Genomic DNA, 45,956 nt, shown 5'->3' with positions numbered 1-45,956 from the left:
GCTGTTCCGCTCACTGGCCGCGCCCCGCCGACTGCTGCTGATCCTGGACAACGCCGCCGACGAGGGCCGGATACGGCCCCTGCTGCCCGGGGCCGCGGCGGGCTCGGCGCGGGCCAGGCCGCCGCCGCCCCCAGCGCCCCCGCCGGCGCGGAGGGTACCGGCGCGGTCGGGACCGCCGCGCCCCCGCGCCAGGGCCGCACCATGGCCGGGGTCCCCTTCGCCCGCCGCTCCACCGTGCGGGTCGGGATCATCGGCCTCGGCAACCGGGGCGGCAGCATGATCGATCTCTTTCTCGCCCAGCCCGGCGTCCGGGTCGTCGCCCTCTGCGACCCCGTCCGGGAGAAGGCGGAGCGCGCCGCCGCCAAGGTGACGGCGACCGGGGCGCCCGCGCCCGCGCTCTACACCAAGGACGAGGACGACTACGAACAGCTCTGCGCCCGCGGCGATCTCGACTTCGTCTATGTCGCCACCCCCTGGGAGACGCATTTCGCGATGGCGAAGGCGGCCATGCTCCAGGGGAAGCATGTCGGCGTCGAGTGTCCGGTCGCGATGCGCCTGGACGAGCTGTGGGCCCTGGTGGACCTCTCCGAGCGCACCCGCCGCCACTGTATGCAGCTGGAGAACTGCTGTTACGGGCGGAACGAGATGCGGGTGCTGCGGATGGCGCACGCCGGGATCTTCGGCGAGCTGCTGCACGGGGCGGGGGCGTACAACCACGATCTGCGCGAGCTGATGTTCTCCCCCGACTACTACGAGGGCCCCTGGCGGCGGCTGTGGCACACCCGGCTCCGCGGCGACCTCTACCCCAACCACGGCTTCGGGCCGGTCGCCAACTACCTGGATGTGAACCGGGGCGACCGGGTGGTCTCCCTGGCGAGCTTCGGTACGCCCGCGCTGGGGCTCGCCGAGTACCGCGAGGCCCATATGCCGCCCGGCGACCCCAGCTGGAAGGAGAGCTATATCGGCGCCGACCGGACCGTGAGCATGCTGCGGACCGCGAAGGGCCGGATCATCCGGCTGGAGCACGATGTGTCGACTCCGCACCCGTACAGCAGGATCAACAGCCTCGGCGGCACCCGGGGCGTCTTCGAGGACTATCCGGCGCGGATCTATGTCGAGCCCGACCACACCAACCACCAGTGGGGCAGCTTCGCCCGGTACGCCGAGTGGGACCACTGGCTGTGGAAGGAGCACGCCAACCCGCCCGGCGGCCATGGCGGCATGGACTACATCATGGTCTTCCGCCTGATGCAGTGCATGCGGCTGGGTCTGGTGCCGGACTTCGATGTGTACGACGCGGCCACCTGGACCGCCCCCGTACCGCTCAGTCATGCCTCCATCAAGGCGCAGGGAGCGCCGCTGCCCGTACCGGACTTCACCCGGGGTGAGTGGCGCCGGAAGCGCACAGGCATGGATTCGGACAAACCTTCGGAGTGAGAAATCCCGTGCGGGCCCGGATCTCGGGCCCGCACGGGCCGACCCTGCTGGCGGAATCCCTCATACCGACTGGCGTGATCTACCGCCCTTCCCCGGAATGGAATTGCGTAAACCTCCCCGCAGCCGCGAGCCTTGACGCTCTTTGCGCCTCTCTCGATCGCACTGGGACGTCATGCACATTCGCGACCTTCCGTATCCCGACCCAGGTGACCCCGACGTCCGTTCAGGTACCCGCTTCATGCTCTGGCTCGGCCGGCGCCAGCTCGACGGACAGCTCAAGGCGCTTTCCTGGGGCCTGCTCAACCAACTCGCCGTGGCCGCGCTGCCGTTCGGTGTGGGCATGGCCGTCCAGGCCGTCGCCGACGACTCCCGCACCGGGCTGGCGCGGGCGGCCGGACTGATACTGCTGCTCGGTGCGGCCGTCGCCCTCGGCGAGGGGATGCTGCACCGGGCCACCACCACCAACTGGACCACCGCCGCCACCCGTATCCAGCAGCTGCTCTCCCGCCGGACCGCCGAACTCGGCGCGGTCCTCACCCGCCGGGTGGCGGCGGGCGAGGTGATGGCCGTCTCCTCCGCCGATGTGGAGAAGGTCGGCTGGTTCGTCGAGGTCCTCTCCCGCTTCACCGCCGCCGCCACCGCCCTGGTCGCGGTCTGTACCGTACTGGTGCTCCACTCCCCCGAGCTGGGCACCCTGGTCGCCCTCGGCGTCCCGGTGATCGCCCTGGCCTCGCTGCCCCTGCTGCCCGCCGCCTCCCGGCGCGCCGACATCCAGCGCGAACGCGCCGGATACGCCACCGAACTCGCCTCCGACACCGTCGCCGGGCTGCGGGTGCTGCGCGGCATCGGCGGCGAGCAGCTGTTCCTCGCCCGCTACCGCACCGCCTCCCAGGAGGTGCGCACCGCCGCCGTGCGCAGCGCCCGGATGTGGGCCCTGATCGGCATGGTCCAGGTGGTTCTGCCCGGACTGCTGATGATCTCCGTGGTGGTGTACGGGGCCTCGCTCGCCCGCGACGGCCGGATCTCCGTCGGTGAGCTGGTCACCGTCTACAGCGCGGTCCTGCTCGCCAACTATCCGCTGCGCAGCTTCGCCGAACTGGCCCTGGCCTACGCCTACTCCAGGCCCTCGGCCCGGCGCACCGCACGGGTGCTGGCGCTGCGCCGTACCGACGACACCCACGCCTCCCCCGACACCTCTCCTGAGAAGGCGGCCACGGTCACGGGGGATCCGAAGGGGGATCTGTACGACCCGGAGACCGGGCTGCTGGCACCCGAGGGCCGGCTGACCGCCGTGGTCTGCGGCGACCCCGACGCCGCCGGCGAGCTGGCGGAGCGGCTGGGCGGCCACCCCATCACACCTGACCCGGACCGGGAGCGGGCCTCCGTACTGCTCGGCGGGGTGGCGCTGGACGACCTCCCGCTGATCCGGGCCCGTACCGCCGTCCTGGTCCAGGACAAGGAGCCGGTGCTGCTCTCGGGCACCCTGGGCGAGCTGCTCGATGTGCCCGCCTCCGGCCGGGTCACGGCCGACGCGGCGCTGGAGGCCGCCTACTGCGGCGATGTGCTGGACGCCCTCGCCCGGGAATCCGGCGCGGACGGCGACCCGATGGCCGCCGGGATCACCGAACGCGGGCGCTCCCTCTCCGGCGGCCAGCGCCAGCGGCTGGCGCTCGCCCGCTCCCTGGTGACCGACCCCGAGGTGCTGGTCCTCGACGAGCCGACCTCGGCGGTGGACGCCCATACCGAGGCCCGGGTGGCCCGGGGGCTCAAGGAGCTGCGCACCGGGCGGACCACCGTGGTCCTCACCTCCTCGCCGCTGCTGCTGGACCTCGCCGACCGGGTGGTCCTGGTGGACGGCGGGAACGGGACGGTGACCGCCGTGGGGACCCACCGTGAGCTGCTGCGGGACGAGCCGCGCTACCGCTCGGTCGTCACCCGCGAGACCACTGACCCCACCCCCGACCACCACGACGGCGACGGGGCCCCCGGAGTACCGGCGCCGGCCCTGGCGACCGGCGAGGAGTGCCGATGAGCGAGACGATCTCCCTGCCGCCGAGCCGGTTCGGGGTGGCGCCGCCCACCCATGACCCGGCGGCACCCGAGGCGGCCCCGACCCTGCCGGTGGCGAGCGGTGCGACCGTACGCGCCTGGGCGCTGGAGTCGCTCCGCCGCCACCGGCGCTCCTTCGCCGCGCTCACCGGCGCCAACGCGGTGGCCGTGATCGCCTCCATGGCCGGCCCCCAGCTGCTGGGCACGGCGGTGGAGCGGATCGGCGACGGCGCCCGCGAGCTGCATCTGGAGCGCACGGTCGCCGTCTTCGTGGTGGCGCTGGTGATCCAGGCGGTCTTCGTCGGGGTGATGCAGCTGCGTGCGGCGGTCCTCGGGGAGCAGCTGCTCGCGGATCTGCGGGAGGACTTCCTCGTACGCTCCGTCGCGCTGCCGCCGGGGGTGGTGGAGCGGGCCGGCACCGGCGATCTGCTCTCCCGGGTGACCACCGACATGGAGCGGCTGGCCAACGCGATGCGCGAGGCGGTGCCCCAGCTCGCCATCGGGATCGTCTGGGCCGGGCTGCTGATCGCCGGACTGGCGGTGACGGCGCCGCCGCTGGCGCTGGCCGTGCTGATCGCGGCGCCACTGCTGATCGTGGTCTGCCGCTGGTACTTCCGGCGCGCGCCCCGGGCCTACCGGGTGCAGGCGGCGGCGTACGGTTCGGTGGTCGGCGCGCTCGCCGAGACCGTTGACGCCGGGCGGACCGTGGAGGCCCACCGGCTGGGCTCACGGCGGGTCGCCCTCTCCGACGCGCGGCTGCGGCGCTGGGCGGGGTGGGAGCGGTACACCCTCTTCCTCCGCTCGGTGCTCTTCCCGGCGATCACGCTCACCCATGTCACCGTGCTGGTGGGGGTCCTGCTGATCGGCGGCTGGCTGGTGCTGGAGGGACAGCTGACGGTCGGCCAGCTGACCACCGGGGCGCTGCTGGCACAGATGCTGGTGGACCCGGTGGGGATCGTGCTGCGCTGGTACGACGAACTCCAGATCGCCCAGGTGTCGCTGGCCCGGCTGGTGGGCGTACGGGAGATCGAGCCGGAGGGCGGGGACCCGGAGCTGCGGCCCGATGGCCGTGGGATGCGGGTGGAGGAGGTGCGGTTCGGCTATCGCGAGGGGGTGGACGTGCTGCACGAGGTGTCGCTGGAGGTGGCGCCCGGCACCCGGGTGGCGCTGGTCGGGCCGTCGGGAGCGGGCAAGTCGACCCTCGGCCGGCTGCTGGCGGGCATCTACGCGCCCCGCTCGGGCCGGGTGGCGCTCGGGGACGCCGAGCTGTCCCGGATGACCCCCGAGGGCGTACGGCGGCATGTGGCGCTGGTCAACCAGGAGCACCATGTGTTCGTGGGGACCCTGCGGGACAATCTGCTGCTGGCGCGGGACGGGGCGGCCGACGCCGAGCTGTGGGAGGCCCTGGGCGCGGTGGACGCGGAGGGCTGGGCGCGGGCGCTGGCGGAGGGGCTGGACACCGAGGTGGGCTCCGGGGGGCAGGTACTGACCCCGGCCCAGGCGCAGCAGCTGGCGCTGGCCCGGCTGGTGCTGGCCGATCCGCACACCCTGGTACTGGACGAGGCGACCTCGCTGCTGGATCCCCGGGCCGCGCGTGATCTGGAGCGTTCGCTCTCCCGGGTGCTGGACGGCCGGACCGTGGTCGCCATCGCGCACCGGCTGCACACCGCCCATGACGCCGATCTGATCGCCGTGGTGGAGCAGGGCCGGATCAGCGAGCTGGGCAGCCATGACGAGCTGGTCGAGGTGGACGGGGCGTACGCGGCGCTCTGGCGCTCCTGGCACGGGTGACCAAGACGCCACCGGGCCCCGTACACCGCTCTTGGCGTACGGGGCCCGTTCGTGTACGGGTGCCGGACCCGTTCGGGTACGGGTGGCTGGGGCTCAGCCGACCAGTTCGGCCTTGTTCATGGCCAGGACGGTGTGGCCGGAGGAGCCCTCCGCCGGAGCGTCCTGGACGGACTGGGCGGCGGCGCCGATCAGAAAGCCGCCGATGAGGATGGGGGCGACATCGCTGATCCGCTTGTGCTCGAAGGCGGCCCGCGTGGCGCGCTCGGGCCCCGCCATCTTGGCGAGCTGGGCGGCGGCGCCGATCAGAAAGGCGCTGAGGGCGAGTCCGGCGAGGACGGCGACGATACGGCGGGGCATGGTCACTCCCAATGGTGCGAGGCGGTACGCGTGCGGGGCGGTGCTCCCGCGAGCGGTCGGTGCTCGGCATCGTGGACATGTCCACGACGGACCGTTGTCCCGGATGCTAGAACCCCGCCCGGGTGGACGACACCCTTCCGGCCACGCCCCCGGCCACTCCCCCGGCCACCCTTCCGACCACCCGGGTGGACCGCACACCGGGCCGGGGTCCCGGCACCGGGCCGGTGACCGGCGGCGGCCGGAGTCAGACGATCTCCAGGGCGGCCACTCCGCCCACTCCCCCCAGCACGGTGAAGACCGGCATCAGCACCTTCAGCTCCACCCAGCTGCCCGCCCGGAAGCGCAGCGCCTTCGGCGGCCCCAGCGGATACCAGCGCCGCCCCGCTATCGGGATGGGCCACAGGATCGGGCAGCCCGAGACGGTGAGCGCGTCCCCGATGTCATGCACCAGGGCGCCCAGCACGATCGGCAGCCCCAGCCACAGATACTCCTGGCCCGGCTCGGTGAAGAGCCAGCCGGAGCCGCCGCCGGGGGCGTCGAGGACCCCGGCGAGGATCCAGGCGCTGGTGGCGCCGAGCAGCCAGACCAGGATGTCGCTGGAGACCCGGGCGGCCCGCCAGAGCAGTCCCTCGACGGCGAGGACGAGATGGACGAAGAGGATCGCCAGCACCGCCCAGCGGCCCCCGGTGACCGCGAGCGCCGAGGCCCCGGCGCCGATGAGCACCGCCCAGACCCAGGTGTGGGTGAGGGTGCGGTGGCCGCCGGTCCGGCGCTTGTCCCCCGGTTTGCGGGTGGCCTGGTAGACCGCGTACGAGAGCTTGTCGACGATCTCGCAGAGCAGCCGGGAGATCGGCCCGAAGGAGCGCGATATCGTCGCCGCCTTGTGGTCGAGATCGGGTGCGAGGGCCGCACCCGCGCAGATCAGCGCGCCGACCAGCAGCACCGGCCAGGGCATGGCATGGCCCGCCGCCGCGGTGGCCGCGCCCACCCCCAGCCAGGCCGCCGCTCCGGACAGCGAGTGCGCCGGTCCCATCATCCGCTCTGTCCCCCGCCTCTTCTGTTCCCGAAATCCCGGGTCCGCCGCCACTGCCGGGCCCTGGCCCGGCCGGGCCCGACGGACCAGCGTATCGTTTGTGATCTTGCGGTCCCCCTCCGGTCCTCTGTCGTCGCCGCTCCGATTCTCTGTCGTCCTCCCCTCCGGTTCTCTGATCGGGACGGAAGGCAGGCAAGATGGGGGCGTGACCCTCATTGATCAGCTGACGCCGGACGCCGACCCCGACACCCTCTTCGAGTCCTTCTCCTCCTGGGCCGAGAGCCGGGGGATCTCGCTCTACCCGGCGCAGGAGGAGGCGCTGATCGAGGTGGTCTCCGGGGCCAATGTGATCCTCTCCACCCCCACCGGCTCGGGAAAGAGCCTGGTGGCGGCGGGTGCCCACTTCACCGCCCTCGCCCATGACCAGGTGACCTTCTACACCGCGCCGATCAAGGCGCTGGTGTCGGAGAAGTTCTTCGACCTCTGCAAGATCTTCGGCACCGAGAATGTCGGCATGCTCACCGGCGACGCCTCCGTGAACGCCGACGCGCCGATCATCTGCTGCACCGCCGAGGTGCTGGCCTCGATCGCGCTGCGGGACGGCAAGGACGCCGATATCGGCCAGGTCGTGATGGACGAGTTCCACTTCTACGCCGAGCCCGACCGGGGCTGGGCCTGGCAGATCCCGCTGCTGGAACTGCCCCAGGCGCAGTTCATCCTGATGTCGGCGACCCTGGGCGATGTCTCCCGTTTCGAAAAGGATCTCACCCGGCGCACCGGCCGCCCCACCGCCGTGGTCCGCTCGGCGACCCGCCCGGTCCCGCTCTCGTACGAGTACCGGCGCACCCCGATCACGGAGACGCTGACCGAGCTGCTGGAGACCCGGCAGGCCCCCGTCTACATCGTGCACTTCACCCAGGCGGCGGCGGTGGAGCGGGCGCAGTCGCTGATGAGCATCAATATGTGCTCCCGGGAGGAGAAGGACCGGATCGCCGAGATGATCGGCAGCTTCCGGTTCACCACCAGGTTCGGCCAGAACCTCTCCCGGTATGTCCGCCATGGCATCGGGGTCCACCACGCCGGCATGCTGCCCAAGTACCGGCGGCTGGTGGAGAAGCTCGCCCAGGCCGGGCTGCTCAAGGTCATCTGCGGTACGGACACCCTCGGCGTGGGCGTGAACGTTCCGATCCGTACGGTGCTCTTCACCGCGCTCACCAAGTACGACGGCACCCGGGTGCGCACCCTGCGGGCGCGGGAGTTCCACCAGATCGCCGGCCGTGCGGGCCGGGCCGGCTTCGACACCGCCGGACTGGTGGCGGCGCAGGCCCCCGAGCATGTGATCGAGAACGAGAAGGCGCTGTCCAAGGCGGGCGACGACCCGAAGAAGCGGCGCAAGGTGGTCCGCAAGAAGGCGCCGGAGGGCTTTGTCGCCTGGTCGGACACGACCTTCGACAAGCTGATCACCTCCGACCCGGAGCCGCTGACCTCGCGTTTCAAGGTCACCCACACCATGCTGCTCGCGGTGATCGCCCGGCCGGGGAACGCCTTCGACGCGATGCGCAGCCTGCTGGAGGACAACCACGAGCCGCGCAAGGCGCAGCTGCGGCACATCCGCCGGGCCATCGCGATCTACCGTTCGCTGCTGGCCGGCGGGGTGGTGGAGCGGCTGGACGAGCCGGACGCGCAGGGCCGTATCGTCCGGCTGACCGTCGATCTCCAGCAGGACTTCGCGCTCAACCAGCCGCTGTCCACCTTCGCGCTGGCCGCCTTCGAGCTGCTGGATCCCGAGTCCCCCTCGTACGCCCTGGACATGGTCTCGGTGGTGGAGTCCACGCTGGACGACCCGCGCCAGATCCTGGGCGCCCAGCAGAACAAGGCGCGGGGCGAGGCGGTCGCGCTGATGAAGGCGGACGGGGTCGAGTACGAGGAGCGGATGGAACGGCTCCAGGAGGTGACGTACCCGAAGCCGCTGGAGGAGCTGCTCTGGCACGCGTACAACCTCTACCGCACCAGCCACCCCTGGGTCGGCGACCACCCGGTGTCCCCGAAGTCGGTCATCCGGGACATGTACGAGCGGGCGCTGTCGTTCACGGAGTTCACCTCGTTCTATGAGCTGGCCCGTACCGAGGGGATCGTGCTGCGCTATCTGGCGTCCGCGTACAAGGCGCTGGAGCACACCATTCCGGACGATCTGAAGTCGGAGGACCTGGAGGATCTGATCGCCTGGCTGGGCGAGATGGTGCGTCAGGTCGACTCCAGCCTGCTGGACGAGTGGGAGCAGCTGGCCAATCCGGAGGTGGAGAGCGCGGAGGAGGCCCAGGAGAAGGCCGACCAGGTCAAGCCGGTCACGGCCAATGCGCGCGCCTTCCGGGTGCTGGTGCGGAACGCGATGTTCCGGCGGGTGGAGCTGGCGGCGCTTGACCGGGTGGGCGACCTGGGCGAGCTGGACGCGGAGTCCGGCTGGGACAGGGACGCGTGGGGCGAGGCGATGGACGCGTACTGGGACGAGTACGAGGACCTGGGCACCGGCCCCGACGCGCGCGGCCCGAAGCTGCTGCTGATCGAGGAGGACGAGCCGCACGGTCTCTGGCGGGTCCGGCAGATCTTCGCCGACCCGAACGGGGATCATGACTGGGGGATCAGTGCGGAGGTCGATCTGGCCGCCTCCGACGAGGAGGGCCGCGCGGTGGTCCGGGTGACCGCTGTCGGCCAGCTCTGACACCCCCCGCAGCGGCAGCACGGCAGAGCGAGGAGAGGTTTCCATGACCAACCCGGCCGAGCGTCTGGTGGATCTGCTCGATCTGGAGCGGATCGAGGTGAACATCTTCCGGGGCCACAGCCCGGAGGAGTCCCTGCAACGGGTCTTCGGCGGGCAGGTCGCCGGCCAGGCGCTGGTCGCGGCCGGGCGCACCACCGACGGGGAGCGCCCGGTGCACTCGCTGCACGCCTACTTCCTGCGGCCGGGCCGCCCCGGGGTGCCGATCGTCTACCAGGTCGAGCGGGTCCGGGACGGCCGCTCCTTCACCACCCGGCGGGTGACCGCCGTCCAGCAGGGGCGGACCATCTTCCACCTGACGGCCTCCTTCCACCGGCCGGAGGAGGGGAGCATCGAGCACCAGCTGCCGCCCCGGCTGGACTTCCCGGACCCGGAGTCGCTGCCCACGGTGGCCGAGGAGATCCGCGAGCGGCTGGGGTCGCTGCCGGAGGCGCTGGAACGGATGGCCCGGCGCCAGCCGTTCGACATCCGGTACACGGAGCGGCTGCGCTGGACCCCGGCGGAGATCAAGGAGAAGGAGTCCGACCCGCGCAGCGCGGTGTGGATGCGGGCGGTGGGCCCGCTGGGCGACGATCCGCTGGTGCACACCTGTGCGCTGACGTACGCCAGCGACATGACGCTGCTCGACGCGGTCCGGATCCCGGTCGAGCCGCTCTGGGGCCGGCGGGGGTACGACATGGCCTCGCTGGACCACGCGATGTGGTTCCACCGTCCGTTCCGGGCCGATGAATGGTTCCTCTACGACCAGGAGTCGCCGATCTCCACGGGTGGCCGGGGGCTGGCGCGTGGCCGGATCTACGACCGGGAAGGCTCCTTGCTGGTATCTGTGGTCCAGGAGGGTCTGTTCCGGCCGCTGGGCGCGGTGGACCTCCCTTCCTGACTGATGAGGAGCTTGTGCCATGGCAACGCTGTACGACATCCCGCTGCGCACCCTCGCGGGTGAGCCCACCACGCTGGGCACCTGGCGGGAGAAGGCCGTCCTGGTGGTGAATGTGGCCTCCCAGTGCGGTCTGACCCCGCAGTACACCGGTCTGGAGCGGCTCCAGAAGGCGTACGGGGAGCGGGGGTTCACCGTCGTCGGGATCCCCTGCAACCAGTTCGCGGGCCAGGAGCCCGGGACCGCCGAGGAGATCGCGGCCTTCTGCTCGACCAGCTATGGGGTCAGCTTCCCCCTGCTGGAGAAGACGGAGGTCAACGGGGAGAACCGCCATCCGCTCTATACCGAGCTGACGGCGGTGCCGGACGCGGAGGGCGCGGCCGGGGATGTGCAGTGGAACTTCGAGAAGTTCCTGATCGACGCGGACGGCCGCGTGGTGGCCCGGATCCGCCCGGGGACGGACCCGGAGGCACCCGAGGTGGTCGCGGCGATCGAGGCGCTGCTCTAACCCGCACGTCCGGTGCCGGGGCCCCGCGCCCCGGCCCCGGCGCGGCCTCAGTGTTCGGTACGGGGCCCGGCCAGCCCGATCCCGACGCGGTCGAGCACCGCCTCGACGACCGGCAGCGCCATCACCCGCGTCACCCCACCCGCGACCGCGAGCGCGCCCGCCACCCACGGCAGGGTCCCCGGGATCCCGGAGGCCGAGACGATCCCGGGCAACGCCGCCGCGAGGGCGACCCCGGTCTGGAGTACGGTCCGGACCGTACGCTTGGACGTGTCCTTCATGGTCGGATCCCCCTTGGAGGCATGGCTGTGCCAAGGCTGTGGCACACGGTGGGGCACGGTGGGTTGAGCACGCGTACGGGACGGACCGCGCCGGCCCGGGTTCACGAGAGGGTTGCGCCGCTGGCGACCGCCGTGCGCGCTCAATCCTGTGATGCCCTCTCCACGCCCCTCCGGAACCCCGGGCGGCCTGCGGCTTTTCACGGCTTTCCGCACCATGGACGCACGTTCGCCCGGGGGGCCTTGCCCCCAGGAACCCCGCGCCTGCGGGGAGCACGAGCTGTAGCGGGTGATGATCTGGTAGTTGAACGGAACACCCCCGCACCTGCGGGGAGCACCCTTCCTGAACTGGACCTCAGCGGCGGCTTTGCACTTTACCGGACCCGCCACCGCGCCAGCCGCTCCGATCAGAGGAGGTCGGCGTCAAGGACGACGGGGAGGTGATCGCTGGCGTCGCGGGTGTGGGGTGTGTCGTGGGTCGCGTACGCCCTCGGGGTGAAGCCCCGGTGGAGGATGTGGTCAAGGGCGAGGTCGTTGTCGTACGCGTAGCCGACGGTGGGCTCTCGCCCGGGTGCCGAGGTGGGCCTGGGGCTCGCACCACCCCGATGCGATGAGGAGCTGGAGTGCGCGCCGGTCCACGCCGCCGAACCGGCCGTCGTGGGTGAGGTGCCGGTAGCGGGCGTGGAGGTTACGGGGGATCGCGCCCCAGTCGCCGGGGTCCTGGTCCTGGATCCCGGACCATCGCCACCAGGCTCATCTCCAGGGTGCGGCACATCCCGTGCAGCCGCCGCTCCTCCCCTGGGTTGGGTGGGCCCGGCACCGCTGGTTGCCGGGGATCCGCCGCCCGGGGCCCGCCGGGGAGGAGTTGGCGGGCCCGCGCGGGCGACGGTCCTGGTCACCCGCCCCCTCGCCGCCGGGCCCGGGGCAGGAGCGTCCGGCACCCGAGGGGGCGGGCGGGTCCCGCCCGTGCGGTGGGCGGGGGTTCAGGAAGTCAGGAGAGGTGACAGCCGCAGCAGCACTCGACGGCGACAACCAGGTGCTCCGTGGGCACCTCGTGCTCCAGCCGTATCTCCTCAGGCCCGAAGCACAGTTCACACGCGTCACCCGCGCACTCGGGCGTTCGGTACGACGTCGGGCGCCGCCTCGGCAACGCGGGCACGCTCACGACGGCACTCCCCCACCGGGCACCACGCCCAGCAGCTCGGTCGTCACCTGCTGGTACACCTGGTGTCCCGTCAGCAGCACATGCCCGAGGGCCCATCCCTCGAAGTCCGCGACCGGCGGCATCAGCGGCGAGGATGCTTCGCACCGGGTGCACTGGAGCACCCGGGTCGTGGGGGCTCCCGGGACCGGGGAGAGAACGAGGTGGGCGCTCATGAGTTCTCACGGTTGCGCCGGTCGAGGAAGAGCGTGAGGCACCCGTGGAGCCAGTCGGCCTCCGGTCCGGAGAGGACGAGGTCGACATGGGTGTCCTGCCGGTCGACACGCCACAGGGAGACAGGGATACGCAGCTCGCCGGTGACGGGGTCTCCGCTGAGATCGGCGCCGCGTCTGAGGGAGGCATGCTGAGACATCGAGGCTCCTGGTGGTGGACCGGTTGCGTTGGGTCACCGTAGGAGTGCTACCGACGGGTAACGGGGACAGGGTGTCCCCGTTACCCGTACTGACCCTCTAGCCCGCGTCCTGCAGCCCGATCGCCTCCGCCAGCCGGGCCGCGTCCGGGCGCAGCGCCCGTGGCGCCGACCGCCACAACTCCGTCACCGTGCTCAGCGCGGACGGCGTGTACGCCACGGTCTCCGCGCCGATCCGGTGAGCGATCTGCATCACGTGCAGTGCGGCGGTCCGGTCCCCGCGCTGGAGGTGCCCGCGGGCAACCTCGACCCACAGGCGCGCCCGACGCTCCACCGACGGCATCGCATCCGGGTCCAGGGCATCCGCTACGGACAGCGCACGCCGGGCGGTCCGAAGGTCCACGGCAACGGACACCTCGTGGAAGTCCACGTTCGCACGGCCGAAGACGGTGGACGGGTGGACGTAGGTGGCCGGGAGGCTCTTGGCGACCTGGTCGCCCGCCTCCCAGTGCCGCCACGCGTCCCCGGCCCGCCCGTCGCGTGCCAAGGTCACCGCAGCGTGCAGTTGCAGCGCCCCGTAGATCCCGCGCCAGTCATCGGGCCCTGTTTCCAGATGGGGGTGGATGAGGGACGCCGCGTCGGTGACGACCTGGAACGCCTCGTCCGCATAGGACGTTTCCCGCAGGATGTTCCCCAGGTTCCAGGCCGCAGCCGCTATGGCGGCGGGCTCGTCGGCGCTCTGCGCGGCGGCCATCGCCCGGTCGGCAGCGACCCATGCCAGTTCCGGGGGCGCGATGTACGCCGTGGCCTGCCCCATCAGCCGATAGGTGTCGGACTGTGCCACGAGCGCTGCCCGCCGGGTCTCTCCGCTGCTGGTTCGCACGGCATGCTCGGCGTCACGGATGAGCGCCGGCAGCAGCCGCAGCACTGCGGTGCGGTTCTGACCGGTGCTGTGCCACAGGTGCCATGTCCGGTCAACGCGGGTCTGCAGGGCTGGTACGTCCATGGGGTGGGCCGGCGGGGCGGCGAGGCGGTGGCCCATGACGGCGTCCCAGATAGGGGGCATGGCCGGGTGGTGGAGGCGGCCGATATGGACAGGCTGTGTGACGCCGTCCCGGGCTCCACCGGTCAGAACGGACATGTCCGTGAGCTGGAGCGCTGCGGCGACACGGAGGATCAGGGCGTGGGAACGGAGGTGGCGGTCGCCGTTCTCGATTTTCTTGAGCCAGTCGGGCCCGCGTCCGCACATACCCGCGAGGACTTCGCGGGTCATACCGCGGGACTCGCGAATCAGACGGATGCGCTGGCCAGTGCTGAGGTCGTCTGGGAAATCCACGGTGGCCCCTCTCTATGCCCTCTGTAGCGTAGGAGGGACGGGGAGTTGTTACTACCCGGGACTCGGGGGGTGCAGCTCGTGCGAATCCAACGGAGAGGTAATGGGCGGCGGTGTCCGAGTGGATTGCCCGAGGCGAGCGCACCGTGTACGAGAACCGGTGGGTGCGGGTCGCGATGGCCGATGTCGAGCTGCCCGACGGCCGCCACCTCGACCACACCGTGATCCGCGTACGACCGGTCGCCGTCGCGGCCGTCGTCAACGCGGCGGACGAGGTGTTGCTTCTGTGGCGGCATCGGTTCATCACCGGAGCCTGGGGGTGGGAGCTGCCCTCCGGCGGCACCGGCGAGGGCGAGGACCCAGCAGTCGCAGCCGGACGGGAGTTCGAGGAGGAGACCGGGTGGCGGCCGGGCCCGATGCGGCTGCTGCTGGCGGTGGACCCCATGCCGGGAATCTCCACTTCGCACCATCGGGTGTACTGGGCAGACGGCGCCGAGCGAATGGGAGAACCGCGCGATGCGATCGAGTCGGCCCGTCGGGAGTGGGTGTCGCTCGCCCGGGTGCCCGATCTGGTCCAGCGCGGGGAGATCCGGTCGGCGAACACGGTGGCGGCGCTGCTACTCCTCCACCACCTGCGGATGCGTAAGTAGCCACCCCGTGCGAGGCCATGAGATTGAGCACCTGGAGATGCTCCGGGCACAGAATCTGCCCCTTTGGTTACGCGGCGAGCAGCCCCACCTTCACCGCGAGGGCCGACGCACGGCGCCGACGTGCGGCGGACTTCGACTCGGCCTCCTCCAGGATGATCGTCTTGGCGTACCCGTTGTACTGGATCGTCTCGGGCGCCGCCTCGTGCGCCCGCGCCAAGGTGTCCAGCGCGACGTCGGGCTGACCGTCCATCTGGTACCCGCGCGCCTCCTCGATCCTGTGCCGTGCCCACCGTGGCCGGGACGGAATCGACAAGGTGTCCGAGGCCGCCGCCTGGCGCACCGACTCACCTCCCTGACGCAGCTCAACGGCGACGGTGACCGCATGAGCCCCCATGACGGCGCGACCGAAACTGGTGACGGGGTGGAAGTACTCCGACGGAAGCCGGGCCGCCATCGCGCGGGCCTCGTCCCAGTACCGCCAAGCGGTGCCGGTGGCCGCACGACGAGCAGCGGTGTACCCGGCTTCAAAGGTCAGTGCGCCGGTGATGGCGATGACATCGTCGTCCGCGTCGGACAGAAGAGGAGTGAGGTAGGAGAGCACGGCCGAGGTCACGGAATCCGCCGCATCGAAGTGGGCCGGCCCCGCGTCCCGGTGGGCCTGCGCGCTCAGCCACGCGGCCACCCCGACGGTGTGGGGGTCCTCGGACTCCTGCGCGGCGACCATGCCCCGCTCGGCAACCCGCCACAGGAGCGCGGCATCCGGCTGGTACGCGATGAAGAACTGGGCCAACGAGTACACCTCGGAGAGCACCGCTTGCGCGGCACGCCGATCCGGAGCCGCCCCGGCCTGTCGTACGGCCAGCTGAGCATCCCGGATCAACTCGGGAAGCAGAGCGCCGACCACCTCTCGATGGTTGGGGGACGCATGCCGCGCGGCCCACGCCCGAGCGAGACGGGCCGCCAGATGCGAAGTCGGGGGCGCCTCCCTGTCCGGTACGAGCATGAGCGTGTCGACGGCGTCCCGGACGGCACCGAGCCGAGCATGGCCGGGTCCGGCGAAGAGCGGGACGGACACGGCTTGGTCCCCCGTAAGATCGGAAAGGTCCCGGACGCGGAGCACCTCGGCAAGCCGAAGGATCACGTCCAGCTTGGGCGTCTTCAGACGGCCGGTCTCCAACGCCTTGACCCACGAGCCGCTTCGGCCCATGAGCCCGCCCAACGTCTCCCGGGTGACGCCTCGACGCGTACGCAAAATCTGGAGCCGCTGCCCAAAAGCGAGCGGGTCCGAGTACGGGTCCGGAGTAGCTTGAGCAGACACGGACTTGCCCCTCTCTGATCAGCTTCGTCACTGTCAGGCTAGGGGGTGGGGCCACTCTCGGGACTCCTGATTGCGCCCTCAACTTCCTTTACGCCAGGCGGCAAGCTGAGTACACAGGCGCGCCTCGGCTTCACCCACAGGGGCGACGTGATTTAAGGCCACCCCGCGCCTGCGGGGAGCACTTCGCGTCGTCCATGCCGACGCCGATGACCTTCGGAACACCCCCGCGCCCACGGGGACTACCCTTCCTGACCTGGGCCCCAGCGGGGGCTTTGCACGCGCTTTACTGAACCGACTCGACCACCGCGAACACGCTACCCCTCCCCGCCCCAAGCCAATCCGCCCCGCGAGGCGCCCCCAGCCCGCCTCAGCGGATCGGCACCCCCGCCAGCGTCCGCGCGATGACCAACCGCTGAATCTCGCTCGTCCCCTCGAAGATCGTGTAGATACCCGCATCCCGGTGCATCCGTTCCACCGGGTACTCACGGGTGTACCCGTTACCGCCCAGGATCTGGATCGCCGTCGCCGTCACATCCTTCGCCGTCTCGCTGGCGTACAGCTTGGACATGGAGCCCTCCGCCGCCGTGAAGGGCTTGTTCGTCGCCGCCATCCAGGAGGCGCGCCAGACCAGGAGGCGGGAGGCGTCGATGCGGGTGCGCATGTCGGCGAGTTGGAAGGCGATGCCCTGGTTGTCGATGATCGGGCGGCCGAACTGGGTGCGGGTGCGGGCGTAGTCGAGGGCGATCTCGTAGGCGGCGCGGGCGGTGCCCACGGCCATCGCGCCGACGGCGGGGCGGGAGGCCTCGAAGGTGGCCATCGCGGCGTTGCGGACCCGCTCGGGCGCCGGCCCCCGGGCGGCATCGCGGGCGCGGGCGAGGCGGGCGTCCAGTTTTTCCTTGCCGCCGAGGAGGCAGTGGCCGGGGACCCGGACGCCGTCGAGGACGACCTCGGCGGTGTGGGAGGCCCGGATGCCGTGCTTCTTGAACTTCTGCCCCTGGCTCAGCCCCCGGGTGCCGGGCGGGATCACGAAGGAGGCGTGGCCCTTGACCCCCAGCTCCGGGTCGACCACGGCGACGACGACATGGACATGGGCGATGCCGCCGTTGGTGGCCCAGGTCTTGGTGCCGTCGATGACCCATTCGTCGCGGGCCTCGTCGTACACCGCACGGGTGCGCATCGCGCCGACGTCGGAGCCGGCGTCCGGTTCGGAGGAGCAGAAGGCGGCGACCTTCGGGGCGTCGGCGTCCCCGTACATCTGGGGGACCCAGGTGCCGATCTGCTCGTCGGTGCCGTTGGCGAGCACCCCGACGGCGGCGAGTCCGGTGCCGACGATGGAGAGGGCGATCCCCGCGTCGCCCCAGAACAGCTCCTCCATCGCCAGCGGGATGCCGAGTCCGGTGGGGTCGAAGAACTGCTGGGCGTAGAAGTCGAGGGAGTAGATCCCGGCCTTGGCCGCCTCCTGGATGATCGGCCAGGGGGTCTCCTCGCGCTCGTCCCACTCGGCGGCGGCGGGACGGATCACTTCCGCGGCGAAGCCGTGCAGCCAGTCGCGGAGCTGCCTCTGGTCGTCGGTCAGTTCGAGCGTGAACCCGGACATGTCCCCTCCAGCGTAGGTCGGGCGCTTACGCGTCACCAGAAGTGCCGCCAGGAGTCCCACCCAGGAGTGTCACTCAGGGCGTTACTAGCGGTAACACAGTAGGTGGAGGGAGTCTGTTACCGGGTGGTAGAGCCTGTCAACCGATCCCGGCCGATGCCGGGAGCCGACCGACGGAGTGTTAGTTTGCGCAGGCGTCACGGAATCACTCGGGCGGGGAGAAGCACCTATGGCGACCACACACCAATCCTCCGACCAGGACCGATCCGCCGATCAGCGGCGGCGGGAACTCCTGGAGGCGGCGGACCGGGTGGTACTCAGGGACGGCCCGAAGGCGTCCATGAACGCCATCGCGGCGGAGGCCGGGATCACCAAACCGATCCTCTACCGGCACTTCGGCGACAAGGGCGGGCTCTACCGGGCGCTGGCCAAGCGGCACACCGACGCCCTGCTGGAAGCCCTGCGCGGCGCGCTGGACGCCCCCGCGGACCGGCGGCAGCGGGTGGCCGCGACCCTCGACACCTATCTCGCGGCCATCGAGGCACGGCCCCAGGTGTACCGCTTTCTGATGCATCCGGCGGAGGACCCGGCGCCGGCCGATCACGGCACGGCGGAGACCGGCTTCGATGTGGGCCGCCACTCGGCGCCGCTACTGAGACGGCTCGGCGAGGAACTGGCCAAGGTCATCCATGAGCGGGTCGACCTGGGGCCGGACGCCGAGCGGCTCTCCCGGGTCTGGGGGCACGGCATCGTCGGCATGATGCACGCGGCCGGTGACTGGTGGCTCGGCGAGCGCCCCTGCTCCCGGGCCGAGCTGGTGCACAGCCTCATGGATCTCCTCTGGGGGCGGCTCGCGGTGGTCGCGGACCGGGAGGGCGGGCCGGGATTCTGACCACGCCGGGCGATACCGAAACCGAGCAGTACCGAAGCCGGGCCATACCGAAGCCGGGCCATACCGAAACCGAGCGACGCCCAAGCCGAGCAGTACCGGAGCCGAGTGATGACGGAGCCGAGTGATGCCGGAGCCGAGTGATGCCGGAGCCGAGTGATGCCGGGACCGTGTGATGGCGGGACCGTGTGATGGCGAGCACTCCGAGCCCCGGAGGCCGTGCCCCCGAGGGCCGGGCGGCCCGGGGCCTACGACCAGGGCGCCCGGCGGATCGCCCGTTCCAGCCGGGAGCGCCGCAGGCCCGTCACCCGGTCCCGGTAGACCGTACCGTCGAGATGGTCGCACTCATGCTGAAGGCAGCGGGCGAAGAAGCCCGTACCCTCCACCCGCACCGGGCTCCCGTCGGCGCGGAAACCCTCCACCACGGCCCGGTCGTACCGCTCCACCGGCGCCTCCAGGCCCGGCAGCGAGAGACACCCCTCAGGGCCCCGTACCGTCACCCCGTCCGCCGCCACCAGGCGGGGGTTGACGATGTGTCCGAGGTGACGGACGTCCTCGTCGTCGGGGCAGTCGTAGACGAACACCCGCAGCCCCGTGCCGACCTGGTTGGCGGCGAGCCCCACCCCGTTCGCCGCGTACATCGAGGCGAACAGATCCTCGACGAGGCGGGTGAGCGACGGGGTGAAGTCCATGACACTCTCACAGGGTGAGTGCAGCACCGGATCGCCGAGCAGGCTCAAGGGCCGCACGAGTCCGGAACTGCCAGGGATCGACCGGTTTCGCATGGCGTCAAGCCTACGTTCGGCCGAGGTGCGCCCGCTCCGCCGGTGCCGAGGTTCGGGCGGCCCGCCCAACCTGGATAGGCTTGGGCGGACCGATGCAAGGAGGATCAAGGACGATGTCAGGCAACTCGGAGCTGTCGCCCCGCGCCAAGCTCGCCGTGACGGCAGGCAAAGCCGCAGCGGCGGTCTCGCGCGCGGCCGGACGCGGCAGCGGCTCGGTGATCGGCGGCCGGGTCGCGCTCAAGCTCGACCCCGATCTCCTGGGACGGCTGGCGCAGCACCTGGACGTCGTCCTCGTGTCGGCCACCAATGGCAAGACCACCACCACCCGGCTGATCGCCGAGGCGCTGCGCGCCGCGGGACCGGTCGTGTCGAACGCGCTCGGCGCCAATATGCCCGCCGGGATCACCTCCGCGCTGGCCGGTGGCTCCGATGCCCGCTTCGGCGTCATCGAGGTGGACGAGAAGTACCTCGCCGGGGTGGCCCGCGATGTGGAGCCGAAGGCCATCGCGCTGCTCAATCTCTCCCGCGACCAGCTCGACCGCGCGGCGGAGACCCGGATGCTCGCGGAGAAGTGGCGCGAGGGCCTGGCGGGCTCCAAGGCGATCGTGATCGCCAACGCCGACGACCCGCTGATCGTCTGGGCGGCCTCCTCCTCGCCCCAGGTGGTCTGGGTCGCGGCCGGCCAGGAGTGGAAGGACGACGCCTGGTCCTGCCCCGCCTGCGGCGGTGTGATGCAGCGCCCCGGCGACGACTGGTACTGCGGTGAGTGCGGCTTCCGCCGTCCCACCCCGAGCTGGGTGCTCAACGGGGACTACGTCCTCGACCCGCACGGCCAGGCCTGGCCGATCCGGCTCCAGCTCCCCGGCCGCGCCAACAAGGCCAACGCCGCCACCTCCGCCGCCGTCGCCGCCTGTTTCGGGGTCCCCCCGCAGGTCGGTCTTGAGCGGATGTACTCGGTCCAGGCCGTCGCCGGGCGGTACGACGTCATCACCTTCCAGAACCGGGAGATTCGGCTGCTGCTGGCGAAGAACCCCGCGGGGTGGCTGGAGACCTTCTCACTGATCGATCCCCCGCCCACTCCGGTGATCCTCGCCGTCAACGCGCGCGGCGCCGACGGCACCGACACCTCCTGGCTCTGGGACGTCGACTATCCCCAGCTCGCGGGTCATCCGATCGTCGTCATCGGCGACCGCCGGATGGATCTCGCGGTCCGGCTGGAGGTGGCCGGTCTGGACTTCCGGGTCTGCGACACCGTGGACGAGGCGGTGGGCATGTGCCCGCCGGGAAGGATCGAGTTGATCGCCAACTACACGGCCTTCCAGGACGTGCGCCGGCGGGTCGGGAACTGAGCCACCGATGAGACGTGAGGGACGTAACCGAATGAGTGACAGCAGCCTGCGGCTGGTCTGGGTCTACCCGGACCTCCTCAGCACCTACGGCGACCAGGGCAACGCGCTCGTCGTGGAGCGCCGTGCCCGGCAGCGCGGTCTCGATGTCATGCGCCTCGATGTCCGCAGCGACCAGCCCATCCCGACCTCCGGCGACATCTATCTGATCGGCGGCGGTGAGGACCGGCCGCAGCGGCTGGCCGCCGAGCGGCTGCGGCGGGACGGCGGGCTCAACCGCGCCGCCGAGAACGGCGCGATCATCTTCTCGGTCTGTGCCGGATACCAGATCCTGGGCCACGAGTTCATCAACGACCTCGGGGAGCGGGAGCCCGGCCTCGGTCTGATCGATGTCTACTCCACCCGGGGCGAGGGTGAGCGGTGTGTCGGCGATGTCCTCGCCGACACCGACCCCCGGCTGGGGCTGCCGCAGCTGACCGGCTTCGAGAACCACCAGGGCATCACCCACCTCGGCCCGACCGCCCGGCCGCTGGCCCGGACCACGGTCGGCCGGGGCAACGGCACCGGCGACGGCACCGAGGGCGCGTACCACGACACCGTCTTCGGCACCTATCTGCACGGCCCGGTCATGGCCCGCAATCCGCAGCTCGCGGATCTGCTGCTGAAGCTGGCGCTCGATGTCAACGCGCTGCCGCCGACGGACGACCGCTGGTACGACGCGCTGCGCGCGGAGCGCGTCGCCGCCGCCACCCAGCCCGCCTGAGGGGGCGCGGCCGCCGCCCGGCCCGCCCGAGGGGATGCCGCTGCCGGCCTCCGCCACCCTCATCAGGGGCGTCCCACCTGGTGGGACGCCCCATTCGGCTCCCATGGCCGGGCGCCGGTAGGGTGTGCCCGATCCAACCGGACGACGTGGTCCGGAGTCGGCCCACGTTCAAAGGTATCTGGGCAATGCGTATTGGTGTGCTCACCTCCGGTGGCGACTGCCCCGGCCTCAACGCCGTCATCCGCTCCATCGTCCACCGCGCGGTCGTCGACCACGGGGACGAGGTCATCGGCTTCCACGACGGCTGGCGGGGCCTGCTGGAGTGCGACTACCGCAAGCTCGACCTGGATTCCGTGGGTGGCATCCTGGCCCGGGGCGGCACCGTCCTCGGCTCCTCCCGGGTGCGGCCCGAGCATCTGCGGGGCGGTGTGGAGACGGCCAGGGGCCATGTCGCCGACCTCGGTCTCGACGCGATCATCCCGATCGGCGGCGAGGGCACCCTCAAGGCGGCCCATCTGCTCTCCGAGGCGGGGCTGCCCATCGTCGGGGTGCCCAAGACCATCGACAACGACATCGCGGCCACCGATGTGACCTTCGGTTTCGACACCGCCGTGGGGGTGGCGACCGAGGCCCTGGACCGGCTGAAGACCACCGCCGAGTCCCATCAGCGGGTGCTGATCGTGGAGGTCATGGGCCGTCACACCGGCTGGATCGCGCTGCACTCCGGCATGGCCGCGGGGGCCCACGCCATCGTGGTGCCCGAGCGCCCCTTCGACATCGAGGAGCTGACCCGGCGGGTCGGCGAGCGCTTCGAGGCGGGCAAGCGCTTCGCGATCGTGGTGGTCGCCGAGGGTGCCAAACCGGCCCCCGGCACCATGCGCTGGGACGAGGGCGCCAAGGACGTCTACGGCCATGAGCGCTTCGCCGGGGTCGCCCGCCAGCTCTCCACCGAGCTGGAGCACCGCCTGGACAAGGAGGCCCGCCCGGTGATCCTCGGCCATGTGCAGCGGGGCGGCACCCCGACCGCGTACGACAGGGTGCTGGCCACCCGTTTCGGCTGGCACGCGGTGGAGGCGGTGCACCGGGGCGAGTTCGGCATGCTCACCTCACTGCGCGGCACCGACATCACCATGGTGCCGCTGGCGCGGGCGGTCGAGTCGCTGAAGACCGTCCCGGCCGAGCGGTACGCGGAGGCCCAGTGCGTGCTCTGAGCCGGACGGCCGCCGAGCCGGGCCGGACGGCCCGCTGAGCCGATCCGGACGGCCCCCCGCTGGGCCGACTCGACCACTCCTGGGTGCCCCCGGTCGCGAACGCGGCCGGGGGCAGTTCTACGCTGTTCCCCGGCAAGCGCACATTCCCGTACGAATCAAGCGCACCTTCCCGTACGAATCAGGAGCCGGCGGATGGATCACAGCGGGCACGGCACATCGATGGATCTGCCGCCGTTCACGCTGGGGCGGGGGCTGGAGTTCTCGCCGGACGCGTTCTTCCTGACCGGCTGTCTGCTGGCGCTGGCTCTGTACGGCTGGGGTGTGCTGCGGCTGCGGCGCCGGGGCGACTCCTGGCAGCTCGGCCGCACCCTGTTCTTCGTCGCCGGTGTGCTCACCGTCCTGCTGGCGATGTGCACCCGGCTGAACGAGTACGGCATGGTCATGTTTAGCGTGCACATGGTGCAGCACATGATCATCAGCATGGTCTCGCCCATCCTGCTGCTGCTGGGCGCACCGGTGACCCTGGCGCTGCGCGCGCTGCCGGTGGCGGGCCGCGGCCGGACGGGCCCCCGCGAGGTGCTGCTCGCGCTGCTGCACAGCCGCTACATGCGGATCGTGACCCACCCGGCCTTCACCATCCCGCTGTTCATCGCGAGTCTGTACGGGCTCTACTTCACCCCGCTCTTCGACTATCTGATGGAGTCCCGGATCGGGCACATCGGGATGATGATCCACTTCCTGGCGACCGGTCTGGTCTTCTTCTGGCCGATCATGGGGGTGGACCCAGGCCCGCACCGGCCCGGCTATGTGATGCGGATGCTGGAGCTGTTCGCGGGCATGCCGTTCCACGCCTTCTTCGGTATCGCGCTGATGATGGCGAGCGAGCCGATGGTGGACGCGTACGCCAGTCCCCCGGCGTCGCTGGGCATCGACACACTCGCCGACCAGCACGCGGCGGGCGGGATCGCCTGGGCGTTCAGCGAGATCCCGTCGGTGCTGGTGCTGCTGGCGCTGGTCTTCCAGTGGTACCGCTCGGAGGAGCGCCAGGCCCGGCGGATGGACCGGGCGGCGGACCGGGACGGCGACAAGGAGCTGGAGGCGTACAACGCCTATCTCGCCTCGCTCCACGCCCGCCAGCGGTAGCGCCTCCCGGCCGCGCGGGGCACGGGGGGCGCGCGGCGGTAGCGCGAAGCACCGGGCCCGGGTGACGATGACCTCCGGCGACCCCGCGCGGCGGGGTCTCGTCTTCCCAGGAGGGCGGATGTCCGGATCCACGAAGGCGATGGGCGTGCTCACGGTGGCGACCCTGGTGGTCGTGACCGCGTACACCGCGGCGCTCGGCAGCAATGGCTGGCTCTGGTTCGGCTGGGTGGTGCTCGGCCTGGTGACCATCGGAGTGATCGCGGCACGCGGCACCTGAGCCGACCCCCCGGGGGGAGTGCGTGCGCGGACCCCCGTACCGCCCGGCGCGGAGTGCGCGCGTACCCCCGTACCGCCGCCCGGTTCCTGTGGACGACGGTACGGGGGTACGAGGCGCTCAGACCCCGGCCGTCCGGGGCAGCCGGCGGAACTCCCCCGTCGCGGGGTACGGGGCCCTGCCGTCGAGCGGGGTGTGCCCGGCGCGGGCGACCCGGCGGCCGAACCAGATCACCTTGCCCGTCTCCGTGGCACAGGTCCCCCAGCCGTCGCTGAGCAGCGCCACCGCCGCCAGGCCGCCCGAGACCGGGCCCGCGCTGGTGAGCCGGGGCAGCCGGGGATCGCGGTCGGCGACGGAGGCCACCAGCCGGCGGCCGGTCCAGCGCACCTCCACCACACAGGTCCGGTCGCCCTCGACATGGCGGGCCACATTGGCGAGCAGTTCGACCGTGCCCCGGCAGACCGGGCCGATCTGGGTGTCGAGCCCCCATTCGCGCAGCCGGGCCGCGAGCACCCGCCGCACCCGGGGGATCGTCTCGTCGGAGGCGCGTACCTCCAGGGTGAACCGGTGGGTGTCCTGTGTGCGCATGGGTGTGGCTCCTCGTCGCGACGGGCCCGGCCCCACCCCACCCTCACCCACGGAGGGTGATCGACCACCGTCTCTGTGTCACCGATCAGCGTAGCCCGCTCCCCCGGACGGCGCCCCCCGGACGGCGGCGCCCGTGCGGGTGACCGGGGAAGCGCTCGATGGCATATGCCGCCGGGCCGCGCGTCCGGACGGCCCAGGGTCGTGACCCCCGGGCGGTGGGCGTCGTTCACCCGTCGTGGGCGCCCCGCGCCGGACCCGAACCCGCCGGTCACCGGACCGGAGACGGGGCGCCCACGACCCCGGTTCCCGGCGGCGGCCGACGCCCGCCGCGCCCCCGGGTCCCGCACTGGAAGGGTGATCGCCATGACGTCTGCCGTCCGTACCGCCGAGCCGATCGATCTGGTCGTCGTGCGCGATCAGGTCGAGGGGGTGGTGGAAGAGTTCCTCGCCGCCAAGGCGACCGCCGCCGCCGGGTGCGGCCATCCCCCGGAGGTGGTCCGCATCCTGCGGGACTTCCTCGCCTCCGGGGGCAAGCGGCTGCGTCCGCTGCTCTGCGTGGTCGGCTGGTACGCGGCCGGCGCGGGCGAGGACGGCACCCGCACCGGCCTCCCCGGGGCCCCGGGAGCGGACGGCGGGGGCGACCCGGCCGGGCGCGTACGGGGAGGGGTCCTCGGGGACGACGGCGCCTCGGCGCTGCGGGTCGCGGCCTCCCTGGAGCTGTACCAGACCTTCGTCCTGATCCACGACGACATCATCGACGACTCCGCGCTGCGCCGGGGGCGCCCCGCCGTCCACCGGGCGCTGGCCGCCCGGCATGTGGGCCATGACAGCGCCGCCCGGCTGGGCGCCGGGGAGGCCCTGCTCGCCGGGAATCTGGCCCTGATCTGGTCCCAGGAGCTGCTGCACACGGCGGGCCTGGACACCGCCCGGCTCGCCCAGGTGCACCGGATCAACGACGCGATGCTGGCCGAGGTGATGTTCGGGCAGTACCGCGATCTGCTCGGCGCCGAACGGCTGGACGACGACATCGAGGCCGCGCTGGGCATCATCCGCTACAAGACCGCGGCCGGAACGATCCAGCGCCCGCTCCAGCTGGGCGTCGCCGCGGGCGGCGGGGACCGGTCGGTGCTCGACTTCTGCACCGACTTCGGGGTGCCGCTCGGGGAGGCGTTCCAGCTCCGTGACGATCTGCTCGATGTCTTCGGCTCCCCGGACGGGCGCAGCGCCCCCGGGCTGAACGATCTGCGCGAGGGCAAGCACACCGTACTGCTGGCACTGGCGATGGCGGGCGCCGGCGCCGGGCAGCGGGTCCGGCTGCGCTCCCTGGTGGGCCGGGCGGCGCTGGACGAGGCGGGGGCGGCGGAGATCCGGGCGATCGTGGAGGACACCGGCGCCCGGGAGGGCGTCGAGGAGATGATCTCCGCCCGCTACGATCGATGTCTGGGGGTGCTCGACGCGGCGGCGCTGCCGGAACGGGCCTCGGCGGCCCTGCGGAATCTGGCCGTCACCGCCACCCAGTACACGGCATGACCCCGGCCCGGTCCGCCGTACCGTCCGGGAGCCGACCGCCCTTATCCGAAAGGCCCGCCGTGCCCGAGACCGCGCCGCCCGACACCGTGCCGCCCGAGACCGAAGCGGCCGTCGCAAGAGCTGCGGCCGCCGCGCGTATCGCCCACCACCGGAGCCGCTTCGAGCCCGTCTTCGCCGCCTACTTCGACGGGCTGCTGAAGGACCGGGGCCCGCTCGCGGGCAGCACCTTCGCCCCGCGCTGTGTGGAGCTGCTGCGGGACCAGTCGCTGCGCGGCGGCAAACGGCTGCGGGTGGCCCTGCTCCACGAGGCCGCGCGGCTGGTCACCGGCGAGGAGGTACCGGGTCTCGACGCGGCGGCGATCAGCGTCGAGCTGCTGCACACCCACGGTCTGGTCCACGACGACATCATCGACGACGCGCCCCTGCGGCGCGGTGCCCCCTCCACGTACTACGCCTACCGGGCCGACTTCCCCGGACGGGAGCGCACCGCCCTCGGGCTGGCCGTCCTCGCCGGGGACCTGGCCGCCTTCCTCTCCGTCCAGGTGCTGCTGGAGGCGCCGCTGCCGGACGGGCTGCGGCGGGCGATGGCCGCGACCCAGACCCGGGCGGCGGCCGACACGGTGCTGGGCCAGTTCCTCGATCTGGAACGGGACTTCCCGCCGGTGCCCGACGAGGAGTTCCTGCACACCGTCACCGAGTACAAGTCCGCGCGGTACTCGATCCTCGCCCCGCTGCGGCTCGGGCTGCTCGCCGCCGGAGAGGACCCGGACCGGTACGCCGACGGGCTCCACCGGTACGCGGTCCTGGTGGGGATCTACGAGCAGATGCGCGACGACTGTCTGGACCTCTTCGGGGACCCCGCCGTCACGGGGAAGCCGGTGGGCACGGATCTGCGCGAGGGACGGCGTACCTACGCGGTCGACGCCCTGCTGGAGACGGTCGGCGGGGCGGACCGGGACCGGGTCACGGCCGCCCTCGGGGACCCGGCGTGCGATACGGACCGGGTCGCGGAGATCCGGGAGATCGCCCTCCGGCACGGAGTGGACGCCCTGCTGCACCGGCGGATGACGGGATACGCGCGGGCCGCGTCCCAGGAGGCGGCGCGCTGGCGGCCCCGGTGGCGGGAGGAGGCGGTCTCCTTCTTCGAGGCGCTGCCGCTGTGGAGCGTGGAGCGCCGGGCGTGAAGCCGTGCCCGCGCCCTCCCGTTCCGGTGGATACGGGCGGGCACGGGCGGGCGTCAGCGCAGTAAGGAGAAGGTGGTGCCCGCCGCGGCGGCCCCCACCGTGACACCGACGACGACCTGGGCGGGGGTGTGCCGCCCCAGCCGGATCCGGGACCAGGCGGTCGCCGCGGTCACCACGGTCAACGGCAGCATCCAGGAGCCGTAGCCCAGGATGAGCACCGCACTGGCCCCCGCCGCGACGGCGGAGTGCGCCGACACCTTCCAGACGGTGGTGATGGCGGCGAGCGCCAGCAGGACCGCGGCCATCGCCACCACCAGGGCGGTCATCTCGCGGGGCGCCCCCAGCAGCGGGAGCAGCACCGCCCCGGCGGCGACCGGGGCGAGGATCCAGGGCGCCGCGGCGAGCCGGTCCCGGCGCTCCGTCAGACCGCCGCCCCAGGAGCCCCGGCGGCACCCGGCCTCGATCAGCAGCGGCGGGACCACCCCGGTGACCAGGGCGGTCAGCGCCCCCCAGAGCGCACCCGGGGGTCCGGCGGCGTGCCAGCCGATGAGGGGCGCGGTCACCAGCATCCAGCTGCGCGGTGCGAACCAGCCGCTGATCAGGGCCGCGAGCCGGGTGTCGGGTCCGGCGGCGAGTCCGGTCATCCCCGGTCCCCGGCGCCGCCGGCCAGCTCCTCGACGGCGCGGGCCCAGCGGTCCGGCAGGGTCTCGGCCCCGGGCAGCGCCCGGTCGATCCGGAAGCACACCGAGGCGATCCCCCGGTAGGCGATCAGGCTGACCGTCATGGGGGTGCCGTCGGGGCAGAACATCATCGGCTCCACCCGCGCCACCGGTGTCCCGCCGACGGTCAGCCGGTGCCGCATCAGCAGAAAGGAGCTGCCGATCGACATCCTGCCGGGGCGGGTGGCGAAGCGGGCCAGGCGCAGATGGAGCCAGGTGGGCAGGGCGGTGGAGAACCGGTGGAGGACGGCCCGGTGGGAGACGGAGCGCAGCGGGGCGGTGGCGCGGACGGTGCCCTCCAGCCGGCGGGCGGCGGCGAGGGCTCCCCCGGGCAGATCGACCCGTACCGGGAAGCAGCGGTTGCCGGGGACGACGGCCTCCTCCGGAGTGCGCAGACTGACCGGGACGAAGACGGGTACGGGGAGGTGCGCGGCGCGCGGCCAGTGCTCGGCGGCCCATCCGGCGACGGCGTGGGCGACGGCGGCGAGGTGGATGTCATTGGCCCCGCAGTCACCGGCGCGGGCCGCCTCGCGCAGCCGGGCGAGCGGCAGCTCGGCCCAGAGCAGGTGACGTTCGGCGGAGAGGGGGTGGCTGCGCGAGCGCCACATCGGGATCCGGCCGCCGCCGGTCAGGGAGGAGAGCGAGCCCCGGGCCTCGCGCCTGCGGAGCCGGGGCAGCCGGGCGGTGATGGAGAGCTGGGAGGGGCGCAGCGGGGGGCCGAAGAGGGTCTCCAGGACGGAGATCAGTCCGCCGCCGTCCTGGAGTCCGTGGTGGGTGAGGTAGACGAGGACTGAGCCGGAGCCGGAGCCGGCGGGTCCGCCGTCACTTCCCGGGGTGCTCTCCGGGGTGCTCGTCGGGGTGCTCGTCGGGGTGCTCGCGGAGGGCTCCCGGCGGAGCAGGACCAGGCGCCAGGGCGGGGCGTCGGCGGGCAGCGGTTCCCTCAGCAGCTCCTCCAGGACCGCCGCGACCGGACCGGGCCCCAGGGGGCGTTCGGTGATGTGCCGCTCGGGGTCGGGTTCGGCGGGTACCCAGGCGGGCGGGTGCTGCCGCAGCCGGTGGGTGAGGGCGGGCAGGACGGGCGCCAGCGCGGCCACCCGTTCCCGGATCAGGGCCAGTTCGGGGGTGGGGCCTTCGAGATGGAGCGCCACCCCGATGGTGAAACCGGCGTCGGGGTGGGGGGCCGCGTCATGCAGCCCGTGGAAGAGGAGGTCCACGAAGTTGGGTGCCGGGACGGGCCCCTGAGGGGGCGTCACGGGCTCGGGGACGGCGGGTCCGGGGGGCTGTGCGCGCTCCCGGGCCGGGTCCCGGGTGGTGTCGGTGGTCATGGCAGTTCCCTCCCAGGGGACGCGGGTCGGGGCCGGCCCGGAAGCCGGGGCCGGGGCCGGGCCTGTCCGGTGTGTAACGCGACCGCCGTCCCCAGGGCACGGACAGACGTCCACGCGAGTACGGCCATGGGGCCCCCGACGAATCGCGGCAATGCCGCGCCGCATGCGGGCCCGCCGCGCCTACACTGGCCTTTCCGCGCATGTCCCCCGCTGGGAATCGTCGCCGGCGCGCCCGCCGGGGCAGGGAGCGACCGTGTTCTACTACCTGCTCAAACATGTCGTGCTCGGGCCGCTGCTGCGCCTGCTGTTCCGGCCCAGGATCGAGGGGCTCGAACACATCCCCGAGGACGGCGCGGCGATCGTCGCCGGGAATCATCTGTCGTTCTCCGACCACTTCCTGCTGCCCGCGATCCTGCACCGCCGGATCACCTTTCTGGCGAAGGCCGAGTACTTCACGGGGCCGGGGGTGAAGGGCCGGCTGACCGCCGCGTTCTTCCGCAGCGCGGGGCAGATCCCGGTGGACCGCTCCGGCAAGGAGGCCGGGCAGGCGGCGATCCGGGAGGGGCTCGGGGTGCTCGGCAAGGGTGAGCTGCTCGGTATCTATCCGGAGGGCACCCGCTCCCACGACGGCCGTCTCTACAAGGGCAAGGTCGGGGTGGCGGTGATGGCGCTGCGGGCGGGTGTGCCGGTGATTCCCTGCGCCATGGTGGGGACCTTCGAGATCCAGCCGCCGGGCCAGGTGATGCCGAGGATCAAGCGGGTGACCGTGCGCTTCGGGGAGCCGCTGGAGTTCTCCCGTTACGAGGGTCTGGAGAACGAGAAGGCGGTGCTCCGGGCGGTGACGGACGAGATCATCTCCGCGATCCTCAAGCTGTCCGGCCAGGAGTACGTGGACCGGTACGCGGCGGACGTCAAGGCGGAGGTGGAGCAGGCCCGCAAGGACCGCTCGGACCGCTCGGGCAAGGAGCGCGGGGGTACGGTCGGCCGCTGACCGGCGCATACGGAGGCCAGGGGCCCCGGTCCAGGACGCCGGGGCGGCGGCACGCCCGGACGGCTCAGCGGCCGGGGCCCGGGCGGTGGTGCTCGGCGGTGAGCCCGAAGCGCCGTCGCCCGTCGGGTGCCGAGGGGGCGGCGCCCAGCGAGGAGACGGAGCTGATCACCTGGTCGGCCGCGCGCTCCCGCTCCTGTGCGTCCAGTGCGTCGAGCCGCTCCAGATCGGCGGCGGAGACCAGGGCCACCAGCGGCTTGCCGTGCCGGGTCACCGTCACCCGCTCCCCGCCGTAGACCACACGGTTGATCAGCTCGGCCAGCTCCGCCCGTGCCTGGGTCACCGGAATCTCGTACGCCATGGGTCCATCATAACGCCCTGTACTTCACGTACGTCCTGTACATTTTCTGGAACGCCGCCATTCCTACCGCCGCTCCTACCGCCGTTCACCCGGCCATTCATCCGGCCGTTCACCCGGCCGTTCACGAGGAGGCATCGCGATGACTCACTCCGATCGCACCCCGGCAGCCCGTACGGTGCTGCCCGAGTTCCATGAGCGCACCCCCCAGGGGGTACGGCGGCTCGACCCCTGGTCGAAGCTGCTGGAGGGACGGATCGTTCTGCTCGGCACCGCCGTGGACGACATCGCGGTCGGCGATGTGATCACCCAGCTGCTCCAGCTGGAGTACGCGGCGCCGGAACGGGACATCTCGCTCTATATCAACGCGCCCGGCGGCTCCCTGGACGCCGTGATGGCGATCCATGACACCCTCCAGGCGATCACCTGCACGGTGGAGACCGTCTGTGTCGGGCAGGTCGCGGGCGCCGCCGCGCTGCTGCTCGCGGCGGGCGCCCCGGGCCGGCGGCTGATGCTGCCCACCGCGCGGATCACCCTGCGACAGCCCTCCCTCGCGGAGCCGCTGCACGGACAGCCGTCCGATCTGGAGATCCATACGGCCGAACTGCTGCGGCAGCGCGGCACGTTCACCGCGCTCCTCGCCCGGTACACCGGCCGCGACCCGGAGCGGGTGACCGCCGAGCTGGAACGGCCGAGGCATCTCACAGCGGCCCAGGCGCTGGAGTACGGCCTGGTCGACCAGGTGATCCGGACCCGTGGGGCCGGTGCGCGGGGGGCGGCGAGCGCATGATTCCGAGGCAGCCGCCCCTGCCCGCGCTCACCCGGGCCGAGGGGGAACTGATCGACGCCTATCTCAGCGCCGCCGATCTGCTCGGGCGGATCAATCCGGCGCGCGCCACCCATACCTATGGCGCGCTCCGCGCCGCCCAGGCGCTCGTGAGCCAGGCGACCGCGCTGCGCGAGGCGCTCGATCTGATGCATCGGCGCGGGGAGAGCGAAGTGCACGCCGCGACGCTCGCGAGGGCGCTCAGGGTGCTCGACGGGGAGCGCAGAACACTGCGGGTTTCCCTACCACCACCCCAAGCTCCCTGACCATCCCTCCGCAGGGGGTCAACCGCCATGTGGGTACCAGTGCCAGTAGCCCGAATGATGTACGCGAGGGCGCCGCCCCGGCTACGGTCGAGTTGCGGAACCGTCCACCGAATAAGCGGAATATCTTATTCCTCCGCAGGTGCGGGCATGCTCACCTCTCGTGAGCCGGACCACAGAGGGCCGCTGTCCACCTGAACGGACCAAGGGTGGCAAACCTCACATATAGCCTTTTCCGCTCGGAATTTGATCGGGTTGTGGGTCAAGATCCCTGGGACGACAAGCCCCCGTCACCTCGGCGGGGCGGTCCGGGCGGACGCCGAGTCCTGCCGCTGTCCCGGGCTCTGGTCGACAGGAGTGCTTCGGCAGGAGTGGAGGACCCAAGCAGTACGGGACGCACGGACCCACCGTCCGGACGTTCCTTGGGGTGAAGCCGCACCGCGGCCGGGAAACTTCGTCCACCCGAACCCGACAGGTCACCCTTCACAGGCGGATGACGAAGGGTTGCGCATGAGTGCGCAGAACACCGTCCCGTTCCTGTTGAGCCGGGCGGGGGCCGTGTCGGCCCTCACCCTCGCCGCGGTCGGCGGATCGCTTCTGGTGCCGGGAGGCACCCCGGAGGCACAGGCCGCGACCACCCACGCGAACAAGGCGCTCAAGGTGGCGGCCTCGAAGAAGGGAGCGCCCTACCGCTATGGCGCGGCCGGGCCGAGCCGCTTCGACTGTTCAGGGCTGACGCTCTACTCGTACAAGAAGGCGGGCAAGAAGCTGCCGCGCACCGCGCAGCAGCAGTACAACAAGAGCCGCAAGATCTCCTCTTCCTCCCGCAAGGCCGGTGACCTGGTCTTCTTCCACTCGCGGGGGTACGTCTACCACGTGGGCATCTACGCCGGTAAGGGGAAGATCTGGCACTCTCCGAAGCGGGGGTCCTGGGTGAAGCTGGACAAGATCTGGACCAAGAACGTGCGCTACGGCCGGGTGTCCTGAGGGACCGTCCGTCATCGCCCGACGGGCGAGGGCGGACCGGAGGAACCGGCGGCGGCCGCCCGCTCCGGTGGGGTACGGGCCCCCGCCGGAGCCGTCGCACCCGCCGGAGTCCTGGCCCCCGCCGGAGCCGTGGCCTCCACCGTGGCCAGCGCGTCGGCGATCTGCCGCCCGGTCAGATCCGCACGGGCCGTCAGCCGCAGCCGGGAGATGCCGTCCGGCACCGAAGGGGGCCTGAAGCAGCCGACGGCGAGCCCCTCGGCCCGACAGCGGGCCGCCCAGGCGACCGCCTCACCGGCCGACGGCGCCCGGACCGACACCACGGCGGCGTCCGGGCGCCGGGCGGTGAAGCCACGCTCCGTCAGTCCCCGGTGCAGCGCGAGCGCATGGGCGCGGACCCGGCCGGCCAGCTCCGGGCGGGCCCGCAGCCGCTCCAGCGCGGCGAGCGCGGCACCGGTGGCGGCCGGGGCGAGCCCGGTGTCGAAGACAAAGCTCCGGGCCGTGTTCACCAGATGGTCGATCACCCGGGCGGGGCCCAGGACCGCGCCGCCCTGGCTGCCCAGCGCCTTGGAGAGCGTCACGGTGGCGACCACCCCCGGCTGCCCCGCGAGACCCGTCGCCCACAGGGCGCCCCGGCCGCCGTCGCCCAGCACCCCGAGCCCATGGGCGTCGTCCACCAGCAGGGCGGCGCCCCGCGCACGGCAGATCCGGGCGAGGTCGGCGAGCGGGGCCGCGTCGCCGTCCACCGAGAAGACCGCGTCACTGACGACCAGGGAGCGCTCGGTGGGCCCCGCGCCGTTCAGGGCCTCCCGTACCGCGTCCACATCGGCGTGCGGCGTGATCACCGTACGGGCGCGGGAGAGCCGGCAGCCGTCGACGATCGACGCGTGATTGGCGGCATCCGACACCAGCAGGGAGTCCCGGCCGGTGAGCGCGGTGACGGCGGCGAGATTGGCCGCATAGCCGGAGGAGAACACCAGGGCCGCCTCGAAGCCGCAGAACGCGGCGAGTTCCCGCTCCAACGCGGCGTGGAGCGCGGTGCTGCCGCTCACCAGCCGGGAGCCGGTCGCCCCGGCCCCCCAGCGGCGGGCCGCGTCGGCCGCCGCGCCGGTGACGGCGGGGTCCCGGGCGAGTCCGAGATAGTCGTTCCCCGCGAGATCCAGCGGGCCGGCGCCGGCCTCCCTCGGCCGCAGGGTCCGGACCAGACCGGCCCGTTCCCTCAGCCGGGCCGCGTCGCCGAGCCACCCGAAGGGGTCCGGACCCGTCGAAGGGGCCGGGCCCGGCCGTGCGGGATCCTCGTCCGGGCCTGGCGCGGAACACACTTCCCTGTTCATGGTCCCCAGACCCTAACGGCGCCGGGCACCTGGGGGGATGTGTCCATGCGCACACCTCGCCGCGGGGTCTGTTGTGGAGTTCCGCCTTTCCCCCGGCCCGCTCCGTGCGTCAGGATCGGCGCCATGGACCTGCTGAAGACGCTGGTGGAGAAGGGGCTGCGGCGCGAGCTGCCGACCCGCGACGAGGCACTCGCCGTACTGGCGACCTCCGATGACGAACTGCTCGACGTCGTCGCCGCGGCGGGCAGTGTGCGCCGCCAGTGGTTCGGACGGCGGGTGAAACTCAACTATCTGGTCAATCTGAAGTCCGGGCTCTGCCCCGAGGACTGCAACTACTGCTCGCAGCGGCTCGGGTCGAAGGCGGAGATCCTCAAGTACACCTGGCTGAAGCCGGAGGAGGCGTCGAAGGCGGCGGCGGCCGGAGTGGCGGGCGGCGCCAAGCGCGTCTGCCTGGTCGCCAGCGGACGCGGCCCCACCGACCGCGATGTCGACCGGGTCTCCCGGACCATCGAGGCCATCAAGGAGGAGAACGAGGAGGTGGAGGTCTGCGCCTGTCTGGGACTGCTCTCGGACGGACAGGCCGAGCGGCTGCGGGAGGCCGGCGCCGACGCGTACAACCACAACCTCAACACCTCCGAGGCCACCTATGGCGCCATCACCACCACCCACACCTACGCGGACCGTGTCGACACCGTCCAGAAGGCCCACGCCGCCGGTCTCTCGGCCTGCTCGGGCCTGATCGCCGGGATGGGCGAGAGCGACAAGGACCTGGTCGACGTGGTCTTCGCGCTGCGGGAGCTGGACCCGGACTCCGTTCCGGTGAACTTCCTGATCCCCTTCGAGGGCACCCCGCTGGCCAAGGAGTGGAACCTCACCCCGCAGCGGTGCCTGCGGATCCTGGCGATGGTGCGGTTCGTCTGCCCGGATGTGGAGGTACGGCTCGCGGGCGGGCGCGAGGTGCATCTGCGCACCCTCCAGCCGCTCGCGCTGCACCTGGTGAACTCCATCTTCCTCGGCGACTATCTGACCAGCGAGGGCCAGGCGGGCAAGGCCGATCTGGACATGATCGCGGACGCGGGCTTCGAGGTGGAGGGCACGGACACCACCACCCTCCCGGAGCACCGGACGGACGCGGCGGCCGGTGGCTGCGGTTCGGTCTGCGGCGACGGGAACGGGACCGGGGCCGGGGGCTGTGCGGAGCCCGCCACGGCGAACGGTACGGAGACCCCCACCCCGAAGACCCCGGCCCCGAAGACCCCTGCCTCGACGAACCCGGCTTCGACGAACCCGGCCTCGAACGGCGCCGACAGCGGCGGGAGCGCGGCGGTGGCGGGAGGCCCCCGTACCGACCTGGTGACCGTACGGCGCCGGGGCGCGGGCACGGAGCTGGCGCCCAATGCCTGAGGCGCCGCCGCTCTCCCCCGGAGAGCTGCTCGCCCTGGACCGGGCCCATGTCTGGCATCCGTACGGCCCCATGCCGGGCCGGGTGGACCCACTGGTGGTGGAGTCGGCGTCGGGGGTACGGCTGCGGCTGGCCGAGCCGGTCCACGGCAGCCGGGAGCTGATCGACGGGATGGCCTCCTGGTGGTCGGCGATCCATGGCTACAACCACCCCGTCCTCAACGAGGCGGCCCGGGGCCAGCTGGACCGGATGAGCCATGTGATGTTCGGCGGGCTCACCCATGAGCCCGCCGTCCGGCTGGCGACCCGGCTGGTGGAGATCACCCCGGAGCCGCTGCGCCATGTCTTCCTCAGCGACTCCGGCTCGGTGGCGGTGGAGGTCGCGGTGAAGATGTGCCTCCAGTACTGGCGCTCCCGGGGCAACCCCGCCAAGCGGCGCCTGCTGACCTGGCGCGGCGGCTATCACGGGGACACCTGGCAGCCGATGGCGGTCTGCGACCCCGACGGCGGGATGCACCATCTGTGGTCGGGGTCGCTGCCCCGGCAGGTGTTCGCCGACGCGCCTCCCGAGGAGTACGACGAGGGGTACGCGGAGCGGCTGCGGGAGCTGATCGCCCGGCACGCGCACGAGCTGGCGGCGGTGATCGTCGAGCCGGTGGTGCAGGGGGCGGGCGGGATGCGCTTCCACTCCCCCGCGTATCTGCGGGTGCTGCGGGAGGCGTGCGACGCCCATGAGGTGCTGCTGGTACTGGACGAGATCGCGACCGGCTTCGGCCGCACCGGGACCCTCTTCGCGGCGGACTCGGCCGGGGTCGCCCCGGATGTGATGTGTCTGGGCAAGGCGCTGACCGGCGGCTATCTCTCCATGGCGGCGACCCTGTGCACCTCGGAGGTGGCGGCGGGCATCTCGCGCGGCGAGGTGCCGGTGCTCGCCCACGGGCCCACCTTCATGGCCAATCCACTGGCGGCGGCGGTGGCCGGAGCCTCGATCGGGCTGCTCCTCGACCAGGACTGGCAGCAGGAGGTCAAGCGGCTGGAGACCGGGCTCCGGGCGGGGCTCGCGGAGGCGGTGGAGCTGCCGGGGGTACGGGATGTCCGGGTCCTCGGCGGGATCGGGGTCATCCAGCTCGACCACCCGGTCGACATGGCGGCGGCCACGGAGGCGGCGGTCCGTGCGGGGGTCTGGCTGCGGCCGTTCCGGGACCTGGTCTACGCGATGCCGCCCTATGTGACCGACGACGAGGATCTGGCGCGGATCTGCGCGGGGATGCGCGCGGCGGCGACCGCGGGCTGAGGCACGGGCCGAGGTCGCGGGCCGCCGGGGCCGGGTGCCCACGGCGGCCGGGGGGATCTTCCCCGACAGGGAACGAGAAACGGGAAAGGCAGGAACAGCGTGTCCGTCATCGTGGTCTCGGGTACCGGGACCGAGATCGGGAAGACCGTCGTGACCGCCGGGCTGGTCGCGCTGGCGGCCGGCCTGCGGGTGGCCGTGGTCAAGCCCGCGCAGACCGGGGTCGCCGAGGGGGAGCCCGGCGATCTGGCCGAGGTACGGCGGCTCGGCGGCCCGGCGCACGGTCTGGAGCTGGCGCGCTTTCCCGAGCCGCTGGCCCCCGCGACCGCCGCGCGGCGGGCCGGGCGGACCGCTCCAGGTGCCGAGGAGATCGCGGACCGGGTGGCGGCGCTGGCCGGGGAGTACGACCTGGTGCTGGTCGAGGGGGCGGGCGGGCTGCTGGTCCGCTTCGACGACCGGGGCACCACCCTCGCCGATGTCGCCCGGCTGCTGGCCGCCCCCGTGCTGGTGGTGGCCCCCGCCGGGCTCGGCACGCTCAACGCGGTGGCACTGACCGGCGAGGCGCTGCGGGCCCGGGGGGTCGACCAGCTGGGCGTGGTCGTCGGCAGCTGGCCGGCCGCCCCGGACCTCGCGGCCCGCTGCAATCTGCTGGACCTCCCCGAGGTGGCGGGGGCGCCGCTGCTGGGCGCCGTCCCGGAGGGCGCGGGCCGGCTCTCCCCGGCCGATTTCCGCGCCCGCGCGCCCCGCTGGTTCGCCCCCCGCCTGGGCGGCACCTGGGACGCCACCGCCTTCACCGGCGCCGCGCGGCCCGAGCCCCTGGTGGCGGCCGAAGCGGTCGGCGCCCTGGCACGGTAGGCCGCGCGGCGCCGCCCGGCCGACGACCGGGCCCGGGGGCCGGGGCACGCCGGGCCCGGGCGGGCGCGACCTAGGGTGGACCCATGCGCGCACGACTCAGCGAGATCGTCTTCGACTGTCATGACCCGGCCCTGCTGGTCCGCTTCTGGGCGGCGCTGTTCGGGGGCGACCCGGTGGACCGGAGCCCCGGCTGGTCCTTCGTGGACCCGCCGGACGGGGTGCGGATCGCCTTTCAGCGGGTGCCGGAGGGAAAGGCCGGGAAGAACCGGCTGCATCTGGATCTGGAGGCCGGGGATCTCGCGGCGGCGACGGCGCGGGCGGTGGCGCTCGGGGCCTCGCCGGTCGGAGCGGTGGTCTCCGACCCCCAGGGGGACTTCCAGGTGCTCCACGACCCGGAGGGCAATGAGTTCTGCTTCGTCCTCCCGGCCTGACCCGCCCCCGGCCTGACCCGCCCCCGGTCTGACCCGCCCCTGATCCGCCCCCGGCCCGGCCGGGACCCGGCCGGTGACACCACCCCGCCCGGGGCGCACCACGGGGGAAAACCGCTGGTCGGCCCAGGAAGCGGCATGCTTGGGTCGATCCATGAGCGACGATCTTCACATCCGTACCGCACGGGTCGACGAGGCCCGTACCGTTCTCGCCTTCTGGGCGGAGGCCGCCGAGGGCACCAGCATCACCGACGACGTGGACGGGGTCACCCGGCTGATCACCCGGGATCCGCAGGCCCTGATCCTCGCCGAGTCCGGCGGCCTGCTCGTGGGCTCCGTGATCGCCGGCTGGGACGGCTGGCGCTGCTCCCTGTACCGGCTCGCCGTGCTCCCCCCGTACCGCCGCCGGGGGGTCGCCACCGCCCTGCTGGAGGCCGCCGAGGAGCGTTTCACCGCCGTGGGCGGGCGGCGCGGGGACGCCATGGTGCTGGAGGCCAATGAGAGGGCCCAGCGTGCCTGGTCCTCGGCCGGGTACCGGCGGGAGGAGCGCTGGCGGCGCTGGGTGAAGCCGTACGACCGGCCCGCCGACGCCCCTGCGGTCACCGAGGCCCCTGAGCCGGCTGCGCCCGCGGCCGGTCACCGAGGGTAGCCGCCGGGGAGCCGGGAGCCTCGGCACGGCGGGACCCCCGGGAGGCCCGATAGTCTGGGACGACCCTTCCCCACCGGGCACTTTGCCGGTCCTTTACCATGGGAGGGTCCTGTGGAACCCAATCGAAAGGTGTGAGCGTCCGTCCATGGACGAGCCTCCCAGTAGCAGACATCGAGCCTCCCGGCCGCCCCTCACCCACCGTGGGACGGGGATGACCCGATGAGCGAAATCCTCCTTCTCTGTGTGGCGTTGCTGCTCTCGCTCGCCTGCGGCGTCTTCGTCGCGGCAGAGTTCTCCCTCACCACGGTGGAGCGCGCCGACCTCGAAAGCGCCGTCGAGCGCGGCGAACGCGGCGCGGCGAGCGCCCTGAAGGCGGTCCGCGGACTCACCTTCCAGCTCTCCGGCGCCCAGCTCGGCATCACCGTGACCAATCTGGTCGTCGGCATGCTCTCCGAGCCGTCGATCGCCAAGCTCATCCGCGGCCCGATGGAGGACCTGGGGCTCTCACCCTCGGTCGCCTCATCGGTCGCCCTGGTCCTCGGTACCGCGCTCTCCACCGTCGTCCTCATGGTCGTCGGCGAGCTGGTCCCGAAGAACTGGGCCATCTCCCAGCCGCTGGCGGTCGCCAAGCTCTCGGCCACTCCGCAGCGCCTCTTCACGGCCGCGTTCAAGCCACTGATCAGCCATCTCAACAACACCGCCAACCGCATTCTGCGGCGGCTGGGGATGGAGCCCACCGAAGAGCTGGCCTCCGCCCGCAGCCCCCAGGAGCTGGTGGCACTCGCCCGCCACTCCGCCAAGGAGGGCGCGCTGGAGGCGGACACCGCCGAGCTGTTCGTCCGGACACTGCATCTGGCCGAGCTGAGCGCCGAGAACGTCATGACCCCCCGGGTCCAGGTCACCGCGCTGGAGGTGCAGGCCACGGCAGAGGACGTGGCCAACGCCACCCGTGCCACCGGCCTGTCCCGCTTCCCCGTCTACCGGGGGAACCTCGACACCGTCGTCGGGATCGCGCACATCAAGGACGTCCTGGCCGTACCGGCCGAGCGGCGTGCCCGTACCAGCGTCGCCGACGTGGTGCGCGAACCCCTGCTGGTGCCCGAGTCCCTCACCGTCGACAGGTTGATGGACCGGCTCGGCGGGCGGTCCACGATGGCCGTCGTCATCGACGAGTACGGCGGTACCGCCGGCGTGGTGACGATGGAGGACATCGTGGAGGAGGTCGTCGGCGAGGTCCGCGACGAGCACGACCCGCACGAGACCCCGGATCTGGCCCCGGTGGGCGAGGACGCGGACGGCCGTCCGCTCTGGTCCGCCGATGGTGCCGCCCGTACCGATCAGCTGGAGCAGGTGGGGCTGAAGGTGCCCGAGGGACCGTACGAGACCCTGGCCGGTCTGGTCGCCACCGAGCTGGGGCGGATCCCGGCCGAGGGTGACCACATCGACCTGGAGGGCTGGCGGCTGGATGTGGTCGACGCCTCCGGGCGGCGTGCCGCACGGGTGCTGATGCACGCCCCGGCCGCCTCCGCGCAGGACTCCGCCGTGGACGAGGAGGCCGGACGATGATCGCTGTCCAGCTTCTGATCGGTCTGGCGACCCTGGTGGTCAACGCCTTCTTCGTCGGCGCCGAGTTCGCCATGATCTCGGTCCGCCGCAGCCAGATCGAGCCCGAGGCCGAGGCGGGCAACCGCCGGGCCCGCAGTGTGCTGTGGGGTCTGGAGCATGTGTCGGCGCTGCTGGCGACGGCGCAGCTCGGCATCACCCTGTGCACCCTGGTGCTCGGTATCGTCGCCGAACCCGCCATCGCCCATCTGCTGGAGCCGGTGTTCCACTCGCTGGGCGTGCCCGAGGGTGCCATCCATCCGATCTCGTTCGTGATCGCGCTGGCCCTGGCGACCTATCTGCACATGCTGCTGGGCGAGATGGTCCCCAAGAACATCGCCCTGGCCGAGCCGACCCGCAGTGCGCTGCTGCTCGGCCCGCCGCTGGTGGCGGTCGCACGGGCGCTCCGCCCGGTGATCTTCACCATCAACGCCTTCGCCAATACGCTGCTGAAGCTGCTGCGGGTGGAGGTCAAGGACGAGGTCGCCGCGACCTTCTCCGATGACGAGCTGGCCCGGATGGTGGCGGACGCGGGTGACGCGGGGCTGCTGGACGACCGTTCGGCGGAGCGGCTGCGGGACGCCCTGGAGCTGGGCCGTCGCCCGGTGGGCGATGTCGTGGTGCCGGTCGAACGGGTGGTGTACGCGGGTGCCGGGACCACTCCGGAGCAGTTGGAGCGGCTCTCGGCGGAGTCCGGGTTCTCCCGTTTCCCGGTCCGGGACGCGGAGCGGGGCATCGTCGGTTATCTCCATGTGAAGGACGCGCTCGACGCGACCCCGCGGGTGGAGCCCTTCCCGGTGGCCGCGCTGCGGCCGATCGCCCGGGTGCGGGCGACGACCCCGCTGGACGACGTGCTCACCGCGATGCGCCGCAGCCGGACCCATCTGGCGGCGGTGGTCGACGAGGACGGCGCTCCGGTGGGCCTGGTGGCCATGGAGGACGTCCTGCGGGAGCTGGTCGGCAGGACCGACTAGTTTTTCCGGAGCCGTCGGCGGCCCGCGCTCCCCTCGGGGGGCGCGGGCCGCCGTGCGTCCCGGGGTGTCCGGGACGGCCGTGCGTCCCGGGTGTGCGAGACGTCCCGGGGTGTACGGGAGCCGCGCGCAGGGGCCCGTACCCGCTCCCGGGGCATCGGATCCGCCGTCCGTACCCGGGACGTACCGCGCGGTACGATCGCCTGGCCATGCAGAAGAACACCGACTACACCAGCCTGGTCGCGGTGGGCGACTCCTTCACCGAGGGCATGTCGGACCCGGCGCCGGACGGCTCCTACCGGGGCTGGGCGGACCGGCTCGCGGACCGGCTGGCCGTGCGGACCCCCGGTTTCCGGTACGCGAATCTCGCCGTCCGGGGCAAACTCATCGGGCAGATCGTGGCGGAGCAGGTCCCGCTCGCCGCCGCGATGCGCGCCGATGTGGTGACCCTGGTGGGCGGGCTCAACGACACCCTGCGGCCCCGCTGCGACATGGGCCGGGTCCATGCCCTGCTGGAGGAGGCGGTGGAGCGGCTCGCCCCGACCTGCCGCACCCTGGTGCTGATGCACAGCCCCGGGCGGGACGGGCCGGTGATGCAGCGGTTCCGTCCCCGGATGGAGGAGCTGTTCGTCCAGGTGGACGCCCTGGCCGCGCGCCATGGGGCACTGGTGGTGGATCTCTACGGCGCCGGGGTGCTGGGCGATCCCCGGCTCTGGGACGCCGACCGGCTGCATCTGACGGCCGAGGGGCACCGGCGGGTCGCGGAGGCGGTCTGGCAGGGCCTGGGGCTGCCCGCCGAGGAGGACTGGCGGACACCGCTGCCCCCGGCGGCGCCGGCGGGCTGGGCGGCCCGGCGGACGGATGATCTGCGGTTCGCCCGGCGCCATCTGGGACCCTGGATCGGGCGCCGGCTGACGGGCCGCTCCTCCGGGGACGGGCTGCCGCCCAAGCGCCCCGACCTGCTCGCCTACCCGGTGGACGGGGCCGCTCAGCGGCCCGCGCGGCCTTCGTAGCAACCCACAACCAGGGCCGAGGCTCTGGCCTGCATGAATCGCCAGTAGAATCTGGCCATGTGACTGCTGTGACTGCGAAGCCCCGCATCCCCAATGTCCTGGCCGGCCGCTACGCCTCCGCGGAGCTGGCGGCTCTGTGGTCCCCCGAGGAGAAGGTCCGGCTGGAGCGCAGGCTCTGGCTGGCCGTGCTCCGCGCCCAGAAGGATCTCGGCATCGAGGTGCCGGAGACCGCCCTCGCCGACTACGAGCGGGTCCTCGACCAGGTCGACCTGGCGTCGATCGCGGAGCGCGAGAAGGTCACCCGGCACGATGTGAAGGCGCGGATCGAGGAGTTCAACGCGCTCGCCGGGCATGAGCAGATCCACAAGGGCATGACCTCCCGGGATCTGACCGAGAATGTGGAGCAGCTCCAGATCCGGCTGTCGCTGGAGCTGACCCGGGACCGTGCGGTCGCGGTCCTGGCCCGGCTGGGCCGGCTCTCCGCCGAGTACGCCGAACTGGTGATCGCGGGCCGCTCGCACAATGTGGCCGCGCAGGCGACGACGCTCGGCAAGCGGTTCGCGACCGCCGCCGACGAGCTGCTCGTGGCGTACGGGCGGCTGGAGGAGCTGCTGGACCGCTACCCGCTGCGCGGGATCAAGGGCCCGGTCGGCACCGCCCAGGACATGCTGGACCTCCTCGGCGGCGACGCCGGGAAGCTGGCCGAGCTGGAGAGCCGGGTCGCCGGCCATCTGGGCTTCGCGCGGGCCTTCACCTCGGTGGGCCAGGTCTACCCCCGCTCCCTCGACTACGACGTGGTCTCCGCGCTGGTGCAGCTGGCCGCCGCGCCCTCGTCGGTCGCGAAGACCATCCGGCTGATGGCCGGGCACGAGCTGGTCACCGAGGGCTTCAAGCCGGGCCAGGTCGGCTCGTCGGCGATGCCGCACAAGATGAACACCCGCTCCTGCGAGCGCGTGAACGGCCTGATGGTCATCCTGCGCGGCTATGCCTCCATGACCGGCGAGCTGGCGGGCGACCAGTGGAACGAGGGCGACGTCTCCTGCTCGGTGGTACGCCGGGTGGCCCTGCCGGACGCCTTCTTCGCCCTGGACGGGCTGCTGGAGACCTTCCTGACGGTGCTGGACGAGTTCGGCGCCTTCCCCGCGGTGATCGCCCGTGAGCTGGACCGCTATCTGCCCTTCCTGGCCACCACCAAGGTGCTGATGGGCGCGGTACGGGCCGGTGTGGGCCGGGAGGAGGCCCATGAGGCGATCAAGGAGCACGCGGTGGGCTCGGCGCTGGCGATGCGGGAGCGCGGCGCGGAGCGCAACGAGCTGCTGGACCGGCTCGCCGCCGATGACCGCATCCCCCTGGACCGGGCCGCGCTGGACGCCCTGATGGCGGACAAGCTGTCCTTCACGGGCGCCGCCGCCGACCAGGTGACCTCGGTGGTGGCACGGATCGAGGAGATCACGGCGGAGCACCCGGAGGCCGCCGGGTACGCCCCCGGGGCGATCCTCTGACCCCCGAGGAGCTGGCGGCCGCCCGGGGCCGCGTCGTCGACGACGTGGCCGCGGACGGCCTCGCCGTGCTCTTCTGCGGCATCAACCCGGGGCTGATGTCGGCCGCCACGGGCCATCACTTCGCCCGGCCCGGCAATCGCTTCTGGCCGGTACTGCACCGCTCCGGCTTCACCCCGCGCCGGCTGCTCCCCGCCGAGGAGCGGGAGCTGCTGACCTACGGACTCGGCATCACCAATGTGGTGGCGCGGGCGACCGCGCGCGCCGACGAGCTGTCGGCCGAGGAGCTGCGGACCGGCGGTGAGCTGCTGCGGGCCAGGGTCGGGCGGCTGCGCCCGCGCTGGCTCGCGGTGGTCGGGATCACCGCGTACCGCACCGCCTTCCAGGAGCCCCGGGCCCGGATGGGGCGCCAGGAGCGGACGATCGGGGAGACCGGGATCTGGGTGCTGCCCAACCCGAGCGGGCTGAACGCGCACTGGACGGCCGAGTCGATGGCCGAGGAGTACGGGCGGCTGCGGACGGTGGCCCTCCGGCCCCCCGGGAGCCCGTAGGACGGTCGTCCCGCACGGCCCTTCCGGCGCCGTTCCGGATGGCTCCCCCGGCCCTTCCGGGTGCCGCCCGGGGGGACCGGGGAGGCGTCCCGGCGCCTGAGAGGACAAGGCACCGGGCACCCGGGGGAACGCGAAACGGCTGGCCGGACCCGTCGTACCCCTCCCATCGATCGTGCACGTCGGACGGGCGAGCGAGTACGATCCGGCAGACACACACGCCCGAACTGCGCGAGTGAGGGCTGGAAGGACACATGGTGGGGCGGCTGACCGGCGGGGATCCGTCTCTGCTGCGGCGGATCAACTCCGCGGTGGTACTCCATGCGCTACGGGACGCCGGTTCCCCGACGCTCACGGATCTGACCCGGCTCACGGGGCTGTCACGCCCCACGGTCGAGGGTGTGATCGAAGGGCTGGTCGAGGCGGACCTGGTCAGCGAGTCGGAACCCGAGGAGGGCGAGGCCCGCCGTCAGGGCCGACCCGCGCGGCGCTTCCGGTTCCGGGTGGAGGCGGGGCATCTGCTCGGTGTGGAGATCGGTCCGCACCGGGTGGCCGCGCTGGTCTCGGGGCTGGACGGACGGGTCATCGGCGCGGGTTCCCGGGATGTGGCGGAGGCCGCCTCCGCCGATGAGCGGCTGGAGCGGGTCCGGCAGGTGATCGCGGATGTGCTGCGCAGGGCCGGGGTGGCCCGGACCAATCTGCGGGCCGTCGGCGTCGGTACGCCGGGGATCGTGGAGGCGGACGGGACGATACGGCTCGGCACCGCCCTGCCCGGCTGGACCGGACTGGCGCTGGGGCAGCGGCTCCAGCGTTCCTTCCGCTGTCCGGTGCTGGTGGAGAACGACGCCAACGCGGCGGCCCTCGCCGAGCACTGGAAGGGGTCCGCGAAGGACTCCGACGATGTCGTCTTCGTCCTGGCGGGGCTGAGCCCCGGGGCGGGCTCCCTGATCGGCGGACGGCTGCACCGGGGCTTCGGCGGCGCCGCGGGCGAGATAGGCGCGCTGCATCTGCTGGGGCGCGAGGTGACCCCGGAGACGCTGTTGTCGACCACGGACCAGCCGCTGCACCCGCTGGACGAGCCCGCGGTGGCGCAGGTCTTCGCCCTGGCCAAGCAGGGCGACGCACGGGCGGGCGCGGCGGTGGAGCGGTTCATCCAGCGGCTGGTGCACGATGTGGCGGCGCTGGTGCTGGCGCTCGACCCGGAGCTGGTGGTCATCGGTGGCTGGGCCGCCGGTCTGGACGGGGTGCTGGATCCCCTCCGCGAGGAGCTGGCGCGCTACTGTCTGCGGCCGCCCCGGGTGACGCTCTCGCTGCTGCGGGAGGCGGCGGTGGCGACGGGGGCGCTGCGGCTGGCGCTCGACCATGTCGAGGAGGAGCTGTTCGCGGTGGAGGGCACGGCGGCGTCCCACCGCTGACCCCGGCCCCGGCGCTCCGGTACGCACCGGAGCGGCCCGCCGCCACGCGGGGGAAGAGCCGCCCGTACCCACGGAAACGGCCCGGCGGCGGGGGCCGGGTGGTGCCCGGGCCCGGGCGGGGGGGGGTGCACCCGCCCCCCCGCCCCCGGGGGCCCGGGGCGCAACGGGCGGGGCCGGGTCAGGCGGGGCCGGGGGGCGGCGGGGT

Annotated in this window: 44 protein-coding genes and 1 riboswitch; of the genes, 30 read left to right on the top strand and 14 right to left on the bottom strand. The window is 72.6% G+C overall.

Annotated elements, in window-relative coordinates; genetic code table 11:
• The 3 genes from ABT354_RS35755 to ABT354_RS35745 all read left to right on the top strand — a co-directional run.
• A partial coding sequence (locus tag ABT354_RS35755; RefSeq protein ID WP_351501745.1) for a Gfo/Idh/MocA family protein occupies nucleotides 1-1,437 on the top strand: 1,437 nt, incomplete at its 5' end.
• Nucleotides 1,438-1,609: 172 nt separating this feature from the next.
• Nucleotides 1,610-3,469, top strand: a complete 1,860-nt coding sequence (locus tag ABT354_RS35750) for an ABC transporter transmembrane domain-containing protein (RefSeq protein ID WP_351501743.1) — start codon at nucleotides 1,610-1,612, stop codon at nucleotides 3,467-3,469.
• Nucleotides 3,466-5,277 (top strand): ABC transporter ATP-binding protein, encoded by a 1,812-nt coding sequence (locus ABT354_RS35745; RefSeq protein ID WP_351501741.1) that lies wholly within the window; start codon nucleotides 3,466-3,468, stop codon nucleotides 5,275-5,277. The genes ABT354_RS35750 and ABT354_RS35745 overlap by 4 nt, the downstream gene beginning before the upstream one ends.
• Before the next feature lie 93 nt (nucleotides 5,278-5,370).
• On the opposite strand, the gene ABT354_RS35740 is transcribed toward ABT354_RS35745, so the two are convergent.
• Both ABT354_RS35740 and ABT354_RS35735 read right to left on the bottom strand, forming a co-directional pair.
• Nucleotides 5,371-5,634, bottom strand: coding sequence for a hypothetical protein (locus ABT354_RS35740; RefSeq protein WP_351501739.1), 264 nt, complete (start codon nucleotides 5,632-5,634; stop codon nucleotides 5,371-5,373).
• Nucleotides 5,635-5,878: 244 nt separating this feature from the next.
• Nucleotides 5,879-6,670: a metal-dependent hydrolase gene (locus ABT354_RS35735; protein WP_351501737.1), complete on the bottom strand. Its 792-nt coding sequence runs from the start codon at nucleotides 6,668-6,670 to the stop codon at nucleotides 5,879-5,881.
• Nucleotides 6,671-6,872: 202 nt separating this feature from the next.
• Between ABT354_RS35735 and ABT354_RS38160 the strand changes: the two genes are divergently transcribed.
• From ABT354_RS38160 to ABT354_RS35710, 3 genes are read left to right on the top strand one after another with little or no spacing between them, the layout of a single operon-like run.
• Complete coding sequence (locus ABT354_RS38160; protein ID WP_502983566.1) at nucleotides 6,873-9,386, top strand: DEAD/DEAH box helicase; 2,514 nt, start codon at nucleotides 6,873-6,875, stop codon at nucleotides 9,384-9,386.
• Between the two features lie 43 nt (nucleotides 9,387-9,429).
• A complete protein-coding gene (locus ABT354_RS35715; RefSeq protein ID WP_351501735.1) occupies nucleotides 9,430-10,323 on the top strand; it encodes an acyl-CoA thioesterase in 894 nt (297 codons plus the stop codon).
• 19 nt (nucleotides 10,324-10,342) lie between these two features.
• Nucleotides 10,343-10,828: a glutathione peroxidase gene (locus tag ABT354_RS35710; protein WP_351501733.1), complete on the top strand. Its 486-nt coding sequence runs from the start codon at nucleotides 10,343-10,345 to the stop codon at nucleotides 10,826-10,828.
• A 47-nt stretch (nucleotides 10,829-10,875) separates the two neighbouring features.
• On the opposite strand, the gene ABT354_RS35705 is transcribed toward ABT354_RS35710, so the two are convergent.
• The 4 genes from ABT354_RS35705 to ABT354_RS35690 all read right to left on the bottom strand — a co-directional run bounded on the left by ABT354_RS35705 (nucleotide 10,876) and on the right by ABT354_RS35690 (nucleotide 14,010).
• Nucleotides 10,876-11,106 carry a hypothetical protein gene (locus tag ABT354_RS35705; RefSeq protein WP_351501731.1) on the bottom strand — a complete coding sequence of 77 codons (231 nt, stop codon included), beginning with the start codon at nucleotides 11,104-11,106 and terminating at the stop codon, nucleotides 10,876-10,878.
• A gap of 1,158 nt (nucleotides 11,107-12,264) precedes the next feature.
• The gene (locus tag ABT354_RS35700; protein ID WP_351501729.1) at nucleotides 12,265-12,480 is read right to left on the bottom strand and encodes a DUF7848 domain-containing protein; all 216 of its coding nucleotides are present in this window, start codon (nucleotides 12,478-12,480) and stop codon (nucleotides 12,265-12,267) included.
• Entirely contained in the window at nucleotides 12,477-12,677 is a 201-nt protein-coding gene (locus ABT354_RS35695) for a hypothetical protein (RefSeq protein ID WP_351501727.1), read from the bottom strand. Before ABT354_RS35695 ends, ABT354_RS35700 begins: the two co-directional genes overlap by 4 nt.
• A 97-nt stretch (nucleotides 12,678-12,774) precedes the next feature.
• A complete protein-coding gene (locus ABT354_RS35690; protein ID WP_351501725.1) occupies nucleotides 12,775-14,010 on the bottom strand; it encodes a helix-turn-helix domain-containing protein in 1,236 nt (411 codons plus the stop codon).
• A 110-nt stretch (nucleotides 14,011-14,120) separates the two neighbouring features.
• Between ABT354_RS35690 and ABT354_RS35685 the strand changes: the two genes are divergently transcribed.
• Nucleotides 14,121-14,657 carry an NUDIX domain-containing protein gene (locus tag ABT354_RS35685; protein WP_351501723.1) on the top strand — a complete coding sequence of 179 codons (537 nt, stop codon included), beginning with the start codon at nucleotides 14,121-14,123 and terminating at the stop codon, nucleotides 14,655-14,657.
• Nucleotides 14,658-14,724: 67 nt separating this feature from the next.
• Here the strand turns inward: ABT354_RS35685 and ABT354_RS35680 are convergent, their stop codons facing one another.
• A complete protein-coding gene (locus tag ABT354_RS35680; protein WP_351501721.1) occupies nucleotides 14,725-15,975 on the bottom strand; it encodes a helix-turn-helix domain-containing protein in 1,251 nt (416 codons plus the stop codon).
• Between the two features lie 367 nt (nucleotides 15,976-16,342).
• Entirely contained in the window at nucleotides 16,343-17,572 is a 1,230-nt protein-coding gene (locus ABT354_RS35675; RefSeq protein WP_351501719.1) for an acyl-CoA dehydrogenase family protein, read from the bottom strand.
• 226 nt (nucleotides 17,573-17,798) lie between these two features.
• Here ABT354_RS35675 and ABT354_RS35670 point away from each other — a divergent pair, with 226 nt between their 5' ends.
• Nucleotides 17,799-18,461 carry a TetR/AcrR family transcriptional regulator gene (locus tag ABT354_RS35670; protein WP_351501717.1) on the top strand — a complete coding sequence of 221 codons (663 nt, stop codon included), beginning with the start codon at nucleotides 17,799-17,801 and terminating at the stop codon, nucleotides 18,459-18,461.
• A gap of 245 nt (nucleotides 18,462-18,706) precedes the next feature.
• On the opposite strand, the gene def is transcribed toward ABT354_RS35670, so the two are convergent.
• A complete protein-coding gene (def, locus tag ABT354_RS35665; protein ID WP_351501715.1) occupies nucleotides 18,707-19,243 on the bottom strand; it encodes a peptide deformylase in 537 nt (178 codons plus the stop codon).
• Nucleotides 19,244-19,356: 113 nt separating this feature from the next.
• Here def and ABT354_RS35660 point away from each other — a divergent pair, with 113 nt between their 5' ends.
• From ABT354_RS35660 to ABT354_RS35640, 5 genes are all read left to right on the top strand, one after another.
• The gene (locus ABT354_RS35660) at nucleotides 19,357-20,592 is read left to right on the top strand and encodes a MurT ligase domain-containing protein (protein ID WP_351501713.1); all 1,236 of its coding nucleotides are present in this window, start codon (nucleotides 19,357-19,359) and stop codon (nucleotides 20,590-20,592) included.
• Nucleotides 20,593-20,623: 31 nt separating this feature from the next.
• Entirely contained in the window at nucleotides 20,624-21,352 is a 729-nt protein-coding gene (locus tag ABT354_RS35655) for a type 1 glutamine amidotransferase (protein ID WP_351501711.1), read from the top strand.
• A 185-nt stretch (nucleotides 21,353-21,537) separates the two neighbouring features.
• Nucleotides 21,538-22,563, top strand: coding sequence for a 6-phosphofructokinase (locus ABT354_RS35650; RefSeq protein ID WP_351501709.1), 1,026 nt, complete (start codon nucleotides 21,538-21,540; stop codon nucleotides 22,561-22,563).
• Nucleotides 22,564-22,755: 192 nt separating this feature from the next.
• Nucleotides 22,756-23,706 (top strand): cytochrome c oxidase assembly protein, encoded by a 951-nt coding sequence (locus ABT354_RS35645; RefSeq protein ID WP_351501707.1) that lies wholly within the window; start codon nucleotides 22,756-22,758, stop codon nucleotides 23,704-23,706.
• 118 nt (nucleotides 23,707-23,824) lie between these two features.
• Entirely contained in the window at nucleotides 23,825-23,983 is a 159-nt protein-coding gene (locus ABT354_RS35640; protein ID WP_351501705.1) for a hypothetical protein, read from the top strand.
• 117 nt (nucleotides 23,984-24,100) lie between these two features.
• Here ABT354_RS35640 and ABT354_RS35635 read toward each other — a convergent pair whose 3' ends face one another.
• Complete coding sequence (locus tag ABT354_RS35635; RefSeq protein ID WP_351501703.1) at nucleotides 24,101-24,568, bottom strand: ATP-binding protein; 468 nt, start codon at nucleotides 24,566-24,568, stop codon at nucleotides 24,101-24,103.
• 363 nt (nucleotides 24,569-24,931) lie between these two features.
• Here ABT354_RS35635 and ABT354_RS35630 point away from each other — a divergent pair, with 363 nt between their 5' ends.
• Nucleotides 24,932-26,098 (top strand): polyprenyl synthetase family protein, encoded by a 1,167-nt coding sequence (locus ABT354_RS35630; RefSeq protein WP_351501702.1) that lies wholly within the window; start codon nucleotides 24,932-24,934, stop codon nucleotides 26,096-26,098.
• 86 nt (nucleotides 26,099-26,184) lie between these two features.
• Entirely contained in the window at nucleotides 26,185-27,282 is a 1,098-nt protein-coding gene (locus tag ABT354_RS35625) for a polyprenyl synthetase family protein (RefSeq protein WP_502983567.1), read from the top strand.
• Nucleotides 27,283-27,335: 53 nt separating this feature from the next.
• Here ABT354_RS35625 and ABT354_RS35620 read toward each other — a convergent pair whose 3' ends face one another.
• A complete protein-coding gene (locus ABT354_RS35620) occupies nucleotides 27,336-27,926 on the bottom strand; it encodes a hypothetical protein (protein ID WP_351501700.1) in 591 nt (196 codons plus the stop codon).
• Nucleotides 27,923-29,326 carry a hypothetical protein gene (locus ABT354_RS35615; RefSeq protein WP_351501698.1) on the bottom strand — a complete coding sequence of 468 codons (1,404 nt, stop codon included), beginning with the start codon at nucleotides 29,324-29,326 and terminating at the stop codon, nucleotides 27,923-27,925. Before ABT354_RS35615 ends, ABT354_RS35620 begins: the two co-directional genes overlap by 4 nt.
• Nucleotides 29,327-29,579: 253 nt before the next feature.
• On the opposite strand from ABT354_RS35615, the gene ABT354_RS35610 reads away from it, so the two are divergent.
• On the top strand, nucleotides 29,580-30,317 hold the full coding sequence (locus tag ABT354_RS35610; RefSeq protein WP_351501696.1) for a lysophospholipid acyltransferase family protein: 738 nt from the start codon (nucleotides 29,580-29,582) through the stop codon (nucleotides 30,315-30,317).
• Between the two features lie 64 nt (nucleotides 30,318-30,381).
• Here ABT354_RS35610 and ABT354_RS35605 read toward each other — a convergent pair whose 3' ends face one another.
• On the bottom strand, nucleotides 30,382-30,675 hold the full coding sequence (locus ABT354_RS35605; protein WP_351501694.1) for a type II toxin-antitoxin system Phd/YefM family antitoxin: 294 nt from the start codon (nucleotides 30,673-30,675) through the stop codon (nucleotides 30,382-30,384).
• A 139-nt stretch (nucleotides 30,676-30,814) separates the two neighbouring features.
• Between ABT354_RS35605 and ABT354_RS35600 the strand changes: the two genes are divergently transcribed.
• The 3 genes from ABT354_RS35600 (at nucleotide 30,815) to ABT354_RS35590 (ending at nucleotide 32,748) form a co-directional block, all read left to right on the top strand.
• Nucleotides 30,815-31,462, top strand: a complete 648-nt coding sequence (locus ABT354_RS35600) for an ATP-dependent Clp protease proteolytic subunit (RefSeq protein ID WP_351501692.1) — start codon at nucleotides 30,815-30,817, stop codon at nucleotides 31,460-31,462.
• Complete coding sequence (locus ABT354_RS35595) at nucleotides 31,459-31,764, top strand: hypothetical protein (protein WP_351501690.1); 306 nt, start codon at nucleotides 31,459-31,461, stop codon at nucleotides 31,762-31,764. Before ABT354_RS35600 ends, ABT354_RS35595 begins: the two co-directional genes overlap by 4 nt.
• A 345-nt stretch (nucleotides 31,765-32,109) precedes the next feature.
• Nucleotides 32,110-32,268, top strand: a riboswitch (cyclic di-AMP (ydaO/yuaA leader).
• A 3-nt stretch (nucleotides 32,269-32,271) separates the two neighbouring features.
• Entirely contained in the window at nucleotides 32,272-32,748 is a 477-nt protein-coding gene (locus ABT354_RS35590; protein WP_351501688.1) for a C40 family peptidase, read from the top strand.
• Between the two features lie 11 nt (nucleotides 32,749-32,759).
• Here the strand turns inward: ABT354_RS35590 and ABT354_RS35585 are convergent, their stop codons facing one another.
• Nucleotides 32,760-34,079, bottom strand: coding sequence for an 8-amino-7-oxononanoate synthase (locus tag ABT354_RS35585; protein WP_351501686.1), 1,320 nt, complete (start codon nucleotides 34,077-34,079; stop codon nucleotides 32,760-32,762).
• Between the two features lie 123 nt (nucleotides 34,080-34,202).
• On the opposite strand from ABT354_RS35585, the gene bioB reads away from it, so the two are divergent.
• The 11 genes from bioB (at nucleotide 34,203) to ABT354_RS35530 (ending at nucleotide 45,751) form a co-directional block, all read left to right on the top strand.
• Nucleotides 34,203-35,483, top strand: coding sequence for a biotin synthase BioB (gene bioB, locus ABT354_RS35580; RefSeq protein ID WP_351501684.1), 1,281 nt, complete (start codon nucleotides 34,203-34,205; stop codon nucleotides 35,481-35,483).
• Nucleotides 35,476-36,774 (top strand): adenosylmethionine--8-amino-7-oxononanoate transaminase, encoded by a 1,299-nt coding sequence (locus ABT354_RS35575; RefSeq protein ID WP_351501682.1) that lies wholly within the window; start codon nucleotides 35,476-35,478, stop codon nucleotides 36,772-36,774. The genes bioB and ABT354_RS35575 overlap by 8 nt, the downstream gene beginning before the upstream one ends.
• A gap of 99 nt (nucleotides 36,775-36,873) precedes the next feature.
• Nucleotides 36,874-37,626 (top strand): dethiobiotin synthase, encoded by a 753-nt coding sequence (gene bioD, locus ABT354_RS35570; protein ID WP_351501680.1) that lies wholly within the window; start codon nucleotides 36,874-36,876, stop codon nucleotides 37,624-37,626.
• 83 nt (nucleotides 37,627-37,709) lie between these two features.
• Nucleotides 37,710-38,057 carry a VOC family protein gene (locus ABT354_RS35565; RefSeq protein WP_351501678.1) on the top strand — a complete coding sequence of 116 codons (348 nt, stop codon included), beginning with the start codon at nucleotides 37,710-37,712 and terminating at the stop codon, nucleotides 38,055-38,057.
• Between the two features lie 151 nt (nucleotides 38,058-38,208).
• Nucleotides 38,209-38,703 carry a GNAT family N-acetyltransferase gene (locus ABT354_RS35560; RefSeq protein ID WP_351501676.1) on the top strand — a complete coding sequence of 165 codons (495 nt, stop codon included), beginning with the start codon at nucleotides 38,209-38,211 and terminating at the stop codon, nucleotides 38,701-38,703.
• A 219-nt stretch (nucleotides 38,704-38,922) separates the two neighbouring features.
• Nucleotides 38,923-40,269 (top strand): hemolysin family protein, encoded by a 1,347-nt coding sequence (locus ABT354_RS35555; RefSeq protein WP_351501674.1) that lies wholly within the window; start codon nucleotides 38,923-38,925, stop codon nucleotides 40,267-40,269.
• A complete protein-coding gene (locus ABT354_RS35550; RefSeq protein WP_351501672.1) occupies nucleotides 40,266-41,279 on the top strand; it encodes a hemolysin family protein in 1,014 nt (337 codons plus the stop codon). The genes ABT354_RS35555 and ABT354_RS35550 overlap by 4 nt, the downstream gene beginning before the upstream one ends.
• A 206-nt stretch (nucleotides 41,280-41,485) precedes the next feature.
• Complete coding sequence (locus ABT354_RS35545; RefSeq protein ID WP_351501670.1) at nucleotides 41,486-42,289, top strand: SGNH/GDSL hydrolase family protein; 804 nt, start codon at nucleotides 41,486-41,488, stop codon at nucleotides 42,287-42,289.
• Between the two features lie 59 nt (nucleotides 42,290-42,348).
• Nucleotides 42,349-43,791 (top strand): adenylosuccinate lyase, encoded by a 1,443-nt coding sequence (gene purB, locus ABT354_RS35540; protein WP_351501668.1) that lies wholly within the window; start codon nucleotides 42,349-42,351, stop codon nucleotides 43,789-43,791.
• A complete protein-coding gene (gene mug, locus ABT354_RS35535) occupies nucleotides 43,788-44,339 on the top strand; it encodes a G/U mismatch-specific DNA glycosylase (RefSeq protein ID WP_351501749.1) in 552 nt (183 codons plus the stop codon). The genes purB and mug overlap by 4 nt, the downstream gene beginning before the upstream one ends.
• Before the next feature lie 254 nt (nucleotides 44,340-44,593).
• A complete protein-coding gene (locus ABT354_RS35530) occupies nucleotides 44,594-45,751 on the top strand; it encodes an ROK family transcriptional regulator (RefSeq protein ID WP_351501747.1) in 1,158 nt (385 codons plus the stop codon).
• The last annotated feature ends 205 nt before the right edge of the window (nucleotides 45,752-45,956 follow it).

It is taken from the genome of Streptomyces sp. NPDC000594, from assembly GCF_040299965.1.
Lineage (GTDB): Bacteria > Actinomycetota > Actinomycetes > Streptomycetales > Streptomycetaceae > Streptomyces.
This window is presented reverse-complemented; position numbering and strand designations above follow the sequence as displayed.

Bases quoted from the DNA above. Each gene is read 5' to 3' on its own strand.
- ABT354_RS35750 (WP_351501743.1), top strand. From the start codon at position 1,610: ATGCACATTCGCGACCTTCCGTATCCCGACCCAGGTGACCCCGACGTC.
- ABT354_RS35745 (WP_351501741.1), top strand. From the start codon at position 3,466: ATGAGCGAGACGATCTCCCTGCCGCCGAGCCGGTTCGGGGTGGCGCCG.
- ABT354_RS35740 (WP_351501739.1), bottom strand. From the start codon at position 5,634: ATGCCCCGCCGTATCGTCGCCGTCCTCGCCGGACTCGCCCTCAGCGCC.
- ABT354_RS35735 (WP_351501737.1), bottom strand. From the start codon at position 6,670: ATGATGGGACCGGCGCACTCGCTGTCCGGAGCGGCGGCCTGGCTGGGG.
- ABT354_RS35715 (WP_351501735.1), top strand. From the start codon at position 9,430: ATGACCAACCCGGCCGAGCGTCTGGTGGATCTGCTCGATCTGGAGCGG.
- ABT354_RS35710 (WP_351501733.1), top strand. From the start codon at position 10,343: ATGGCAACGCTGTACGACATCCCGCTGCGCACCCTCGCGGGTGAGCCC.
- ABT354_RS35705 (WP_351501731.1), bottom strand. From the start codon at position 11,106: ATGAAGGACACGTCCAAGCGTACGGTCCGGACCGTACTCCAGACCGGG.
- ABT354_RS35700 (WP_351501729.1), bottom strand. From the start codon at position 12,480: ATGAGCGCCCACCTCGTTCTCTCCCCGGTCCCGGGAGCCCCCACGACC.
- ABT354_RS35695 (WP_351501727.1), bottom strand. From the start codon at position 12,677: ATGTCTCAGCATGCCTCCCTCAGACGCGGCGCCGATCTCAGCGGAGAC.
- ABT354_RS35675 (WP_351501719.1), bottom strand. From the start codon at position 17,572: ATGTCCGGGTTCACGCTCGAACTGACCGACGACCAGAGGCAGCTCCGC.
- ABT354_RS35670 (WP_351501717.1), top strand. From the start codon at position 17,799: ATGGCGACCACACACCAATCCTCCGACCAGGACCGATCCGCCGATCAG.
- def (WP_351501715.1), bottom strand. From the start codon at position 19,243: ATGCGAAACCGGTCGATCCCTGGCAGTTCCGGACTCGTGCGGCCCTTG.
- ABT354_RS35660 (WP_351501713.1), top strand. From the start codon at position 19,357: ATGTCAGGCAACTCGGAGCTGTCGCCCCGCGCCAAGCTCGCCGTGACG.
- ABT354_RS35655 (WP_351501711.1), top strand. From the start codon at position 20,624: ATGAGTGACAGCAGCCTGCGGCTGGTCTGGGTCTACCCGGACCTCCTC.
- ABT354_RS35650 (WP_351501709.1), top strand. From the start codon at position 21,538: ATGCGTATTGGTGTGCTCACCTCCGGTGGCGACTGCCCCGGCCTCAAC.
- ABT354_RS35645 (WP_351501707.1), top strand. From the start codon at position 22,756: ATGGATCACAGCGGGCACGGCACATCGATGGATCTGCCGCCGTTCACG.
- ABT354_RS35640 (WP_351501705.1), top strand. From the start codon at position 23,825: ATGTCCGGATCCACGAAGGCGATGGGCGTGCTCACGGTGGCGACCCTG.
- ABT354_RS35635 (WP_351501703.1), bottom strand. From the start codon at position 24,568: ATGCGCACACAGGACACCCACCGGTTCACCCTGGAGGTACGCGCCTCC.
- ABT354_RS35630 (WP_351501702.1), top strand. From the start codon at position 24,932: ATGACGTCTGCCGTCCGTACCGCCGAGCCGATCGATCTGGTCGTCGTG.
- ABT354_RS35620 (WP_351501700.1), bottom strand. From the start codon at position 27,926: ATGACCGGACTCGCCGCCGGACCCGACACCCGGCTCGCGGCCCTGATC.
- ABT354_RS35615 (WP_351501698.1), bottom strand. From the start codon at position 29,326: ATGACCACCGACACCACCCGGGACCCGGCCCGGGAGCGCGCACAGCCC.
- ABT354_RS35605 (WP_351501694.1), bottom strand. From the start codon at position 30,675: ATGGCGTACGAGATTCCGGTGACCCAGGCACGGGCGGAGCTGGCCGAG.
- ABT354_RS35600 (WP_351501692.1), top strand. From the start codon at position 30,815: ATGACTCACTCCGATCGCACCCCGGCAGCCCGTACGGTGCTGCCCGAG.
- ABT354_RS35595 (WP_351501690.1), top strand. From the start codon at position 31,459: ATGATTCCGAGGCAGCCGCCCCTGCCCGCGCTCACCCGGGCCGAGGGG.
- ABT354_RS35590 (WP_351501688.1), top strand. From the start codon at position 32,272: ATGAGTGCGCAGAACACCGTCCCGTTCCTGTTGAGCCGGGCGGGGGCC.
- ABT354_RS35585 (WP_351501686.1), bottom strand. From the start codon at position 34,079: ATGAACAGGGAAGTGTGTTCCGCGCCAGGCCCGGACGAGGATCCCGCA.
- bioB (WP_351501684.1), top strand. From the start codon at position 34,203: ATGGACCTGCTGAAGACGCTGGTGGAGAAGGGGCTGCGGCGCGAGCTG.
- ABT354_RS35575 (WP_351501682.1), top strand. From the start codon at position 35,476: ATGCCTGAGGCGCCGCCGCTCTCCCCCGGAGAGCTGCTCGCCCTGGAC.
- ABT354_RS35565 (WP_351501678.1), top strand. From the start codon at position 37,710: ATGCGCGCACGACTCAGCGAGATCGTCTTCGACTGTCATGACCCGGCC.
- ABT354_RS35560 (WP_351501676.1), top strand. From the start codon at position 38,209: ATGAGCGACGATCTTCACATCCGTACCGCACGGGTCGACGAGGCCCGT.
- ABT354_RS35555 (WP_351501674.1), top strand. From the start codon at position 38,923: ATGAGCGAAATCCTCCTTCTCTGTGTGGCGTTGCTGCTCTCGCTCGCC.
- ABT354_RS35550 (WP_351501672.1), top strand. From the start codon at position 40,266: ATGATCGCTGTCCAGCTTCTGATCGGTCTGGCGACCCTGGTGGTCAAC.
- ABT354_RS35545 (WP_351501670.1), top strand. From the start codon at position 41,486: ATGCAGAAGAACACCGACTACACCAGCCTGGTCGCGGTGGGCGACTCC.